Source organism: Paludibacter sp. 221, from assembly GCF_010501035.1.
Classification (GTDB): Bacteria; Bacteroidota; Bacteroidia; order Bacteroidales; family Paludibacteraceae; genus QVMH01.
In genome coordinates, this window is the sequence record NZ_QVMH01000004.1 from 1 (window position 1) to 57,671 (window position 57,671).

The following is a 57,671-nucleotide window of genomic DNA, read 5'->3' on the forward strand; positions in this document are numbered from 1 at the left end:
CACTACGCTACAGGCTTTGAAACTCCTCGCTTCGCTCGTCAAACAGCAAATCCTGTTTAACGCTTCGTTACGCTGAATTTCTTAACGCTTACCAGCTGAGGCGGAAAGATTAGTTTCGGCTACGAAGGAATAGAATAGCAATTCTATATATTTTGATGCGGTTGCTCTTGTGAATTGAGGGTTTTGTTGCTGGTATTCATATTTATGATTATATTTGTACTTAGACTAAATCAGAAAATATGCTTTCAAAAATCATAGCAGAAGACCTTGTAAGCCGGCTTCGTGAGGCAATTGATATTAAAGAAAAAATAGTTATTGTAAGCCATGTGGGGCCCGATGGCGACGCGGTAGGTTCTTCGTTGGCTTTGTGGCACTATCTGCACCAACTGGGCAAAACGGCGCAAGTAATCGTACCCAGTGCCTTTCCTTCATTCCTCGATTGGATGCCCGGAGCAAGCAATATCATTGTTTATGAGAAAGATAAAGAGAAAGCTGATGATGTTTTCCTCCTTGCCGATTTGATATTTGCCCTTGACTTTAATACGCCAAGCAGGGTAGACAAAATGCAGGATGCCTTGCTGAACTCTCCTGCTCCTAAAATACTTATCGACCATCACCTGCATCCGGATAGTTTTGCACAGATTGTGATTTCGTACCCTGAGATTTCTTCGACAAGCGAGCTTGTTTTTCGTGCTATCTGCCGTATGGGGCATTTTGATAAGATTACGCTGGAATGTGCTCAATGCATTATGACTGGTATGATGACCGATACGGGAGGGTTTACCTATAATTCGAATCAGCCTGAGATATACAATATAATATCGGAGTTGATAAAACTGGGAGTTGACAAGGATGATATTTACCGTAAAGTGTTCAATACTTTCTCGGTCGACAGGCTTAAGTTAAGCTCGTTTTGTGTGTACAAAAAAATGAAAGTATTCCCCAAATATAAGGCCGCTCTGATAGCATTGAGTATGGATGAATTGGAAAAATTCAATTACCGTCAGGGAGATACCGAAGGTATTGTAAACATGCCTTTGTCTATCGAGGGAGTTATATTTTCTGTTTTGATGCGTGAAGATTCGGATAAGATAAAAATATCTTTACGCTCACAAGGCGCTTTCCCTGCAAATAAGGTTGCGTCCGATTTATTCGGCGGCGGCGGACACCTGAATGCTGCCGGTGGCGAAAGCTATATGACACTGAAAGAAACTGTAGATAAATTTAAAAAGGCATTGCCCGATTACTTGGAATTTTTGGAAGAGCAGGAGTAAATAAATATGCCAATAAATTCAATTGGTTGTCTCGTATTCTGATTGATTTGGGTAGTACTGTTTTAAAATATCTACCCAATAAACTACCCTAATCGAAAATATTACTACCTTTGTTCAATGTTATATATACCTCCATACAAAATAACGCCTAAAATCATCGACCTTGTTTCTAAGATAAGCGAGGCGGTAGGTGTTCTTCTTTATGCTCAAGAGGAGTTAAGGCTGCATCGGATAAACCGCATTAAGACTATACAAGGCTCTCTGGCTATTGAGGGAAATACTCTGACTACAGACCAGATTACCGCCATCCTCGACAACAAACCCGTTATCGCGCCAATTAATGAGGTGCAGGAGATACGTAATGCGATAAAAGCGTATGAACTGCTCGACGAGTTAAATGCTAACAGTATGAATGACCTGCTGAAAGCACATCTAACAATGGAATTGGGGCTTATTGACGACGCCGGGCGGTTTCGTCGGCAGGGTGTTGGCGTGGCATCAGGCAAAGATATTATACATTATGCGCCGCCGGCAGAGCGTGTGCCATATTTAATGAGAGATTTATTTGATTGGCTGGATGAGACTGAAGAACATCCGCTGATAAAGAGCTGCGTATTTCATTACGAGTTTGAGTTTATACACCCGTTTTCTGATGGCAACGGGCGCATCGGACGGCTATGGCAAACGCTTATCCTTTCTGAATGGCGGTCTGTTTTCAAAAATCTTCCAATCGAAAATGTTGTTTATAAATATCGTAAAGAATACTATCATGCTATTGCAATTAGTGGTGGTGAGGATGGCTGCACGCCGTTTATAGAATTTATTTTGAGTGTGATTGATGAGACGCTGACGATGGAGAACAATGCTCCTCGTACAACACGCGATAAGATAATGGAACAGATGCGAGCCAATCCAAAAATCACGCGCAACGAGTTGGCTGCTATATTGAGATTGACCCCCGACGGTGTTAAGTACCACTTGCAAAAGATGAGTGCGGACGGCATAATTACTCATCATGGCTCATCGCGCAGTGGCTATTGGGAAGTGGTCGGCGGTTAACATTAAATTTTACCTGCCTTACGATTGTATCTTGAAGTGTTTTTGAAAGCTTTGCCATTTTACAGCGTGAAAAAATCGTGCAATAGCAAAGATTGCCCGATTATACTACTTTTCTTGAAGAATAAGAATGAGTCTGAAATTTTAAAGGTAGGAGATTTCTGATTTACAACTTAAAATAAATTGTCGTTAATATTAAATTTGTTTGCCGTATAGCAGATTCTAACTCAAAATAAAAAACCACTTGATATGTTATGCTATATATCAGCATCAAAATGGCTAAGGCTAATTGCAAGTTTAAAAGAAATGTTTTTGTTTTTTTATTGGGAAGTAAGGTTTTGTTGCAGATTTTACCTGCTATTGGGTAACTAATTAGAAATGAAATTGTTGATTTTGATAAATTGGTTATTACCCAAGAAAATACACTCCAAGAGAAGATATGTGCTTTAGAAAAAGCGATATGTAGGTTTTTTAAAAACAGATAACTAAACCAAAAGAATGTGACAATACCTATTATTTGAATACTTAATATTACTTTTTCTGAAATTATTTTTTCATTCCTTTTTATATAAAAGTCAATTATTGCAGTAATACATAATACTAATGACGGTAAAAATAATCGCAATATTGTTTTTAAATATATTTTTGTAAATAACGGATCTGAAATAAATTCCATACTGGAGAGTGGTTAGATAATTTTCTACAAAAATAGTAAACTTAAGAAATTCTCGGTTATAATTTCAAATAGAAATCTTTTGCTAATTGAGTAAATTCGGGAGTGTATTGATGACGGGTTTCGCTTTCGATGGTGATATGTGTGTTTTCTCTTTCCCGTTTTTCTAATGAGAACCCTAATAGTAGCCTTTTAGCAGGTGAGCCTGGTTTTGGAAAAACAGATACTTTTTTATTGCAAAATAATCCTGAATTTTCAGCAAAGTCGATACATTTTTCCCCTTCATTGATTGGCAAAATTATACATAGTTTGCCTTTCGGGGTAATCAGTGCTTTTGAGTACGTAATCAATTCTTCGTGTGTCAGTGTATCTGTGTGGCGTGCGGTAGTTCGTGTGTCTTCGGGGGCTTTCATCGAATTGATGAAGAAAGGTGGGTTGGATACGATGAGATCATATTTTTTCGTAGATGATAACATGAAATCCTGAAGTGAGTTTTTTCCGACTTCTATTCTGTTGCCCCAAGGAGAATTTTTTATGTTGATTTCGGATTGCAGAATAGCGTTTTCGTCTATATCTATCGCTGTAATTGTAGCATCGGGGTTGCGTTGTGCCAGCATTAAGGCTATTAGCCCGCTACCTGTTCCTATGTCCAGTATATTGTTTGCGTTTTTTACATCGGCCCATGCGCCGAGCAAAACCCCGTCGATACCTACCTTCATAGCACATAAATCGTGGTAAACGGTGAATTGTTTGAAACTGAAATACGGATTCCCCATTTTTTTATCTGCGGTTGCTGTTTGAGGTAGATTGTCTTGAACCGGTTCCGCCGGAACTTCTTGAAGCGGGACTGCTGCTGTTGCCTTGCAATGGTCTTTGCGATGGTGCAGGGCGGTTTATGTTCTGTTGGCGTGACGGTTGTTGTTGAGTTCTGGAATTATTATAATAACCGGAATTTCGGCTTTGAGGCATCATGGGCTGGTATGTTGGTTTGCGTGTTGAGGTTGAGGAGTTGGAGCGTGTCCCCTCAGGTTGCCGTGTCGGGCTTGTGTTGCTGTTTCTGCTCTTGTTTGCATCTGTAGGCGTGGTTTGGTTTGTCGATTCCCTGACCGGGCGGTTGCCTTCGCGGGTTGTCGATGCAGGATTATTTGTTCTTGTAGGTGTGCCCGATGGCTGAGTGGTTCTTTGGCTGTCTGTTTGTGTGCTGTTGCTTCTCGACGGCGAAGTGCTTCTGTTGTCTTGCGATGGAATGGTTTGCCGGCTGTTTTCTATCACCGGACGCTGATTGTCGGCAGGAATTTTGTAGGTGGAACGTTCGTAGTGTTTGTCCCGAAGTTGGTTGTATTGCTCGTTGTTTAATACGCGTTTAAGATCAGCATCTTTATTTTTTGTCCGTTCCATGGCTTCGCTGCGTGTGTTTGATTGTTGACGCTGCCGTGCATAACGCAGGTTTATTTCGTATACCTTTCTGGTTTGTTCGGGGGTGAGGTTTAGTTCTTGTTGCAGCCTTTCTGTCTGCCTTGTAGCTTCTTGTTCGGGTGTTCGTATTGGTAAATTCTTGTCCTGTGCTATTAGTGACAAAGTACAAGATAGAAACAGAAAAAAGGTAATTTTATAAATATTCATTTTGTAACCAGAAAAAGAAGTTTGAAGCAAATGAAAAAGCAACAATCTTCGTGCCAAAACAGATGATATTATTCTTTTCCTAAAAAACCCTTCAAAGATATAAATAATTTTATATTTGGATATTATTGCACATTTTATGTATCTTTGTGCCAAAATAATTAGTTTTTCGATTATGAGTAATAATTTATTAAAGGGTAAAAAAGGTATTATTTTCGGGGCATTGAATGATATGTCAATTGCTTGGAAGGTAGCAGAACGTGTTGTAGAAGAAGGTGCTACAATTACATTGTCGAATACTCCACTGGCTGTCCGTATGGGGACAACTGATGAACTTGCCAAGAAACTGAACGCGAAACTTATTCCTGCCGATGCTACAAATGTACAGGATTTGGAAGCTGTTTTTGCTCAATCGATGGAAGCTCTTGGAGGAAAAATAGATTTTGTTCTTCACTCTATTGGTATGTCGCCAAACGTTCGTAAAAAACGTACTTACGACGATTTGGACTATGATATGCTGGATACGACACTTGATGTTTCGGCAATTTCGTTTCATAAAATGCTGCAGGTTGCCAAAAAGATGGATGCCATAAACGAATGGGGCTCTGTAGTAGCACTTACATACATGGCTGCGCAGCGCACTATGTTTGGTTACAACGATATGGCCGATGCTAAAGCAATGCTTGAGTCTATTGCACGGAGTTTTGGTTACATATACGGGCGTGAGAAGAATGTACGTATTAATACTATATCGCAGTCGCCTACTATGACCACTGCCGGTAGCGGTGTAAAAGGAATTGATTCTTTGCTCGATTTTTCGGAACGTATGTCGCCGCTAGGTAATGCTTCGGCCGACGATTGTGCTAATTACTGTGTTGCTATGTTTAGCGATTTGACTAAAAAAGTAACTATGCAAAATCTTTTCCACGATGGAGGTTTTTCAAGTATGGGTATGAGCTACCGTGCTATGGAGCAGTATAATAAAAGTTTTGACGATTTTAAAGACGAAAACGGAAAAATTATTTACGGATAATTTCTTTTAAATACGAACATGTACAAAAGGGTTCGGATAAATTCGTGACAAATAAAAAAGAATTTATCCGCATCCTTTTCTTATTTAGCAGGAAATAGATTTTTTTCTTATTTTTGCAAAAATATTTGCAGTTTTGTATTGCTGCCAAAGGGAACGTTGAAAACCTGTTCGTGTGTTTTGTCAATCCCCATGATTTTTATACGGGCGTTCATAACTGAGTTAATATTATCTCATTTTGGGTTTTTTCAGATAGCATCAAGAATACTTCCTTTGGTAATGTTTCGTCTTGAGCTTTTGTAATGAGATAACCTTGTCTATCCATGATTTTTTAGCAGATAAAATTTGCTTGATGCTATTGCTCTGTTTACACACTTATAATTGTCTGTAATTTTCGGAATAAAAGGCTAACTGTTAAATATGAAGCGTATTTTAATAATCAATGGACCTAACTTGAATTTGTTGGGAAAGCGTGAACCTTCGGTTTATGGCAATCAGTCGTTCGACGATTTTTTTGATGAACTGCAAGAGCGTTTTCGGGAAACAGCAGAGCTGAGTTACTACCAGTCGAATATCGAAGGGGAAATAATTGATAAAATTCAGGAAGTTGGTTTCTCCATTGATGGAATAATTCTGAATGCAGGTGCCTACACTCATACTTCCATTGCTATAGCTGATGCTATTAAATCCGTTTCGGTTCAGGTTGTTGAAGTCCACATTTCAAACGTATTTACCCGCGAGCCATTCCGCCACCAATCATTTCTCTCGCCTGTAGTGAAAGGATGTATTGTGGGTTTCGGGCTCGATTCCTACCGTTTGGCCATAGAGGCATTCCTGTGATTTTTCTTATTTTAAATTCTTCAGTTCAAATAAAATTTTAAATATTATATGTCGAAGTTTACTAAGATTGTTGCAACCATCAGTGATAAGCGTTGCGATGTTGATTTCTTGCGTGAGTTGTATGAAGAAGGTATGAATGTAGTGCGGATGAATTCGGCTCACTTGCAGCGTGAGGGCTTTCTGAAAATTATAAATAACGTTCGCGAAGTTGGTAGCGATATCGCCTTGCTTATTGATACAAAAGGGCCTGAGGTGCGTACCACAGTTGCCGAAAATGATAGAATTGAGCTTTTTACCGGCGATTTGGTGTGTGTGACGGGTAATCCCGACCTTGTTTCTACCAAAAAATGTATTGCGGTGAACTATCCGTTTTTTGTACGCGATTTGCATATTGGCGACGATGTGTTAATCGACGATGGCGAGATTGACTTGAAGGTAGAATCTAAAACGGACGATTGTTTGTTTTGCCGTGCATTAAATGATGGCATACTGGGTTCGCGCAAGAGCGTAAATGTTCCGGGAGTACGTATTAATTTGCCGTCGCTTACAGAGCGTGACAAGCAGAATATCTTGTTTGCAATAGAGCAAAACCTCGATTTTATAGCACACTCGTTTGTACGTACCAAAGAAGACCTGATTGATATACAAAAGATTCTGGACGAGCATAATAGCCCTATCAAGATTATAGCCAAGATAGAAAATCAGGAAGGTGTTGATAATATTGATGAGATACTTGAATATTGTTATGGTGTGATGATAGCGCGTGGCGATTTGGGTATAGAGGTGGCTCAGGAAAAAATTCCGGGAATACAGCGCAGGCTGATACGCAAATGTGTTGCTGCCAAAAAACCTGTTATTGTAGCTACGCAAATGCTTCATTCGATGATAAACAACCCACGTCCTACGCGTGCCGAGGTAACAGATATTGCCAATGCTATTTATTACCGTACCGATGCGTTGATGCTTAGCGGTGAAACTGCCTATGGTAAATATCCGGTAGAAGCAGTACGTACGATGGCAAAAGTGGCAAAGGAAGCGGAAAAAACAAAGATGTCGGAAAACGATATTCCCGTGCCGCTGGCTACAAATGATATAACCTCTTTCTTGGCCAATGCTGCGGTACAAGCAGGCGGACAGGTATCTACAAAGGCTATAATTACAGATACGTATAGTGGTAAAACAGCCCGTTTCTTGGCTGCTTATCGTGGTGAGAATCCTATCTTGGCACTTTGTTACCACGAACGCCTGACACGCGAGCTAGCCTTGTCGTATGGTGTAATTCCCGTTTATCAGGTAGAGACGGGCAATACTCAACAGTATTTTCTGCTGGGCTTACAGGAGCTTCTGAAAAACGGTTTCCTCCAGAGCGAAGATTACGTATGTTATCTTAGCGGAAGTTTTGGGGATGGATTTGGCACTACCTTTTTGGAGGTAAACAGGGTAGACAAGATATTTGAAGCAAGGGATAAGTACTTGCTGCCTAATTTTTAAGATAATAATGATATAGGCTGCTCTTCACGGGCAGCCTTTATTTATTGTGTTCGTATCACCACGCATTATAGTGAATTTTCGATTCATCGTATTTGTCTTTAGGCTTGGTTTCGCCTTCGGGATAGCCAATCGGAATAACGTTCAGGGGTAGAACATTCTCCGGCAGTCCGATTGATTCTGTTACTGCATTCATGCGGTCGTCGTATGGATATGCCGCGGTCCACACCGCACCCAGCCCTAATGCTTCGGCAGCAAGCAGGATATTTTGTGTTACAGCCGAGCAGTCGAGATACCAGTAGGACGATTTTTCTTTGTTTCCACACACTACGATAGCCAATGGAGCATGTTTAAGCATTTTAGCATAAGGTAATTTTTCTGCTAAAGTGGCAAGTATTTCTTTGTTGTCAACTACAATAATTTCCCACGGACGTACATCTTTTCCCGATGGCGCTGCCATACCTGCTTTTATAAGTGTGGTGATATCTTCTTTGCTGATAGTCTTATCAGCTATGTAGTTTCGTACACTTTTTCGGCTTTGGATATTGGACAAAACAGCTTCCTGTTTTACTTTATCCGGTATTATGGTTTGTTCCTTTTCCATATTTTTTCTATTGATAAGCAATACGACGATAATAATCAATAAGCTAACGCAAAAAATCTGATAAGTAAGGGGCTTGAGTGTCATAGGTGTTAAAGTTTTATGTTTCAATCGTTTTTACTTCTTCTACTGTTACAATGCACCATGTGTCGTTTTCAGAAGCCAACTTAGCTGTTCACCAAGGTCTTTCATGTTTCTAAGTCCTTCGGCGTCGCCATAAACTTCGCCGGGCATTTCTCCTATGCCGAAATTCCAATATGTAGAGCCGGGAACAATCATACCGCTACCGAGCATGAAACGGTTCAATTCATCATACACGGTAACTGCGCCACCTCTGCGCACGCTGATAACGGCAGCACCTACTTTGCGGGTGAGTGTGCGTCCTTGCCCGATAGTAGTTAACCCCAACCTATCCATGAATGCTTTCATCTCTGCGCTTACGCTCCCGTAATAAGTGGGTGAGGCTAAGATGATGCCATCTGCCTGCTGTGCTTTTCTGATATATTCGTTCATTCCATCTGTTTTGATGCTACACTGACCGTCTTTTGTCCGGAAGCAGGTGTAGCAAGACGCACATCCCCTGAGCAATTTTCCTCCTATTTGCACTAATTCTGTTTCGATGCCCGCTTCGCGGATGGGTTTGAAAACTTCTTCGATTAATTGCTCCGTATTTCCCCCTTTGCGTGGGCTTCCGTTAAATGCTACGATTTTCATATAGTATATTGTTTCTTATGTGTGTATATTGAAGTTAACTACAAATGTAATGATTTTCGTCTGCTCCCGCACGAATCTTTCGCGTGGGGAGTTTGCTGCTATTTATCCTTTCTTCTTTTTTTCTTTCCTTTTGTTTGTGAGCGATTTTATAATTGAAGGTATTGAGAATAAAATGACTGAGAAGCCTATAAGCGAAATACCTATATTGACTTTTCCATCTTGTATGGCTAATGTGCCGGATAGCAAGATTGTAAGACCACCGCCATAGAAAAACAGGTAATAAATAAACTTTAGTGCGAGAAGAAAACAACCGCCTTTCTTGCTTTCTTTCCGATTTTGCTCTATCTCTCTTATTGTTTTTCGGGTTAGTAAAAACTTGCCTGTAATATCGTTCTGAATTTTGAATGTTACTGTAAGATTATTTCCCGTAACAATAATCCAGTCTTTTATTTTTTGCAGAACTTCGTTGTTTAAAATTTCGGCTGATAAAAATGCTTTTTCGGCATCGGGTATTCCCAGTGGCGATACGAGGTTTATTTCGATGAAGCCGTTGAAATCGCTGATTTCTTCGCTTTCGAATTTGCTGTTTAAATAGAAATTTATTGTATCTGTTAACTCCGCTATCCCTGAATAATTAGCGGAAACTTTATATGAAAAAAAATCGGTGCCGGATTTTACTTTTTCTTTATCAAAAAAGGCATTTCCTGCTTTCGATTCTTCTTTTTGCTGAATTTGTTCTTCCATGAGAGATAGATTTATTTTTTAGTGGCTACATTATGCATAATGGTTTGATTATGCAAATATATAATAAAACAAGCTACTCGAAAATTCGGGTAGCTTGTTTATGTAATTCATTTAAGAATAATTATTCTTAAAACTGCTGGTCGGCCATACGTTTGTAGCCTGCGTAACGCCATTTAGCATTTTCTTCGGCTGCTTTAAACAATTCTTCGGCTTGTGCAGGGAATTGTTTCATCAGCGATGTATAACGCACCTCACCTTTCAGGAAGTCTTGGAATTTGCTCCAATCCGGTTCTTTCGAATCCAGTTGCATTGGGTTTTGTCCTTGAGCTTCCAATTCAGGGTTGAAGCGGTACAAATGCCAGTAGCCACACTCAACAGCACGTTTTTGTTCAGCCTGAGCTTTGCCCATTCCGGCGCGCAAACCGTGGTTGATACATGGTGAGTAGGCAATAACGATTGATGGACCATCGTAAGCCTCAGCTTCGCGGATAGCTTTCAATGTTTGTGCTTGGTTAGCTCCCATTGCCACCTGAGCCACGTAAACATAACCATAAGTAGCGGCAATCATACCAAGGTCTTTTTTGCGGATGCGTTTTCCTGATGCCGCAAATTTAGCTACTGCACCTACTGGAGTAGATTTTGAAGCCTGACCTCCGGTGTTTGAGTAAACCTCGGTATCGACAACCAGAATGTTTACGTTTTTGCCCGAAGCGATAACGTGGTCTAATCCACCGAAACCGATGTCATAACCCCAACCGTCGCCACCGATAATCCATTGCGATTGTTTAATCAGGTATTGAGTCAATCCTGATATTTCTTTGCAGATTTCGCAGTCGCAAGCGTTTACAAGCGGAGTGATTTTAGCTTCCAGCTCAATGGTTTTGTCGGCATCGTTACGGTTCTCAATCCATTCTGTAAATAATGCTTTCATTTCGGCCGAACAGCAGTCGCATGATTGTGCTTCAGTCATCAAGCGTACCAAGCGGTCGCGCATTTGCTCTACTGCGAACACCATACCTAAACCAAACTCGGCGTTGTCCTCGAACAATGAGTTTGCCCAAGCCGGACCGCGTCCTTTTTCGTTGGTAGTATATGGAGTAGAAGGAGCCGAAGCTGAGTAGATTGAAGTACAACCGGTTGCGTTTGCTACCATTTGGCGGTCGCCAAACAGTTGCGAAATCAACTTAACGTATGGAGTTTCGCCACAACCCGAACAAGCTCCTGAGAACTCGAACAGCGGAGTTGCGAATTGAGAGTTCTTAACGTTCACTTTAGTGTCAACCAAGTGCTGTTTCGAAGTTACGTTGTTTACACAGTAATCCCAGTTCTTTTGTTCTTCGTATTGAGTTTCGATTGGAACCAGTTGCAGTGCTTTCCCGTTTTTATTGCCCGGACAAACATCAACACAGTTGTCGCAACCCATACAGTCTAATACGTCTACCTGCATGCGGTAGGTCATTCCTTCAAACTGTTTGCCTGTTGCTTTCAGTGTGTCGGTGAATGGTGCTTTCGCTTGTTCTGCTGCATCCAGCACAAAGGGACGGATAGAAGCGTGAGGACAAACATAAGCACATTGGTTACACTGTATACAGTTAGTCGAAGTCCATACGGGTACTAAAGCGGCTACACCACGTTTTTCGTATTTAGTAGTTCCTTGGTCCCAAGTACCGTCTTCGCGTCCTTTGAATGCTGAAACAGGAAGGTCGTCGCCGGCTTGCGCATTGATAGGGCGCACTACTTTCTTAACGAATTCGGGTGCATTATCGGTTCCAACTTCGTCAGCCAATTTAATATCAGCCCATTCTGCAGGAACGTCGATTTTTGTATATTCTCCGCCACGGTCTACTGCAGCGTAGTTTTTGTTTACGATGTCTTCGCCTTTCTTGCCATACGATTTGTTAATCATGTATTTCATTTGCGATACAGCCAAGTCGTAAGGAACTACGTTTGCAATTTTGAAGAACGCCGATTGAAGAATAGTGTTTGTACGGTTACCTAACCCGATTTCGCGAGCGATAGTTGTCGCGTCGATGGTATAAAGGGTAATATTGTTTTTTGCCAAATAACGTTTTACGTTATCAGGAAGATTTTTCAATACTTCTTCTTTGTTCCAAACAGTATTCAATAATAAAGTTCCGTTTTTCTTCAAACCTTTTGTTACATCATACAGGCGTAAGTATGCTTGTACGTGACATGCTACGAAGTCAGGTGTTGTAACCAAGTAAGTAGAACGGATAGGATTGTCGCCAAAACGTAAGTGCGAGCAAGTGAAACCTCCCGATTTTTTCGAATCGTAGAAGAAATATGCTTGACAGTATTTATCAGTATTGTCACCAATGATTTTGATTGAGTTTTTGTTGGCACCTACTGTACCGTCAGCACCAAGTCCGTAGAATTTAGCTTCGAATGTACCTGCCGCACCCATTGGTATTTCTTCTTTCAATGGAAGCGAAGTGAAAGTAACATCGTCAACAATACCTACTGTGAAGTGGTTTTTAGGCTCGTTCATGCCCAGATTTTCGTAAATAGCCAATACTTGAGCAGGAGTAAAGTCTTTCGACGATAATCCATAACGTCCGCCGATTACAAGAGGAGCGTCTGCTTTTCCGTAAAGAACGTCTTTTACATCTAAGTATAGAGGTTCGCCACCTGCTCCCGGCTCTTTTGTACGGTCGAGCACACAGATGCGTTTTGCAGTTTTAGGAAGAACAGCTAAGAAATGTTTAGCTGAGAAAGGACGATACAAGTGAACGGCAATCATACCTACTTTTTCGCCTTTCGCCATCAGGTAGTCGATACCTTCGCGGATAGCCTCGGTGCCCGAACCCATAGCCACTACTACACGGTCGGCATCAGGTGCGCCGTAGTAATCGAACAAGCCGTATTTGCGTCCTGTGATTTTGCTCAGTTCGTTCATATATTCTTCAACTACGGCAGGAACTGCATCGTAGAATGGGTTACATGCTTCGCGAGCTTGGAAGTATATATCTGGGTTTTGTGCAGTACCACGTACTACAGGAGCCTGAGGATTCAATGCACGTTGACGGAAAGCAGCCAATGCTTCTTTGTCGAGTAGCGGAGCCAAATCGTCGTTATCTAATTGTTCGATTTTTTGAATTTCGTGCGATGTACGGAATCCATCGAAAAAGTGTACAAAAGGCACGCGTGTTTTGATAGCAGTTAAGTGAGCAACTGCGGCTAAGTCCATAACTTCTTGTACCGAACCGGTAGCCAGCATGGCGCAACCTGTTTGGCGGGTTGCCATAACGTCCTGATGGTCGCCAAAAATAGAAAGTGCGTGAGAAGCCAATGCACGTGCTGAAACGTGATAAACACCCGGAAGTAATTCTCCGGCAACTTTGTACATGTTAGGAATCATCAACAGCAGACCTTGCGATGCTGTGAACGTGTTGGTCAGTGCGCCTGCTTGCAATGAGCCGTGCATAGCACCTGCAGCACCAGCTTCCGACTGCATTTCTTGTACTTGTACCGTTTCGCCGAAAATGTTTTTACGGCCGGTTGCAGCCCACTCATCAACGTATTCAGCCATAGTGGACGACGGAGTGATGGGGTAAATCGCAGCTACTTCGCTGAACATATACGCGATATGCGCAGCAGCCTGATTACCATCACAAGTCAAAAATTTTTTAGTTTTAGCCATTTTTGTTTGTAAAATTAAAAACACACTTCCTAAACCCCAATAAGGAACTTTTGAAATGTATCTTAGTTATATTAATTATTCATTCTTAATTTTATTCTTAAAATGGTTTGCAAAGCCCCGCAGGGGCGGGATTATGCATAACCGTATGTAAGCGAGAGAAACGAGCGCAACTTACGGCATTGACCGTAGATTCCGCTAAAACCCCGCAGGGGTGAGATTATCGTTCCCAATCCCTCTCGTCCAGTTTCAATTCCATCTCTTTGAGAAAAGCCTCATACTCATCTCTGAACGTAACGGTTTTGTGATGTTCCCGTTGGTTTTTGATATAATTTATTATCGTGTCTTTATCTCTTAAACTATATGTCAGTGTTGCGTATTTTTCTCCCCAGGCTGTAAAATGTTCAAAACCGACAGTTCGCTTTAGCATCTTGCTTGTTTCTACTTTCAAATCGCGCATGAAATCAGATAACGCAATAGTAGGATGAAGCGAAAACAGGATGTGAACATGGTCTTCCATGCCATTCACCCGGTATAAAACGCTGTTTTTGTTTTTAATAACGCCCCAAATATAACGATACAACTCATCCGAATGCTCAAGAGAAAGCGTTGGTTCGTTTGCCTTGGTACGGATAACTGCATGATATAACAATTGTACGTAACTCATCAATCAATAATAATCTCGCCTCTGCGAGGCTTTATTTTGTATTGTGTTGTTTGTCCGTAAGCTGCGCTCGTTCCTCGCTTGCATACGGTTATGCATAATCCCGCCCCTGCGGGGCTTTACAATTTTTTTTTTACCTCTTCCAGCGTTTCAATGTAGGGAAGTATTCTCTCATTTCCTTACGGGCTTCTTCTTTGCTGAATTTGGTATCCGAATTTTTGTTGAACTCGTCCAGATAATTCAGGTTGTGCTCTATCATTTCGTTCATTGTAATGTCCTGAGTGAAAGCTCCGTTTTTATAGCAGTAAACACAGTATTCCTGATTTAGAGTGCCAGCGGCATTGGTGCCGAAATCATCGGCAGTACGCATTGGCATTCCACAGCTTTGACAAATCTTTTCTTCCATAATATTATATTTTTCTCCACTTTAATTTCCTCTTTGTCGAAAAAAGAGGGCATTGATGATGACGATTAATACAAAAATCCCAACAACCACAGTGGTATCTCATTTTTTGTGCCTACTTCAATATCATCTACAGCATACAATACTTTCGGATTATATTTTGCATACTGTGGCTTTTGTTCGCATTTAAAATGATAGTACTGGTCGATGCAAAAATCGGTATGATGGCGGCACATATTCACTTTATGCTTGGCATGTAGCGCATTATATAAAAAAGTACGGTGTTCTGCGCCCTTATCCACTCCTCCCGGACTTACAGCGTACATCAGATTCGTGTTGTGAACGTAAATCCGGTTTGGTTTTTTAGGAAATACTTCCCCTTCGGTATAGAGCAGGTTTAGTAAGCGTGCATCCTGTAAGTACTTGATGTAGTTCATTATAGTGGCACGCGAAGTCTCGATGTCTTTACTTAACTGGCTTACATTTGGTGCTGCCGGGGCACTCGTCATCAGTAGGTAAAGTAGTTTCCGTATCTTGGATAAGTATTTCAGTTCAATTTGTTTTATGAGCAGGATGTCTACTTCCAGCATCATATTCATGGTTTTTACCAGATTTTCCGAAAAATTGCGTTGTTCCAGAAAAAAAGGATAATAGCCATGATGCAGATAGTCCTGAAAATAATCGAAGGGATGTACCTGCGAGCATATTTCCCGTGCTATTTTTTCGTGGTTGCTTATAATCTCTTCCAGCGTGTAGGCCGGAAAATTTTTACCGGTTTGCAGGTATATGAATTCACGAAATGAGAACCCACGTAGGTTGTAAGATGCAACCACGTCTTTTAAATCCTCGTTGTCTTCAATCAGACGCATGACCGTAGAGCCGGAAAAAACGATATGCAACTCAGGAAAACGGTCGTAGCACTCACGTAATTCTTTCGACCAATTTTCGTATTTGAAAGTTTGGTCTAAAAGCAATGTTCTCCCGCCTTGGCGGTAAAACTGCTCGGCAAATTCAACAAGCGTATGGGCAGTGAAATAAAAGTTATTGAAATTAATATACAGGCAGCTACGGTCGGTTGCGCCGAACCGTTCTTTTGCATATTGCAGCAAAAAAGTAGTCTTCCCTACGCCACGGCTCCCTTTGATACCAATCAAACGGTGCGACCAGTCGATTTCATTCATTAACAATCGCTTAACCGGCGACGAAACGTGTTCGACCAAATATTGATGTGTCCGGTAGAATGCCTCCATTGCTGTGTGTAAAATGAGATTGCAAAAGTAGCAAAAACTTTGCATTTTGCAAAGTGGAGATTGCAATTAGTATAAATAAATTTTATTAAGTTGATTATCAATGATAGAATTATTATTGTAATTTTGTGCTTCATCTGTAGTCTGACTACTAACTATTAGCTTCTAACTTCTTATTATGGATTGGAAAGATAAATTGAATGCATTGTATGATGCTGTGCCTAAATCGGAGGAGAACAACGCCTCTACAGAGGATGTGCAAAATAAGCCGGTGAGCAAAAAACAACAATTACGTGTAGAGCTGGATAAGCGCAATGGCAAACCGGCTACGCTTGTTACCGAGTTTCAGGGTACTGATGACGAGTTGAAAGAACTGGCTAAACTCCTGAAAGTAAAATGCGGTACAGGCGGCTCAGCGCGTGGTGGCGAAATTCTGATACAAGGGGATTTTCGGGCAAAAGTGGCTTCTATTTTAGAAGAAGAAGGTTATAAAGTGCGGCGGATAAATTTTAAGTAAATGAGAGTGTGGTGTCTGAACTATGGAACTTAGAGCTGTCTGAATTTTTCACAAAAAATCACCAAAATTTATTTTGCGAGTAAAATTTAGATAACCTCTCAGAATGTAAATCGGTATTGCTGGTCAATTAATAGAGTTTATGGAAAATAAAATACAATTATTCGAGAAGCAACAAGTGCGTACTGCTTGGGATGAAGATTCCGAAAAATGGTGGTTTTCTGTGTTGGATATTATTGCCATACTTACCGATCAGTCTGATTATAAGAAGGTTCGAAATTATTGGAAATGGCTGAAAAACAAGCTGAAAGCCGAGGGGAGTGAGTTGGTTAGTGACACTAACCAACTGAAATTGCTTGCTACTGATGGAAAGTATTATAAAACCGATGTTGTCGATACAGAACAAGTTTTTCGCCTAATTCAGTCTATACCTTCAAAAAAGGCAGAACCATTTAAAATGTGGTTGGCAGAAGTGGGTAGCCAGCGACTCGACCAACTACAAGACCCTGAGTTGTCTATAGAGCAGGCGATGACTGACTACAAGCGTCTGGGTTATTCTGATAATTGGATAAATCAACGCTTGAAAAGTATTGAGATACGCAAAGGTCTGACCGATGAATGGAAGCGGCTTGGTTTGCAAGAAGGTGTTGAATTTGCTGTTTTAACGGATGTTATTTATCAAAGCTGGGCAGATAAAACCGCTAAAGAGTATAAGCAATTCAAAGGGTTGAAAAAAGAAAACCTTCGCGACAATATGACTAATAAAGAATTGGTTTTAAATATGCTTGCTGAGTTATCGACTAAAGAAATATCAGAAACGGTTAATCCGGAATCATTTCCCGAACACGAAGATGTAGCACGTCGTGGAGGAAGTATTGCCAGAGATGCTCGCCTGAAACTTGAAGCCGAAACAGGAAAGGATGTTGTAAGTCCACTCAATGCAAAAAGCATTCATGCTGTCGAAGGTGAAGCGAATACTAAACAAATCAAGGATAAATCACTGGAATAGGAATGGATTGCGAGATAATAAAATCAATCAACTCGTATTTTTGATTTTGTTTCTATTTTTATCGGAGAAGAATTAAATCTGGATTTCTCACTTCCCTTTCTGACAAAAGTGGCTGCTTATTAATAAAAAATATGTACTTTTGTCAGTAAAAGAAATATTACATGATATTTGTTAATGCCTTTGAATAAAGGCATTTTATATACAAATAATTTTTATTTCATGAAGAAATTTGCAAAATGGATTGGTGGAGGACTTGGCTGGGCGTTAGGAGGCCCAATCGGGGGGCTTATAGGGTTTGCGATAGGTTCTATTTTTGACAGTGGTGTAGATAGTAGTAGTACTCAATCTCCTTTTTCGCGTCAGAATACGGCTGAGGGCGACTTTAAAATGAGTTTGCTCGTTCTCATTGCCTGTGTGATGAAAGCTGACGGTAGCCCAAAAAAAGCGGAACTGGATGTAGTTAAACGGTTTTTGGTGGCAAATTTTGGAGAGCAGGGTGCGCTTGAGGCTCTGTCTATTCTGAAAGAACTACTAAAGAAAAATATAAATGAAGTGGAAGTGGCAATGCAGATAAATAGTTTTATGAACTATTCGTCGAAACTTGAATTGCTCCACTTGCTTTTTCAGATAGCTTATGCCGATGGTGAAATAACTCCGGCTGAGTTTAATCTTTTGCAACGGATTTCCGGTTTGTTCAGAATCAGTACACTCGATTTTGATTCGATACGTGCGCCATATACAAAAAAGCAAGATGCCGGTTGGGCATATAAAGTGCTGGAGATAGAACAATCTGCAAGCGACGATGATATAAAGAAAGCATACCGCAAAATGGCGATGAAATACCATCCTGATAAACTGAATGGTTTAGGCGATGATGTAAAGAAGGCAGGAGAAGAGAAATTCCGTTCGGTAAAAGATGCATACGACCATTTAAAAAAACAAAGAGGATTTTCTTAAATATACCAGAGTGCGATGAAAAGGCTTTTCATTTATTTGTTTTTCTTTTCTTTGTCTATTGGAGGACTATTTGCAACTACGCAGTCTTGTGACTTACTCATTGTAGAGAAAGATACTTTTTGTTTGAAAAGTTTTCCTTTGGAGTCGGTTGAATTTAAAACAAAACCATTTAAACCGGCAGGTACATTTTGCTGGCGTGGTTATCGTGCTTATTGGCGTATTTTGGATAATGAATTGTATCTGGAAAAAATACTCTATCCTTATCCTTGGGAATCAAGTGTAGATATAAAAGTCCTTTTTACTAAAAATGATATTCCTTTCAAAGAGAAAGACGGGATGATTTTAGCAAGTTGGTGTACGATGAAATTCTGTCGTAAAACATATTATGAGGGTAAGGTGGAGGAAATTCGGGAACCACTGGTAAAAAGTGATAAGAAAAAAAAGAATATTCTTTTGCAAATAAAACGAGGGAAAGTGGTGAAAAATAAATTAATAGGAAGAAAGTAGAAGAAACGTTTAAGTAAAGTATATAAAATCCGATTTGAAAAAATGGAACATAAACTTCATATATATAATACGCTTCATCGTAAAAAGGAACAATTCGTGCCATTACATTCGCCTAATGTGGGCATGTATGTGTGCGGCCCTACGGTTTACGGTGATGCGCATTTAGGACATGCCCGTCCGGCTATTACGTTCGACATCCTTTTCCGCTATCTTATGCATTTGGGTTATAAGGTGCGTTATGTGCGCAATATAACTGATGTAGGGCACTTGGAGAATGATGCGGATGAAGGTGAAGATAAGGTTGCGAAAAAAGCCCGTTTGGAACAACTTGAACCGATGGAGGTAGTACAATATTATCTGAATCGCTACCATAGGGCAATGGATGAACTGAACGTTCTCTCGCCAAGTATAGAGCCTCACGCGTCGGGTCATATTATTGAGCAAATAGAATTTGTACAAAAGATATTGGATTCGGGCTATGCTTACGAGAGTGAAGGCTCGGTTTATTTTGATGTAGAAAAATACAACAAAGACCACCGCTATGGAATACTTTCGGGGCGTAATATCGACGATATGCTCGAAACAACACGTGAGCTTGACGGGCAATCGGAAAAACGCCGTAGTGTGGACTTTGCCCTTTGGAAAAAGGCTTCGCCCGAACATATTATGCGTTGGAACTCACCTTGGAGCGTGGGCTTCCCCGGATGGCACTTGGAATGCTCGGCTATGGGTACTAAGTATCTGGGCGAGGAGTTTGATATTCACGGCGGAGGTATGGACTTGATTTTTCCACACCATGAGTGTGAAATAGCGCAATCGTGCGCTGCTCTGAAAAAAGATACAGTGAAGTATTGGATGCATAATAATATGATTACTGTAAACGGCCAGAAAATGGGCAAATCGTTGGGTAATTTTATTACGCTGGACGAGTTTTTCACGGGTAGCCATCCTATGCTGGCTCAGGCATATAGCCCGATGACTATTCGTTTCTTTATTTTGCAAGCTCACTACCGTAGTACTGTCGATTTTAGCAACGAGGCTTTGCAGGCTTCGCAAAAAGGATTGGAGCGTATGCTCGAAGGGTATGCCCGTTTGCAAAAACTAACTCCGTCGGATAAATCTACTGTTGATGTGTCCGGTTTACGAGCAAAGTGTGAGGAGGCAATGTGCGATGATTTGAATACGCCAATCGTAATTTCACACCTTTTTGAGGCATTGAAGGCTATAAATCTTGTTCACGACGGAAAAGAGACAATATCGGCAGAAGATTTGAATGAGTTGAAATCTGTTTTCGATTTATTTATAAAAGATATATTAGGTTTAAAAACTGTAAATGATAATTCGGCAGGTGCCGATGCTTATAAAAAAGCAATAGATTTGCTGTTGGACATCAGGCTCGAGGCTAAAAAAAATAAAGATTGGGCTACAAGTGATAAAATACGTAACGAACTTACTGCGCTTGGTTTCGAGATAAAAGATACGAAAGACGGATTTGAGTGGAAATTGTGATAAAATTACGGGTTACAAGTGAATTAGCCGCATTGGTATATTAATCATATTGGTACATTATTAAATATTTATGGAAGAAAGAATTGTTATTGGTATAACACACGGAGATATAAACGGCATAGGCTATGAGGTAATCCTGAAGGCTTTGTCCGACAATCATGTATATGAGTATTTCATTCCGGTGATTTATGGTTCTTCAAAAATTGCGGCTTACTATAGGAAGCATCTGGATTTGGTGAATTTAAACCTGAATATGATAAACTCGGTAAGCGAGGCTGCTCCTAAGCGGATAAATATAGTTAACTGTGTGGATGAGGATATTAAAGTGGAGTTTGGGCGCTCAACTAAGGAAGCGGGCAAGGCTGCTTTTGTGGCATTGGAGCGTGCAAGCGAAGATTTGAAAAATGGCGATTTACAGGCGCTCGTTACAGCGCCGATTAACAAAGAGAATATCCAGTCGGACGATTTTTCGTTTCCGGGACATACGGAGTATCTGCAAGAAAAATTTGCGGACGGAAACTCTGCTGTTATGCTACTGGCAAGCGATATTACGCGTGTAGCGGTAGCTACAGGTCATATTCCGGTGAAGAGTGTGGCAAAAACGTTAAGCGAGGAACTTATCGTTGGTAAACTACGCGTGCTGAATAATGCTCTGAAACAAGATTTTGGTATTATCAGGCCACGTATAGCTGTGCTGGGGCTGAACCCTCATGCAGGTGATAATGGTGTGATTGGCGATGAGGAAGAAAAAATTATTGTTCCGGCAATGAAAAAGGCGGAAGAAGAAGGAATTGTTTGTGTAGGTCCTTACGCTGCCGATGGTTTCTTTGGCTCGGATAAATTCGGAATGTTTGATGCTATTTTGGCAATGTATCACGATCAGGGATTGATTCCTTTCAAAGCCCTCTCGATGGACGAAGGGGTGAATGTAACTTTGGGCTTGTCAGTGGTGCGTACATCTCCGGCTCATGGTACTGCCTACGATTTGGCGGGGAAAAACGAGGCTTCGGAAAACTCGTTCCGTCAGGCGCTTTATATGGCTTATGATATTTACCGGAAACGTACGTGGGAAAAAGAGATAAGTGCTAATCCTTTAAAGCCTACAGGTTTGGCTGGCAATGGGCCGGATGAGTAAGCCGGAGTGTTTAATTGCTAAGCTGTTCAATTGTAAAATCGAAATTTATTCAGGCTACTGAATGTGAAATAAAACAGGGCAAAGATTGTGAATGCTGAAAAAAACACGTATCTTTGCCACGCTTTTTTGAAAAAAGAAAGTGTGATGGGAAATTAAGCGGCTAATCACTTAAAATAACAAACGCTTAAATTTTGAGTAACACAAAAAAATGAAAAAATGAAAACATTTGAATTAAACGGAAAAGTTAGAGAAGACTTAGGTAAAAAAGCAACTAAAGCAGTAAGAAGCGAAGAAGCTGTTCCATGCGTATTGTATGGAGGCGAAAAAAACACTCACTTTACTGCAACTAATTCTGATTTACGTAAATTGGTTTATTCACCAGAAGTATATTTGGTAGAGCTTAATATTGATGGAAAAAAATCAGAAGCTATCATGAAAGATTTGCAATTCCATCCGGTAACAGATAAAATTTTGCATATCGACTTTTTACAGGTTAATGATAAAAAGCCTGTAGTGGTTGAAATCCCTGTTAAGCTGTCAGGTTTGGCCGAAGGTGTGAAAGCAGGGGGTAAAATGAGTCTTGAAATGCGTAAACTTAAAGTGAGAGGTATTTATACCCAAATTCCTGAAAGCATTACATTAGACGTTACTTCTTTAGGATTAGGAAAATCAATTCAGGTTGGAAGCGTTTCAGTAGATAAATTAGAAATATTGAATGCTAAAAATGCGGTTGTTGCACAAGTTAAGCTTACAAGAGCTGCCCGTGGTGCCGCTGCTGCCGCTGCTGCTGCGAAAAAATAATATTCTTTATGAAATATTTGATTGTAGGTTTGGGGAATATTGGTCCTGCGTATCATAATACCCGCCACAATATAGGATTTACAATATTGGACGCTTTTGCAGAGGCGTCCAATGTTTTTTTTGAGGATGGCCGGTACGGTACCACGTGTACCGTGAAGCTGAAAGGGCGTACGCTTATCCTGCTGAAACCTTCTACTTTTATGAATCTGAGTGGGATGGCTGTGCGTTATTGGATGAATAAGGAGAAAATAGAATTGGAGAATCTCCTTATCCTTGTAGATGATATAGCATTGCCGTTCGGTACACTGCGCCTCAAGCCCAGAGGGTCTGATGCAGGGCATAATGGCTTGCGCAATATTCAAGACGTATTAGGGCACAATAACTACAACCGTTTGCGGTTTGGTGTAGGCGATAACTTTTCCAGAGGCGGACAGGTAGATTATGTTTTAGGACGTTGGACGGATGAAGAATCACTATCTTTGCCTGCCAGAGTGGATAAAGCGGTGGAGATTGTTAAGAGTTTTTGTTTGGCAGGGCTTCAAACAACAATGAATCAGTATAATAATAAATAAGCTCCGGTGATGAAAACAGAGGTGCGGATTGATAAGTGGCTGTGGGCTGTCAGGTTGTTTAAGACACGCTCATTGGCTGCCGAAGCCTGTAAAAAGGGAAAAGTGTTTATTGCAGGAGTGGCGGTAAAGCCTTCGCGAAATGTGAAGGTGGGCGATGTTATTCAGATCAGAAAAAATCCGGTAATGTATTCGTTTGAAGTATTAGCCTTATCCGAAAACAGGATGAATGCTAAACTTGTACCGGGATTTATGCGGGATGTGACTACTCCCGACCAGCTTGAACTGATAGAGCTTGGCAAACTGGCCGGCAATGTAAGTCGTGCCAGAGGTACGGGTCGACCTACGAAAAAGGAACGCCGCGATCTTGACGATTTTGTGGCTCCGCATTACATTGATGAGGACTTTGATTGGGATTTTGACGATGAATAAACAAAACTGAATGTGCCAATATGCCAATGAGACTAATGTGCTAATGTGATTAATGTGGATTTTTACTTTTGCCTTTTACCTTTCAACTGCTTGTAACTTAAAATAACAAAATGTTTATTGCTCAGAAATTAAGAAAAGAAAATATTGTGGAATACTTGCTCTATATGTGGCAGGTAGAGGATATTATTCGTGCGTGTGGGCTAAGTATTGAGGTAGTAAACGAGAAGGTGATATCACCTCAGCAGCTTGAAAAAGAAGATAAAGCATTGTTATACAACTGGTATCAGGATTTGATAGAAATGATGAAACTCGAAGGAGTCGAAAAATCAGGTCATATCCAGATAAATAAAAATATTATAATAGAACTGGGTGATTTGCATCAGAGTATCCTTGCTTCGGGTAAGGATGTGGCTTATACTGCTAAATTCTATCACATTCTTCCCTTTATCACCCAACTGAGAAAACAGCAGATACAAACTGATATAAGTGATATTGAGATTTGTTTTAATTTTTTGTACGGTATATTAATGCTTCGGATGAAAAAAGCAGAAATATCGCCGGAGACCCGTCAGGCTCAGGATGAAATTACCAAGTTTATGGTGTTGCTTTCGAAAGATTATAATTTGTATAAATCAGGAGAATTGGAGATAGATTGAAATAAAGACGCGAAATTATTGTTGCCCCAAGTAAATTTTTATACATTTGAACTGTAAAACAATAAAAATATGAAAGGTATTGTATTAGCCGGAGGTTCGGGAACCCGTTTATATCCGATTACTAAAAGTATTTCGAAACAGATAATTCCGGTTTATGATAAGCCGATGGTTTATTACCCCTTGTCGGTTCTTATGTTAGCCGGAATACGTGAGGTGTTGATTATCTCTACTCCTCAGGATATTCATTTGTATCAGAATTTGTTAGGCGACGGAAGCGATTTGGGTATTGAGATACAATACGCAATTCAGCCTTCGCCCGATGGATTGGCACAGGCTTTTATCATTGGCGAGGAATTTATCGGGGATGACAGCGTTTGTATGATATTGGGCGATAATATATTCTATGGCTTTGATTTTTCACGGGGTTTGCGCGAAGCAGCCACTTTGAAAGACGGAGCTATTGTTTTTGGCTATTATGTGAACGACCCTGAGCGCTATGGTGTGGCGGAGTTTGATAAAACGGGTAAGGTGGTTAGCTTGGAAGAAAAACCGGAAAATCCGAAGTCGAATTATGCTGTAACGGGCCTGTATTTTTATGGTAACGATGTCGTGAAAAAGGCTAAAGGGCTGAAACCATCAAAGCGGGGCGAACTTGAAATTACGGATTTGAACAAATTGTATCTTGAGGAAGAGCGTTTGAACCTTAAAATAATGGGGCGTGGTATGGCATGGCTTGATACAGGAACGCATGACAGCTTGCTCGAAGCATCCAATTTTATTTCGACTATCGAAAACCGTCAGGGTCTGAAAGTTGCTTGCCTCGAAGAAATAGCATACCGCAATGGTTACATCTCTCGCGAGCAGTTGCTTGTACTGGCTGAACCGTTGAAAAAGAATCATTACGGACAGTATTTGATAAAGATAGCTAATGAACGGTAGTAAAATATTTATCATTTAGATTAGAAGTTTTAAAGAATGGAAATTATAGAGACTCCTATTAAGGATTTATTGATATTAAAGCCTCGTGTATTTGAAGATGAAAGAGGTTTTTTTTGTGAAACATATAATAAAATTAAATTTCACGACGCGGGAATAGATATTGGTTTTTGCCAAGACAATCAGTCTCAATCATCATATGGTGTTATTCGTGGATTGCACTATCAATTAGCTCCATATAGTCAGACTAAATTAGTATCGGTAGTTCAGGGTAAGGTGTGGGACGTAGCAGTTGATTTACGGAAAAGCTCGCCTACTTTCGGACAATGGTATGGTGTGGAGCTGTCGCTCGAAAATCATTTGCAACTTTTGATACCCAGAGGATTTGCTCATGGTTTTTCAGTGTTGAGTGAGACAGCTATCTTTTCGTACAAATGTGATGATTATTACAATCCGTCATCGGAGCGAGGAGTGTTATACAACGACCCGAAACTGAATATCGATTGGAAAATTCCTTTTGAAAAAGCTATCGTTTCTGACAAAGATAAAAAGAATCCTGTTTTCGATTTAGCGGAGATGAATTTTCAATAAACTTTTGGATGTATGCGGAATATTTTGATTACAGGTAGCAAGGGGCAGCTTGGTAGCGAATTGCAGGTGATTGCGGGTGAATATCCGCAATTTCAGTATTTTTTTACTGATGTTGATGAACTGGATATTTCGGACAAAGATGATTTAGAAAAGTATATTGCTAACAATGATATAGACGCTGTTGTGAATTGTGCGGCTTATACTGCGGTAGACGCTGCGGAAAAAGATGTAGAAACTTGCTATAAAGTAAATCGTGACGCTGTTCGGAATATTGGTGAAACAGCAGCTAAATATAAAATTAAAGTTATTCACGTATCGACTGACTATGTTTTCGACGGTACTAACCATATTCCTTATACCGAAGATATGCCCGTGTCGCCAACAAGTGTTTACGGAAAGTCGAAGTTAGCGGGCGAAGAGGCTTTGATGAGCGCTTGTCCCGATTCGGTTATTATACGTACTTCGTGGCTTTATTCGTCGTATGGGAATAATTTTGTAAAAACAATGATGCGGTTGGGTCGGGAACGTGATTCTCTGAACGTGATTTTCGACCAGATAGGAACGCCAACATATGCTGCCGATTTAGCTCAGGCAATAATGACGGTATTGACTTTTAAAGATTGGAATCCGGGTATCTTTCATTTTTCTGACGAAGGTGTTTGCAGTTGGTACGATTTTGCAAAATCAATTCACCGTTTAGCGAAAATAGAATGTAATGTAAATCCGATAGAGACAAAAGATTACCCTGTTGCTACTCCGCGCCCGTTTTATAGTGTGCTGAATAAAGCGAAAATAAAATCCATTTATCAAATAGAAATCCCTCATTGGGAAGAGAGCTTGCAGCGATGTATTAAGTTATTAGCTAATAGCTAATAGTTAGTAGTGCCTTATAATTCGTCTTCGGGGGGGTGAACAATTAATCTTTTTCGATTGTTTCTTATATTTAAGCTAAACTGGTTTGCGAAAGTAAGTTGAACAAAATTGATAAAGATGGAGTAAGATTGAGCAAAAAACGTAAAGAAGTGGTTATCCGTCTTTATTATTACTTTTATTCTATTTTGTTCTTTTATTCCTGAATATCGCAACTCAATTCTGGTTGAGCATAACCCAATAACATCTGAGCTATATTATGAAACGAATTATTTCCTCTCTTGCTTTATTCTTGTTCTTTTTTATAAATGTTGCTTTTGGTCAATGGCAGCCCGATGTGTTAGGAGATGGTTTTGAGTATCGCATTATCGAAATGCCCGATGACTATGAAGGTGCTGTTAGTTGTGCATTGGTAAGAAGTTTACCCGAAAACCCTACAGGCAAGGCTGTTTTATACGTTCATGGTTTTAACGATTACTTCTTTCAGAAAGAACAGGCGCAAGAATATAATAAGCATGGTTATGCTTTTTTTGCTGTTGATTTGCGAAAATACGGACGTGCGTACATGGAACACCAACGGCGTGGAAATGTCCGCAATCTGAAAGAGTATTATCCCGATATTGATTCGTGCCTGAGCATTATTCGCCGAGATTATCCGGAGGTTGTATTAGCTGCTCACTCTACAGGTGGGCTCATTGCAAGTGTATATGCTCACGATTACCGCGAGAATCTGCCTGTACAAGGTATTGTTCTTAATAGTCCTTTTCTTGATATGAATTTTCCTAAGTTCAAAGAGGGTGTCGGAGTGCCTTTGGTTTCATTCTTAGGAGGTGTTTTTCCTAAGGCTAAAATAAGTTCGGGAGAAGATACGTTTTATGCACAAAGTATTCATCAGTATTACGGAGGCGAATGGGAATACGATTTGGAGTGGAAGCCTGCCGTTTCTATTCCGGTAAGTTTTGGCTGGACGCGTGCCATCTATAAAGGGCATAAAAAAGTACAGAAAGGATTGGATATTCCTTGCCCTATTTTAGTAATGCACTCGGATAAGTCGGTATATGGCAATGAGTTTTCTGACGATTTTAAGGTAGGTGATGCTGTGCTTGATGTAGAAGATATTCATAAATATGCGGCTTATCTTGGTAATGATGTTACTATTGTTACTATTGATGACGGGGTTCATGACTTGGTTCTGTCTCGAAAAGATGTGAGAGAAACTGTTTATAATGTGATTTTCTCTTGGCTGAGTGAACAAAACTTATAAAAAGAAAACAGAAAAACTATTTCTCCAACAAATTATACTTCTATAGCACATTCTAACTTCTTTCTTCTCCTTAATCTTACGTAATATGCTTTTTGATATAGCTTTCAATATTTTACAAATTTTATAGATAAAGCTTGTAATAAATTAGTAATTTTGTCAGATAAATAATGACATTATTGCAGAACTTGTTTTGCGTTTAAGGGTAATAAAGAAACAAAAAGATATATGCAACCTGCAGAAATTCAAGCAGTAAAACAGCGTTTCGGGATTATTGGAAATTCGGAAGCGTTAAACAGGGCTATTGATATAGCCGTACAGGTAGCCCCCACCGATTTGTCAGTGCTTATTACGGGCGAAAGCGGGGTAGGTAAAGAGAGTTTTCCACAAATCATTCATTATTATAGCCACAGGAAGCATGGGCCTTACATTGCGGTAAACTGTGGTGCAATTCCCGAAGGCACTATTGATTCGGAGCTTTTCGGGCACGAAAAAGGCTCGTTTACGGGAGCTACAGCCGACCGTAAAGGGTATTTTGAAGTAGCTGATGGTGGAACTATTTTTTTGGATGAAGTGGGAGAGCTTCCCCTCTCAACTCAAGTACGTTTATTGCGTGTTTTGGAAACGGGGGAATTTATCAAGGTAGGTTCTTCTAAAACGCTGAAAACGAATGTGCGTGTAGTGGCTGCAACTAACCTGAATATGTCGCAGGCTATTCGCGATGGACGTTTCCGCGAGGATTTATATTACCGTTTGAATACTGTTCCTATAAATATACCACCGCTAAGAGAAAGGAAAGAGGATATTGTACTGCTTTTCCGTAAGTTTGCAGCCGACTTTGCCGAAAAATATAATATGCCTGCTGTACGCCTTACCGAAGGAGCTAAGGCTTTGCTCTCCAATTATTATTGGAATGGCAACGTGCGCCAACTGAAAAATATCACAGAACAAATCTCGGTTATTGAGCAAAAAAGGGAAATTGACGAACAAACCTTGCGTGTATATCTGCCTAAAGATGATGTAGAGCGTTTACCTGCATTACTTTCGTCACAGCATGATGAAAAAACGTTTAACAACGAACGTGAGATATTATATCAGGTTCTATTCGATATGAAAAAGGATATGAACGACCTGAAAGCCCTTGTACACGATATTATGGGCGGGCAGCATGTGGAAGTTAAGCACGACGAAATTCACTACCCCTCTGCTATATTGAACAGGGATGATAATGCTATAATCACCCCCCGCAAAACCGTGGAATTTGTGACAGAGAAACAACCTGTTGTGGATGTAAATACGTATGCAAATGATGTGGAAACGTATCACGATGACGTAGAGTATCAGGAGGTGGAAGAACAGCAGAAACCTATGTCGCTACAGGATATGGAACGGCAAATGATAATCAAAACTTTAGAAAAATATAAGGGAAGGCGTAAGGCCGCCGCCGAGGAACTGCAAATATCGGAAAGGACACTTTACCGCAAAATTAAAGAGTATGGCATTGAATAAAAAAGGGATTCTTAAGGCGTCGTTTGTTTTTTTATTGTTGTTTTCGTCCTGTACGATTTCGTATAAATTTACGGGAGGAAATATTGATTATAGCAAGATTAAGTCTATATCCATAACTGATTTTCCTAATATGGCGGAGTCGGTTTATCCTCCGTTGTCGAATATGTTTTCCGAGTCGTTGCGCGATAAATATACGCGTCAAACTAAACTTCAACTGCTACGCAATGGCGGTGACCTTAACCTCGAAGGAGAGATTGTAGGGTATGATTACGTGCCTTTGTCTATCGGTACGGATGCTTTGGCTGCCGAGACACGTTTAACACTGACGGTAAACGTCCGCTTTACAAACAAGGTAACTCCTGAGGATGATTATGAAAAACGGTACTCGGCATCGCAAACCTTCGACAGTAACAAGATGCTGGCCGATGTTCAGGACGAATTACTCACTATAATGATAGAAGAAATAGCCGACCAGATATATAACGATACGGTGGCTAAGTGGTAGCTTTTTAGTTACGAGTTACGAGTTACAAGTAATACAAATAGGCTATATACAAATAAGACTTTTTGAATGACTCATTTGGAATTTGTTGCGTTGCTGAGGAATCCCCAAGCCGTAAAGCCGGATTTGATTCCGGTTTTAAAAGATATGGTGGAGCGGTATCCCTATTTTACTCAGGCAAGGATGTTGTACACAAAGGCATTGCAACAAGCAGGCAGTATCTACTTTGAGGATGAATTGAATAAATCGGCCATTTATGTTCAAGACCGGAAATGGCTCTATTATTTTATTTATCCCGAACAAAATGCAGAACCAAAAAGAAAGCATGTACGTGCCGAGAAAAAATCCGGAACTTATTTCGATATGATTGATGCTTTTGAAAAGGAAGGCAAAGATGTAAATCAGTCGTTAAAACAGTTGGCTCAACGCCTGAAAGAGGCGAGGATGGACATTGTATCGGAGCATGGAAAGGTGGAGAAAACGGTAAATCCGGCACAAAAATCACCTGTGGAAAAGTCGCTGGATAAGCGTAAAACAGAAACGGATAGCGCCACTAAGCCGGACGAGAGCTATGCGGATAAAGTAAAAACTTTAATACAGGAAAAAAAATACGTTGAGGCATTGGAAATATTGAAGGAATTAAATTTGAATAATCCGAAAAAAAGTATTTACTTTGCAGACCAAATTCGGTTTTTGGAGAAAATTATAGCAAATTCAAAAAAATAAAATATCATGTATATTCTTCTTACTATCTTAATCGTAATTGCAGCAGTGTTGCTTACTTTGTTGGTTTTAGTTCAAAACTCAAAAGGAGGAGGTTTGGCTGCAGGTTTTTCTTCGTCTAACCAGGTATTAGGAGTACGTAAAACAACCGACTTCCTCGAAAAAGCTACATGGGGCTTGACTGCTTTTATTATAGTTCTTTCTATTTTTGCTGCAAGTACACACCCATATTCAACTTCGGCAAACGGAGCACAATCGGAAATTCAAGAGCAATATCAAAATGCGCTTCAACAAGAGCCGGGTGCTGCTCTTCCCGGTTTCGGCGAGTATATGGAAGAAGAAGCTGGTGCAAATCAAGAATAAATAAAACAAAATAAAAATCAGGAGCGTATCAACTTCATAGTTTTGATACGCTTTTTTTGTACAAGTATATGCATTTTATTGACATTATTGATTACATCGGTACATTTGCTTTTGCTATAAGCGGTATCCGCCTTGCTTCTGCAAAAAAATTCGACTGGTTTGGTGCTTATGTTATTGGCTTGGTAACTGCTATAGGCGGCGGAACACTTCGCGATGTATTGCTGGATATCACTCCCTTCTGGATGATGCAGCCCTCGTACTTGATAGTGACGGGTATAGCATTGCTTTTTGTTATTTTGTTCAGAAAATACATTGTCCACCTCAATAATACCATTTTTATTTTCGATGCTATCGGGCTCGGTTTGTTTGTTGTAGTAGGTATCGAGCGGAGTTTAGAGGCGGGTTTCCCGTTTTGGGTTGCCATTGTAATGGGTATGATAACAGGCTCGGTAGGTGGTGTTATCCGCGATATTCTGATAAATGAAGTCCCATTGATTTTCCGGAAAGATATATATGCTTTGGCTTGTGTATTTGGTGGGATTGCTTTTTTTATCTGTTATAAGTTTAATTTATCATCTGTACTGACTGAAATTATAGCAGCATCTACAGTAATTATAGTTCGTATTATAGCGGTAAGGTTTCATATTAGTGTACCTGTGCTTAAAGGGAGCGATGAAGATTTGGCTTGAATTTTGTATGCAGTAAAAATGTAAAATATAAGAAAGCGTGTTACAGATTGATGATACTATAATAAGTTTGGACCTTTTTGATAAGTGCTTTGTGTGTGACTTGAATGCATGCAAGGGCATTTGTTGCATTGAGGGTGACGCGGGTGCGCCGTTGGAAGAAGAGGAAATCGGAATTATAGAGGAACTTCTTCCTGTTATATGGGACGATTTATCCGAAGTGTCGAAGGAGGTTATAAATAGGCAGGGTGTTTCTTATATCGACGAGGAGGGCGAACCTGTTACTTCCATAGTTGGCGGTAAAGAGTGCGTGTTTACTTATACCGATAGCGATGGGATATGTAAATGTGCTATAGAAAAGGCTTACCGCGAAGGAAAAACCGATTTTTATAAACCTATCTCCTGTCATTTATACCCTGTTCGTATTCAAAAGTATTATGATTTTGAAGCTGTAAATTACCACCGATGGAAAGTGTGCGACTGCGCTTTTAAATTAGGAAGTAAGTTGCAGGTGCCTGTATATAAATTTCTTAAAGAACCTCTGATTCGTAAGTTTGGAGAAGAATGGTATGAGCAGATGGAAATTGCGGAAAAAGAACTGAAAGAAATTTAAATATTTGTGAATAAGACAAATAAATTGTTTTAATTCTTGTTTCATCCGGTAATATCTGTTCGTTGGAAGACAGAAAACCTTTATATTTGTAAGATAGAGGATATGCCTTAAGATAGCTCGAACAGAATTGGCTCTGCTTTAGGCTTTCACTCTCTATATAGAGCTATAAAATAAACCTGAATGAGGCTAACCAAATCTCTGCGTATATCGGTAATTATACTTTTCCTCTTCATCGTATTAGGATTTGTTTTCAGTATTCTGTATAATACTTCTCCGGGGCGTGCGGTTAATATTCATCATTTCCAATCACAATTAAATAAAAAAGAAGCTCTTGCGTTTAACACTTTAAACAAATTGTATGCAGGTTATATGGCTTCGGGGACGGATTCGTTGACCAATTATACTTTTCCTGATGAAGATATATCTTACTACATTCTGGAAAATGACGAACTTGTGTTCTGGTCGGACAACCAGTTGGATATAAGTAATATAACTCCTCATGAGTTTACCGACTGGCATTATATCCAGCTTCCCAACGCATATTGCGTTATACTTTCCCGTTCGTTCGATGAGCTTGACTTTGTTGCCCTGATAACGATAAAATACAATTATCCTTACGAGAATGAAAGCCTCCAAAATAAATTTGCGAGAGGATTTGAAATTGACAAACATGTCGAAATTCAGTTGGGCGATGAGTCGGACGAATATGCTGTTTTCTGCGGCAAAGGACATTACCTGTTTTCTTTGTCGAATCCGGAAATACCTGTTTTTAATCATTTTTGGGCATTGTTGAGTGCTATTGCTTTTGCTATAGCTTTCATTTTCTTTTTTGTTTTATATGCCCGTTTCCCTCTTTTGGTAGGCAAACGCTCCATTGGGGTAAAGACCTTTGCGCTTTTGTTTTTGTCTGTTGGTGGATTTATCTCTCTTCTTTTGTTTTTCGATATTCCTGAGATATTTTTCCGGAACATCATTTTTTCTCCTTTTCATTACGCGGCACATCCTATGCTGTCGTCTATATGCCATTTGTCTGTTTTTACGGCTTTTGTTTTTTCCTCGGTTTGTCTGTTTTTCTTTTATGTAAAGACAGGGAGCCGTTCTTTTTATAAAAATATTTTCTTACTGCTTTTATATCCATTCTATTTTATTTGCCTGTATGCCATTGTGAATAGTATGGTGTTTCATTCGTGTATCCAACTTAATATATTGCATATAACTGATTTCTCCCTTGCAGGTGTTTGGGCTCATCTCTTGTTTTTTGTGTGGGGTATTGGGCTTGGGCTGCTGTTTTTTAAGACACACAACTATTTTGCTATACATAAAAAACTAAAGTGGGCCATTGCGGCAGATGTGGTGGCGATTATCTTATTTGTAATTGCAAGTTTGTTTATACCAAGGCTTAAAATTACTCTTTTTGTAGTTCCTTATACGCTTATAATCAGTAGTTTTTATATTGCATACTTTATCAAAAGGATAAAGTACAACTACGTTTATTTGCTCCTGTGGGGATTGTTTTATGCGGGTTTTATCGGTTTAAACCTGCTTGAACTTAATATCCAGAAAAACAGGGGAAAATATCGTGTGTTGGCTCAAAATGTATATGAAAACGGAAATGTAGAGAACGACCGTATTGCCGATATTTTATTGGAGGAGCTTGACAGCCGTTTAGTGAATGATGCAAAAATAGGCGAAATGATGATGTATCCTGATTCTACCGATGTACTTAAGGATTATTTGGATAAAACTTATTTTCGTGGTTTCTGGAACAAGTATGATATTCAGGTGAACTATGCTTCTTACTATTCCGAGTTGTATAGCGAGTATTTAAGTTATATAGTTCAGGTAGAAGGTAAGATAGGGAACACACATTTTTATAGTGTGCCTACTACACAAAATGCAATGACCTATATTGGGATATTTCCTGTACAAGAGGGGGAAGAAGAAGTGGTCTATTACTTTTTGGAATTTTATCCCCGCAGACAATACAAGAGTTATAGTTTTCCCGATTTGCTTATACCTGCCTCTGCCGATATTCATAAGCAGTTGAACGTTTCAGTTGCAAAGTATGATAACCGACTTCTTACTTATTCGTCCGGCATTGTTGAGTATCCGTCGGATGCAAGTTGGATTCCTGCTTTTGAGTCGGATTATAAAACTTTGTTGTACAAAGACCGCTGGCATTATATTTATAAACCTAATACAGATACTTACATTGTGGTGTCGAAACAAAACAGGAATGAGTTTTCGGCTTATTTACAGTTTTTTATTTACCTCACACTGATTTATTTTACTCTTATATGGTTTATTATCCGTTTGTATCAGTTTCTTTATAAAAAAGAAGATTTTCATCTGGGCTTGGCATCGCGCTTTCAATATACATTCATTACGCTTCTTATTATAAGTTTTGCCGGAATATTTTATGTTTCGATCGACTTTATAAGAAAACGATACGAACATCAGCAGGTAGAGATACTTGAAAGTAAAAGGCAATATATTCAGAACACGTTACAAGATATGTATTACTGGAATCAAGGCTTGAACGTTCATAATACATCATCTCTTAATTTTGATTTGCAGGACTTGTCGTATATATATCAGACCGATATTCATGTTTTTGATAATGACGGGGTTTTGGTAGGTAGTTCACAGCCATTGATTTTTTACCGCCATCTGATAAGCAACCGTATGTCGCCGAAGCCGTTTTTCTCGTCCAACTCAAGCATCGAACAGTACGAACATATCGGGGAGTCGAATTATCTGGCAGCATATACTGATTTTTACAATGGCGATTATCTGCAAATAGGTTATATTGCTATACCCCAGTTTTTTAGCGAAAAGGATTTGCGCACCGAGATAGAAAATTTCTCGTCGGTTATAATTCATATTTACTTTTTTATCATACTGGTGGCTATATTCTTAACTATAGTAGTAGGTAAGAGGCTGTCTGCTCCGCTTAATATGTTAGAGAAAAAGCTGAAGGAAATGCGTATCGGACAGCGTAACGAGAAAATAGATTACAAGCAAAATGATGAAATAGGGCAGTTGGTAGCCCAGTATAACCGTACGGTAGACGAGCTTGAGCAGAGTGCCAAGCTACTGGCTAAGTCGGAACGTGAATCGGCATGGAAACTGATGGCGCGGCAGGTGGCACACGAGATTAATAATCCGCTTACCCCGATGAAACTATCTATACAGCAACTCCGCCGACGGAAAAACATGGATGACGACGGTTTTGACGAATATTTTGAAAATTCGACTTCGATGCTGATAGAGCAGATTGATAACTTATCGCGTATTGCCGGCACGTTTTCCGATTTTGCGCGGATGCCCGAAGCGCAGTTGTCCCGTGTAGATGTTAGCCTGACGTTGCAATCGGTTGTAAGGCTTTTTGCTGATAATAATGAAAAAATTGATATACAGTATTCGGGGGCGGAAAGAGATGTATTTGTTTATGCCGATCAGGAACAACTGATTCAGGTATTTAACAACCTTATGAAAAATGCTATACAATCCATACCCAAAGGGCGTAAAGGGCTTATAAAAGTGAATTTAAACCAATCGGAGGGAAATGTCGTTATCCGAATATCGGACAACGGAAGTGGGATTCCGAAGGATGTTTGCGATAAAATGTTTACTCCTAATTTTACCACCAAGGCGCAGGGCATGGGATTGGGGCTTGCTATCAGTAAGAACATTGTGGAGCAGGTAGGGGGCACTATAACTTTTGAGACAGAAGAAAATAAGGGGAGCATTTTTGTAGTAATACTTCCATCGCAAATCTGATTTTTTGTAAATATTTTATTTTGCGCTCATCCTTTTTCTGTTTATATGTGTCTATATAATAAAGGCAGGAATTTATTGTAGTAAAAAGACAAAAACGAAATAAATACCTGACTTTTAAAAAAACATAGAATTATCAGATTTACTTCAACCTAAACCTTTTTCTATGAAAAAAATATAACCTATTATGAAAAATTTGAAAGCACTGTTTCCTCTTTTTTTTAACCTATAATTTACAGTGATTTTATTCTTCTCTCTTATACGATACATTTTTTTAATGTATCGTATTTGTTTTATACAGTTTTGTATTGTTGTGGAATAAGTGATATTTTTGCTCTGTATAAATATTATTAATCCGGTATGAACGATTTTCCTCCCATCCGCCGGCAAGACCGCTTGCTGAACACTGATAGAATAAACGAATTGCTTGAAACAGGAGAGTATGGTTTCTTCAGTTTAGGTGCCAATGCTAATGGTTACGCTTATGGCATACCTGTAAACTATGTTTACGACCGTATAAGCGAATCGCTATATGTGCATTGTGCGCCTGAGGGAGAAAAAATGAATATATTGCAGAAAAGTAACAGGTTGGTTTCTTTTTGTATTGTGGGTAAAACCTGCCCTGTTCCTCAAAAATTTACTACCCTATACGAAAGTGTTATTGTGTTTGGCGAGGCAGAGATAGTTTTGGCAGATGATGAAAAAAGGAAAGGAATACGCAAGTTGGTAGAAAAATACTGCCCCGGCTATATTGAGGTAGGTGAAAAATATATGGAGAGTTCATTTGCGCGAACAAGCGTGATTAAGATAAAAATTCAGCACATGACAGGCAAAAGTAAAGCATAAACTCAATAATGTTTTTTCTGAGTTTGCTTTTTACCTCAGGATTTACTAATAATTATAACAATCCGGATTGTATCGCAGTCCGGATTGTTTGTGTAATAAACTTTATGAATGATGTTGGGAACAATCAGTCATTGAATGTGTTATATTGTTGTGTATAACCTAAAGGGAAATGATATGGAAAAAACAATAAAATCGGGAATTGAAGTTCAAAAACGTAGTGAGGAGGGTAATATGCCTATACAGAGTGAATTGTTGGAAGAACATAAAACTGGTGCAAAAGAAATCCGCTATGTTGACGAGTCGTACAGGATGGACGATAATACCAATTTTAGCCCAACGGCGATGGAAGAAGATGTCTTGTTGGACGAGCCACTGGTGCCGGGTATCGGTATCGACGAAAGTGATATAAAATAACAGATTAAAAATTTATTATAAAAAACTTAGTTATGGAAAATGCATTAATATCTAAAGCTACTGAGAATAAGATAATCAGTGATTTACAAAAAATAATTGAAAGTGGGAAAAAGGGCAAAGTGATGCTTGCAGATTACGTAGGTGCAAATCAGGGTGCATGTATGGACTTTGCTGTGCTGTATGAGGCTTCGGACGATCTCCGGTATTTCATTAAAGAACAACAGGTAAAAGGAGCTAAAATTGATATTCAGGAAGATAGTATTTTAGTGGAATAGGTGATTTGCCATAAGTCTTTTTGTCTTTTATCTTTTATCTTGGTTCTTGATTCTTGGCTCTTGCTTCTCATATCAAGACTGAATGACAAAGTTTGGCATAAGATTTGATTTTATTCTGACGACAATTAAACATAGTATATAATTAGATTGGCGTTGGTTAATGAAAATCCCCTCTCAAAATTTTGAGCAGGGGATTTTTTATTGCTCTGCTTTATATAACTTTGTACCCGTATTTTTTATTTTAGAATATGGGTAATTTTATAGAGCGCATAAAGAGCAATATTTATGCTATGTTGATATATCGGCTGATTATTATCTGGCTGTTATATGGTGTTTTACGTCTTTTGTTTTATGTTGTCAATTCCTCTCTTTATCCTGATATAGGTTTTTCGCATTTAATGACCTTATTTGCCGAAGGAATCCGTTTTGATATGTCGGCTATACTTTTCAGCAACAGTATCTACATTCTCCTTCAAGTTTTGCCTTTCCACTTCCGGTATAGCGAGACGTATCAAAAGTTGCTAAAGTTCCTGTTTGTTTTTACCAATGCTTTCTTCTTTTTATTTGCTTGTGCCGATTTGGTTTATTTCCCTTTTACTTTCCGGCGTACGGTTTTAGGCGATTTGATGGAGTTCTCCAATGATGCTTCCAACGTGGGGCTTATTGGTAGCTTTATTGCCGACTATTGGTGGCTTTTGTTACTGTTTGTTGCACTTGTGTTTGTTTTGATATATACGTATGGCTCTATAAACCAGAAAGATTGGAAACCTGAAAAACCATTAATCTATTATCTGACAAGTTCATTAATATTTCTGCTGATAGGTGGATTGACTTTTCTTGGGATACGTGGCGGTAGCCTTACGGGTATTCCGCTTGCCATGAATCATGCTACCGCAAAGATAAAAAAGCCGCTTGAAACAGGTATTGTGCTAAATACGCCGTTCTGTTTGTTCAGTGCTGCCGGACAATCATCGCTTAAGACTTATAATTATTTTCCGGAGGAAGAACTTGTTAAAATAGTAAATCCTGTAAAAACGGCGTCGGACAAAGGTTTCACCCCGAAAAATGTTGTTATTATTATGCTCGAAGGATTCAGTAAGGCGCATAGCGAGTATATGCCGTTTGTAAACTCTCTGGCCGAAGATGGGTTGAGCTTTAAGTATTCATTTGCCAACGGCTTGACGTCGAGCGACGCATTGCCTTCGATATTGGCAAACATTCCTGCGTTAATGCCCGTGAAGTACGTTTCCGGTATATATTCCGGTAACCGGCTGGATGGCATTGCACGGCAGTTGTCGCAGAAAGGGTATGACTGTTCGTTTTTTCATGGTGCGCCACGAGGCTCTATGCGTTTTCTGGAGTTTACACGTATGCTCGATTTTCCCAATTATTACGGACAGGAGGATTATGGAAATGATTCGGATTACGACGGACACTGGGGTATTTGGGATGAGTCTTTTCTGCAATACACAGCCAATATGATGAACGAAAAACAGCAACCGTTTCTTTCGGTTGTATTTACGCTTACCTCGCACCATCCGTTCCGGATACCGGAAGAGTATAAAGATACATTTCCCGAAGGCGAACTGCCTATTCATAAAACCATTGCTTACACCGATTATTCTTTACGCCGCTTTTTTGAAACAGCTCGACAAATGCCTTGGTTTGAGAATACATTGTTTGTACTTTCGGCCGACCATACCAACGGCGCTGTACAGGAGGAGTATAAAACAAGCGTGGGATTGTTTGCCGTTCCCATTATCTTTTATGAGCCGTCGGGGAGGTTGAAACATCACGAAGAAAAGATAATGGTGCAGCAGATAGACATTATCCCCAGTATTCTGGATTATCTGAATTATGATTTGGAACATTTTTCGTTTGGTAGCTCTGTTTTTTCGGCCGACAGCACACATTTTCTTATCAACTACATCAATAATACCTATCAGGTTTATCAAAACAATTATGTGCTCAGAACAAACGATGATGGAGCTAAAGGGTTGTATCTGTTGGATACTGACCCATTGCTCAAGCACGATTTGCGGGAAGAGCAACCGGAAAGGACTGAAAATATGCACAATCTGTATAAAGCATTTGTTCAGCAGTATAATAACCGTATTGTAAGTAATAAGACAAATATATTGTTTGAATAAACATTAAATAAAGAGTGGCTTTTGCGGAGTTTTCTTAACTTTGTGTGAGTATCAGAGACAAAATAATTGTGAATGGAAGAAGAACGTTTTGATATACGAAATAATCAATCAGGAGAAAAGGAATTTGAAAATGCTTTGCGTCCTCTTGCTTTTTCCGATTTCAGCGGGCAGGATAAAATCGTTGAGAACCTGAGGATATTTGTAAAAGCAGCACGCATGCGTAGCGAGTCGCTCGACCATGTGTTGCTTCATGGCCCTCCGGGTTTGGGTAAGACTACTTTATCCAACATCATTGCGAATGAATTGAATGTAGGATTTAAAATTACGTCGGGTCCTGTACTCGATAAGCCGGGTGATTTGGCGGGTTTATTAACCAGCCTCGAACCGAATGACGTACTTTTTATTGATGAGATACACCGCTTGAGTCCTATTGTTGAGGAATACCTTTATTCAGCAATGGAAGACTATCGTATTGATATTATGATAGACAAAGGGCCAAGTGCACGCTCCATACAGTTGGATTTGAATCCTTTTACGCTGATTGGAGCCACTACCCGTAGTGGGTTGCTTACCAGTCCTTTACGTGCCCGTTTTGGGATAAATTGCCACTTTGAGTATTATGACGCCAAGGTTATCATGCGAATCATTAAGCGTTCGGCACGCTTGCTCAATGTGGCGTGCGATGATAAAGCTGCAACAGAAATAGCCGGGCGTAGCCGGGGCACTCCCCGTATTGCCAATGCGTTGCTGCGGCGTGTACGCGATTTTGCACAAGTAAAGGGCAATGGCAGTATCGACCACGAGATTGCCTGTTATGCGTTGGAAGCCCTTAATATTGATAAGTACGGTCTGGACGAAATTGATAATAAGATACTTACTACAATTATAGACAAATTTCAGGGAGGCCCTGTAGGGCTTACCACTATTGCTACAGCGTTGGGCGAAGATGCCGGAACGCTGGAAGAAGTCTATGAGCCATTCCTTATTAAAGAAGGATTTATGAAGCGTACCCCGCGTGGGCGCGAGGTTACAGAACTGGCCTATAAACACTTGGGGAAAATTAAGTATGGGGATATGGGAACTTTGTTTTAATTATTAATTTTTAATGATTAATTATTACAGACGAAGATTGTTTTATTGATTATCAATAGACTACCGACTATAGACCATAGACTGAAATATGACTATCAGGGAAAAAATAATTCGGACATTGCACCAAGCTGCTTCAGAGCTTGAACAACTGCACGACGACTGGTATGTTTTTGGCTCGGCTGCATCCATCCTGTTGGAAGTGGAATTGGAGAATACAACTGATATTGATATAGTGACCTCAGGCCGCGATGCAGAATTGCTGAAAACGCTATGGCATACTAAAAATTTGCATGTAGATTCAAAGCCTTCTGAATTGTTCTGTTCTGATTTATCCCGTTATCACTTCGAGTTATTAGATATAGAAATATCCGGAAATTTGGAGGTGTATAGAAACAATAAATGGCAAAAATTTACGATATATGATTATGAAGTAATTCCCGTAGGTAAATTATTGGTGAAAATTCCAACTTTGCAGGAGCAAAAAAATATATTGCATTTTTTCGGAAGGGAAAAAGATTTGCAAAAAATAAAGTTGATAGATAAACGAATTGCTGAAACAGAACTATGAGTGATATCACATTAAATAATAGTGAATTATTACAATCAATCATAAATTTGATTGATACTTCTCGCCGAAAAGTTGCTTTAAATATCAATAGCGAACTTACTCTTCTTTATTGGCATATTGGTAAAGAAATAAATAATAATATATTAAAAAACGAAAGAGCTGACTATGGTAAAACTATTGTGAAAGAGTTAAGTAAAAATTTAACTAAGTTATATGGAAATGGTTTTACAAAACAGAATGTTTATAATTTCGTAAAACTCAACGAAACATTTTCAGATTATGAAATAGTCCACTCGGTGAGTAGACAATTAACTTGGACTCATCTACGAAGTCTTATTTATATAGAAGATGATTTGAAGCGTGAGTTTTATATACGGATGGCAATTCATGAACGTTGGAGTGTACGTATTATGCAAGAGCGTATAAATAATATGTTGTACGAGCGTACTGCAATCAGTAAGAAACCGGAAGAAACTATAAACCGTGACTTGCAGTTATTGAAGGCAGAAAATAAGCTTACTCCCGATCTTGTATTCAGAGATCCTTATTTTCTTGATTTTCTTGGATTATATAATAGTTTTAGTGAAAAAGACCTTGAGAGTACAATCTTGAACAATTTACAACAATTCCTTATAGAACTCGGAAGTGACTTTGCTTTTATTGCACGTCAAAAAAGGATTGTTATTGATAATGAAGATTTTCGGATTGACTTGTTGTTTTATCATAGGAGCTTATGTTGCTTAATTGCCATTGAATTAAAATTAGGCAAGTTCAAAGCATCTTATAAAGGGCAGATGGAATTGTACTTACGTTGGCTTGAGCGCAACGAACAACGTGCGGGTGAAAATAAACCAATAGGTTTGATTTTATGTAGTGAGAAATCGCCGGAACAAATAAATTACTTGATGTTAGATAATGATGAACATATTAAAGTGGCTGAATACATAACTTTATTACCAACAAAGGATGTTTTGGAGGAAAAGCTGCGGAAGGCTATATATTTGGCACAAAATTCATCAGACAGTAAATAATAATCATTATGCAAGAACTTGTAACAATAAAAGTATTCAATTTTCAGAACGATTTACATTTGGTTAAATCCTATTTAGAATCGGAAGGAATCAAGTGTTTTGCAAAAGATGAGTTGGTTAATCAGGTTTACCCAATGGCAACAAATGCGATGGGAGGTATAAAATTACAGGTTCCTGCCGATCAGGCAGAAGAAGCTGTTCGCTTGCTTATCGAAGGAGGTTTTGCAAAGGAAGAAGACTATGATGTCCCGAACAGCATTAAGCAAGCGGGTAAGTTTATCGATTGGTTGAAAAACTTATTCAAATAAAATCTCCCGCACAGCGGCACAAAGCTGCTTGTCGGATAATAATAACCGATAATTAGATTTAATTTAATCAGTTTCTTAAATCTTAAATCTTGACTCTTGGCTCTTGATTCTTTATAAAAAATGGCAAAGCAAGAAATGCAAAAACTGGCGAAGGATACCGCCATTTATGGAGTAAGCAGTATTTTAGGGAAGTTCCTTAACTTTCTGCTTGTGCCCATATATACCCGTGTGCTAAAGGAAACGGGCGATTACGGAATTGTTACCAACCTGTATGCATATACCGCATTGCTGTTGGTAATTCTTACTTATGGGATGGAAACGGGATTTTTCCGTTTTGCCAATAAGAATAGGGATGAGGCCGACAAGGTTTTTAGCACTATCTTAACTTGCGTTACTTTCACTTCGCTCATTTTTATATTTGTGTGCGTTGTGTTCGGGCAGCCTATTGCCAATGCTTTAAGCTATGGCAGCAATCCCGAATATATTCGGATGCTGGCTATTGTGGTGGCTATGGATGCCATAGGGTCTATCCCTTTTGCTTACTTGCGTTATAAAAACCGTCCTGTTAAGTTTGCTGCGCTGAAAATGGTAATGATTTCTACGAATATCATTTTCAATCTGTTCTTCTTGATTGCCTGCCCTTGGTTGATGAAAACGGCTCCCGCACTGATTGACTGGTTTTATAAGCCCGACTATGGTGTAGGATATGTGTTTGTTGCTAACCTTATTTCTACGTCTATCGTTACTATTGCGCTGCTGCCCGATATTTTGAGAGTGAAATTTGAGTTTGACGGGGCTTTGTTGAAAAAAATACTACGTTATTCCTTGCCCTTGCTTGCATTAGGTATTGCGGGGATAATGAACCAGACCTTGGATAAAATTATTTTTCCCGCATTTTTCGACGATAAGGATTTTGCCCAGTCCGAATTAGGCATTTATGGGGCTTGTTTCAAGCTGTCGATGATTATGATGATGTTCACACAGGCATTCCGTTACGCTTATGAGCCGTTTGTTTTTGCACAGCATAAGGATAAAAACAGTAAAGAAGCCTATGCTGATGCTACCAAGTATTACATGATATTCTCTCTTTTGATATTTTTGGGCATGGTGTTTTATATGGATATACTGAAATACCTGATTAAAGATACTTACTGGAGCGGGCTGCGAGTTGTGCCTGTTGTGCTATGGGCATATATATTTCAGGGCTTGTTTTTTAACCTGTCGCTTTGGTACAAGCTGCTTGATAAAACAATTTACGGAACATGGTTTACTATTGTGGGATTGTCTGTTACGTTGATTTTTAATATAGTGCTTGTGCCTAAAATCAGCTATATGGGTTCGGCATGGGCATCGTTTGCATGTTATTTTGTGATGATGCTGTTGTCCTATTTTATAGGTCAGAAGCATATGCCGATTAATTATGACTTAAAAACAATGGGGCTTTATACAGTTGTGACTTTGGCTCTTTACGGATTGAGCTTTTTGGTGCAAAGCCGGTATTTGGTTGTCAACCTTGCTTATCGTACTGTATTACTTATATTATTTATCATTTTAATGGTGAAGCGTGACTTCCCTCTCAGTGAAATACCCATTGTGAAGAAGTTTGTAAAGCCAAGAAACCAAGATTTAGAAAAGAAAGATTAACGTGTGTTTTTGAGAATATGATAAGTACGATTACCAGCCCGAAAAATCCGCTGATAAAAGAAATACTCGTTTTGCAGAGTAAATCAAAAGAGCGCAAGCAAAGTAATACAATCGTTATCGAAGGCAGGAAAGAAATCAGCCTTGCTGTAGCGGCAGGCGTACAATTTAAGAAAGTTTTGTTCTGTCCTGATATTATTTCGGCAGGCGAAGTTGAGGAGATTATAGGCGTGCAATTTCCCAGTTTGTCAGTTTACGAAGTTTCAGAAAGTGTGTTTTCCAAAATATCGTACCGCGAAACTACCGGAGGGATGGTGGTATTGGCTCAGACACCCGAAAAATCATTAAGCGACCTTAAAGTAGGAGAGGAGTCGGTATATATTGTGCTTGAGGCCGTGGAGAAACCCGGAAACCTTGGAGCTATATGCCGTGTAGCCGATGCCGCTAAGGTAGACGGGCTTATCATATGCGACCCGCACACCGATATTTTTAACCCCAATGCTATCCGCTCCAGTCTGGGCTGCGTATTTACTGTAAATGTGGTAAATTCTACTTTTGAAGAAACTATCGGTTGGCTAAAACAGAACGGAATCACCAGTTATGCGGCAGAGCTTACAGCCTCCGAATTTTATCATAAACTTGACTTGACAGGAAAAACGGCATTGGTTTTTGGGACGGAAGCCACAGGATTAACTCCTAAGTGGATAGAAAATGCAGATAAGCGAATAAAAATACCAATGGGCGGGGTGATTGATTCGCTCAACGTAACCACCTCAGTCGCTATACTTGTGTTTGAAGCCATGCGCCAACGTGGGTTCAAGTAGCGAAAAGCCTTTATCCTTTCAGGCTTTCTTTTATAAAGCTCAGGGGAAGAAGTTCTTTTACGTTTTCAATCATATACACGTGCTTTGTTCCATATAGTAGTATTGTAATGTCGTGCTCAAATCGGATTTCTGTTTCGAGCAATGCCTGCCGGCAAGCACCACACGGGCTGATAGGCTCTTCTAAAAACTCTCCTTTTGTATAAGCAGCTACCGCCATTGTTTTCACAGGCACATCGGGGTATTGGGAGTTTGCATAAAACATGGCTACACGTTCGGCACACAGCCCCGAAGGATATGCGGCGTTTTCCTGATTATTGCCTGTTACTATTTCCCCATTTCCCAATTGCAGGGCAGCCCCCACATGAAAATTGGAGTAGGGGGCGTATGATTTTTCTACCTGTTCTTTAGCCTTATTAATTATTAGTTGGTATTCACTGCTCAATTCCTCGAAACGGCAAACGGTAATTTTTGTCTCTATCGTTTTATTTTCCATTTAGTAAAAATTAGTAATAGCTGCTCTGAATACAAATGTATAAAAATCTGAAATCAAATTGTTGTTTTTGGGTAATATGTTTTAAATTTGTAGCAAATAAATACTATTAAGTACCGGACAGAAATCAGCTTAAATTATTTTGGCTGCTATTTTGGCCATATAGAACACATACAAATACACATAGAAACACAGTAGAATTTACATATAAACTATGTGTACCTATGTGTGAACTAACTGAGCCTATGTGTCGAATAATTTGAGGAGATTTTTGACCAATACTTATTAAAAACAGAGAGAATAATAATGACAAGAGTTTTTTGGCTTCTCATGTTACTGATGTTTCCGTTTCTCGCATTTTCGCAACACGGAAACAATGCCTATTTTGCATATATCGAAAATTATAATAAGATGGCAGTACAGCAGCAAAACGAACATGGAATACCTGCCAGTATTACACTGGCACAGGGGTTGTTGGAGTCGGGAGCCGGAAAAAGCCCCTTGGCAGTGAAAGCCAATAACCATTTCGGGATAAAGTGCCACGACTGGACAGGGGCTAAAATGTATTACGATGATGATAAAAAGAATGAGTGTTTCCGTAAATATCGCCGGGTGCTCGATTCTTACGAAGACCATTCGGCTTTCCTTAAAAACAGGAGCCGTTATGCCTCTTTGTTCGAGCTTGAACCTACCGACTATAAAGGATGGGCGCACGGGCTAAAGAAAGCAGGTTATGCTACTGACCCTACTTATGCCTATAAGCTCATTTCTATCATAGAGGAGTACGAATTGCACCGTTTCGACTTGCAATCGACAAAGGATAAAACGAAAAGACGGTTGTTTGCCCGAAAGACAAAAGAAAAGCCTCAACCATCTACTATTGAAGAAAAGGTTGAGGATGCACTGCCTTCAAATGGGTCGGTGTATGCCGTGGTTATCCACCAGCTAATGCGGGTGAATGGCTTGAAATACGTTGTTGCGGTAGAGGGTGATACCTATGGGAGCATTGCCGACGAGTTTAATCTGAAAGCGGATGATGTAGCTTCGTATAACGAAATGGCGGTAGATGCTAAACTAAAACAAGGCGAACGCGTTTACTTGCAAAAGAAGAAAAAACAAGCTCCGAAAGGTTTTGAAAAACATGTGATTCAGCCCGGAGAGTCGTTATATGGCATTGCACAGTATTACGGCATACGCTTAATTGACCTTTTTGATATGAATAATATCCCGTACGACGGACAAGCTGCGGTAGGGCAGGTTGTGAAATTGAGACCATAATTGAATACTTGTAACTCGTAGCTATTCACTAATATGCGTAAGAAGAATACAGAATCGTTGAAAGATGTTATTTCCCAATTCCTGAAAGAGCAAAATCTGGATGGGAAATTGGGAGAGAAGCATATTATTGATGCGTGGCCTGTAGTTTTGGGTAAAAATATATCTAATTATACTACAGCGTTGAGTGTAAAGAACCGCGTGTTGTATGTGAGCCTTTCGTCAGCAGTGCTTCGGCACGACCTGTTCCTGTCGCGTCAGGAGATAAAAGCGGCATTAAACAAGCAGGTAGGTACGGAGGTTATAACCGATATAATTTTCAGGTAATCATTTGTTTAGATGCAAAAATAGCTGAACAAAACCATGTTCAGCTATTTTTGTATAGTTTTATCTTTGGGGAGTTTATTTGTAATCTTCCCAATTAATGCCTTCCATGCTACCTGTGTTCTTAAACTGGTTGTGCATTGCGAAAGCGGCCGACAGATTTTGATTTGTATGACACTTTCCTGACGTTTTCAGATAATCGCGCAATACTTCCTGATATTCAGGTGCTACGCAATTCTCTATAATTTCGTTGGCACGTTGTATTGGCGATTTTCCACGAAGGTCGGCGATGCCATGCTCTGTGATAATCACTTTTACAGAATGCTCCGAATGGTCTAAGTGAGACACCATTGGCACTATCGAGCTTATTTTACCTCCTTTGGCAGTAGATGGAGTAGTGAAAATAGAAATATAAGCATTCCGGGTAAAGTCGCCCGAACCGCCAATTCCGTTCATCATCTTTTGTCCGAGTACGTGTGTGCTGTTTACATTGCCGAAAATATCGGCCTCCAAAGCAGTATTGATAGTAATAAGCCCCATCCGGCGAACCAATTCGGGGTTGTTCGATATTTCTTGCGGACGAAGTACTAACTTATCGCGGAAGAAATCCAGATTGGAATACATTTTTTCCAGCACAGCGTTGGAAACAGTAAGCGAACATCCGCTTGCGAACTTCACATTGCCGTCGTACATCAGGTCGATAACAGCATCCTGAATAACTTCGGTGTACATCTCGAAAGGAGGAATGTCAGGGTTTGCGCCTAATGAGCCCAATACCGCATTTGCTATGTTTCCTACACCCGATTGGATAGGTAAAAATTCTTTCGGGATACGTCCGGCTTTCAACTCGTTTGCCAGGAACAAAGCTACGTTTGCTCCGATTTTAGCAGTAACTTCGTCAACCGGTGTGAATCCTCCTACTTCGTCAGGAAGTTCTGTTTCTACCACACAAAGTATCTTTTTAGGGTCAACTTTAATCACCGGCGAGCCGATGCGGTCAGACGGTTTGTAAAGTGGAATTTCTTTGCGGTAAGGAGGGTCTTGCGGCTCGTAAATATCATGAAAACCACGAAGCTCTTTCGGGTGTTTGTGGTTCCATTCCAGAATAATATAATCAGCCAAGTTTGCTACAGTCGGAGAAATTCCAACTGCTGTAGTGAGAACTAACTCACCATCTGCATTAAAATCGCATACTTCCAACACTGCAAATTTTGGTTTTGGCATGAAACCATAACGAAGCTCTTGCGGCAATGTAGAGAGGTGCATGTCGAAATAATGTGCGTCGTTGCAATTCAGAGCAGAGCGTAAATCCTTGTTCGACTGGTAAGGTGTGCGGAATAAAATAGCGTTTGCACGTGCCAAGGCTCCGTCTAGCGAGTCACCGGTCGAGGCTCCGGTATACATCCCGATTTTAAACTCTTTTCCTTCAGCATGCAAGGCTTCTGCCCGTTTAGCAAGTGCTGTAGGAACAGCTTTTGGTGACCCTGCAGGGGTAAATCCGCTGAAGCCTACCATGTCACCATTATTGATGTACGCTGCTGCTTCATCAGCAGTTACAAATTTATATGTCTGACGCATAACAGTTGATTTTTTTTAAATTGAGCACAAAATTAGTAAAATAATTCTGTATTGGCAATGCACCTAAAATAGTTACAAGTTACGAGTTGCGAGTTACAAGTCTTATTGTCTGAAAATTAGGTGTAAAAGCCTGCCGATTATTTTATCCAATGCTTATAGCTTATCTAAAATTAATACCGATATAATGGTAGCAAATGGGCACATATTTGGCGCAATTCTGTGACTTGTGCCTGTATTTATTAACAGTTTAAAGTAACTTATTTGGGACACAAGTTACGCTCCGCTAAACTTGCGCCAATGGAGGTTGATTTAGTAAATGCAGATATCAGGACTTTTGCTTTTTTAGAGTGAGAGTCCTTTCTTGCAGCAGGATGTCAGGATAATACGATTCCTTTGCCTTGCGCAGATACTCTAAGCCCATATCTTCCTCACGGTTTATATAGGTGTATTCGGCAGCCTCGTGCTCGGCAAATTGCTGGTTTATGATGGTATAAGCTCCGTTCATTTCACCGTATGCTTTTTCTACGTGAATAACAAAGGTGTCGTTTGTCAGTTTTTCGCCAACGGTAAAAGCTACGATTTTTCCATTTACTTTTACGGCTCCCCCGCATAGTTGCAAGGTATGGACGTTTTCAAGCATTATTTTGGTAGCAATATAATCGTAGCGCAATGATTTTTCAGCTTTGGTTAAATTCAGGTTTTCCCACTCATCCAGCATTTTACTGCACTCCATCAATTCTTCGTTTGTACTTAGCGTAAAATAATTCCAGTCGGGGTTATCCTTTTTAAACCTGTTGATATGATTGCGTTTGCTTTGCAGTTTTTTCCCTTTTAGCGTAACAAGCCTGTCCGAAAGATAAATGTATTCGTCGTTGTTACGGTCGTGGGTATAGTCAAAAGCATCCGGCATTACCTTCTGTATATCATCCCACATACGTACGGTTATCCCTTTCATAATAAAAGGGGTATTGTTGTTGCGGGCATCCTCAATGATTAATTGTATAGCTTTTTTCAAAGGCATTTTCCCGATAGGGAGCATATAGCATAGTTCGCCTCCAATGTCCCTGTACCGGATAAAAAGCGTATCGTGGTCAACTGCAAATGTAGTTTTGAATTTTGCCTGCCATGAGTATAAATTGGCGAAACAAAAGTCGCAGGCGCGGTATGTGTTGCCCGATAAGCATGAATCAATTGCCTTTTTATCAGCAAGATCTATTGCTTTAAAATTCATCATATTATAAGGATGCTAATAACTAATGTATTGAAAACATGAAAAGAATAACATCCGAAGACATATTCAATCCCTATAACAACGGTTGAAAGGTTATAGTTCGATAATCAGAAGTAAGATTTTTTTATGAATTACAGCGCATCGTTAATCGTATCCCATGTTCGTTGCATCAATTCGGAGAGATTTTCCCCCGAATAAGCAGAAACATCAATTGGTTCGTGAATGTGCATTTCGATAGAGCCGGGGCTTATTAATAACGTATTGCGGGGCATCCGTTCGAAGCATCCACGTAGCGTAACGGGCACGATAGGAAGCCCAATATCGGTGGCTATCTTGAACCCGCCTTTTTTGAATTTACCTAATGCGCCATTTTTCGTACGTGTTCCTTCGGGAAAAATAACAACGGATATACCGTGCTGCAACTCCTGTTTGGCTTTTTCAAGGCTTTTTTTCGCTTCTTGGGGGCTTTCCCGGTTTATGAAAATATGCCCCGCTGCTTGGCAGGCTGCGCCTACAAATGGGATTTTTCGCAAATCGGTTTTCATTATCCATTTGAAAAAGAATGGAAGCCAGCCATACACGGTAAAGATATCGAACCAGCTTTGATGGTTGATTGCAAATATATACGACTGGTTACGGTCTAATTTTTCCATCCCGTAAACTTTCACAGGAATAAAGCACAAGGCGCAGATAGAACGAGCCCAAAACCGCCCGGGAAAATAGGAAATTTTACTGTTGGGAAATATAGGCGAAAGTATAATAGTTGTAAGTGCAGCGAGGATGGTAATGACTGCCCATATAGGGAGAACAATCAAAAACTCGTAAACAAGAAAAAAAGGATTTATTTTACGTTTCATAATTTAAAAACAGCTTGCTATGGGCTAAATGAAATAAACCGAAAATTACAAAAGAATATGGTATTATTTAAATATCCGGTTTTAGTTTTTCATTTTTTAACTGAGTTGTCTTTTATTATCTCTTCTACCTGCTCCAAAATCAGTCTCCATGTTTCATCCGACATTTTTGGGCCTATTACTTCTACTGCATTACCTGCAACTAAAGAGGCTATCTTGCCGCAAACTTCTAAAGGATATCCGCAGGCTTGGCCATATAAAAAGCCGGCAGCGTACAAATCGCCGGCACCTGTTGTATCTATGCACTCGGATGGTCGTCCGGCAACATGGATCGTTTCATCTCCCGACTTGATGTGTGAGCCGTCTTTTCCTACCTTTACTATGGCTATCGGAACGTGTGCAGCCAGTTCGGCGAGTGCTTCTTTAGGCTCTTTTCCGGTAAAAGCGCGTGCTTCTTCCTCGTTGGCAAAAACAATATCTACATAATTATGTATGATGTCTTTCAGAAAATCAAGGTTTTCTTCAACCACATTGTAGCTTGCGAGGTCGATGGAAACCGTCAGCCCTTTTTCTTTAGCCAAGTGCACCGACTTTCGCACCAAATCGTGATTTTGAACCAGATAACCCTCGATATGAAAAATATCATAATCTTGAAATAACTCTTCGCTTAGGTTTTTGGGCTCAAGCTCGGACGAAGCACCTAAAAAGGTACACATTGTTCTTTCTCCATTTGGCGATATCAGTACAAGGCATCGCCCCGATGGTGTGTCAGATTGGATAATATGAGTTTGCACTCCGTTTTTCAGGCAGTCGGCGGTGTAGAATTCTCCAACCTCATCTCTCCCTACTTTACCGATAAATCCGGCTTTTCCTCCCAGCCGGGTTATTCCATTTACAGTATTGGATGCCGAGCCTCCTGCTACCATTGTATGGTTTATATGTTGTAACAAAGAGGAAATTTCAGATTGTTTCTTTTCGTCTACCAGTTGCATAGAACCCTTAGGCAAATTCATTTGTGCGAGAATAGAATCATCTTTGGTTTGTAATAGTATGTCAGTCAGCGAATTGCCAATCCCAAGAATTTTTTTCATAAAATATTTGCATTTTTTTTCACAAAGATATTGTATAATTCAATAAATCCTATTAATTTTGCAACGCATTTGAAAAAATAATGCACTCAAGATTCTTCCTTAGCTCAGTTGGTTAGAGCATCTGACTGTTAATCAGAGGGTCCTTGGTTCAAGTCCAAGAGGAAGAGCAAGAAGACCATCGTAAAAGTTGCGATGGTCTTTTTTTAGATGAAAAATGCGTGAATATATGTGTTTATTGAAAAATATTTCGTATATTTGCGCGCTCGAAAAAAGCAGATAATCGAATACTTTGTATAACTTTAATTTAGGAGGATCTAACAATAGCTAAACAATTGACGGTAAAACGTCCTCAGAGAGGAGGTAAGCCACAAGCTCAACATCGAATTAATGAATTTATTCGCGGAGTAAAAGAAGTCCGTTTAGTGGGCGATAATGTTGAACAAGGTGTATATCCAATAGAAGAGGCAATAAAAATTGCTGATGGACTTGAATTGGATTTGGTCGAAATTTCGCCAAATGCAGTTCCTCCTGTGTGTAAAGTTGTAGATTACCAGAAGTTCTTATATCAACAGAAGAAACGCGAGAAAGAACAAAAAGCAAAAACAGCTAAGGTTGTGTTAAAAGAAATCCGTTTCGGACCGCAAACCGATGAGCACGATTACAACTTTAAACTGAAACATGCTATAAGTTTCCTGAAAGAAGGATGTAAAGTAAAAGCCTATGTATTCTTCAAAGGACGTTCGATTCTGTTTAAAGAACAGGGAGAGGTGCTTCTCCTCCGTTTTGCAAACGATTTAGAAGATTATGCAAAAGTAGATAGCCTGCCGGTATTGGAAGGAAAACGTATGATACTGATGCTTTCTCCTAAAAAAGCGGCTCCTGCTTCTAAATGATGATTTCTTGAAGGAGAACTTTATTCAGACTATTTTTTAATTTAATATATATAACAAAATGCCAAAAATGAAAACTAATTCCGGTGCCAAAAAAAGATTCGCTCTTACCGGAACAGGAAAGATTAAAAGGAAACATGCTTTTAAACGTCACATTTTGACTAAAAAAACAACAAAGCAAAAACGTAATTTGACTCACGATGGCCTTATTGCCAAAGTAGATGAAAACAACGTAAAAAAATTACTTTGTTTAAAATAATTGTCAATCTGTAATTTTAAAATCAGTTTCAAAAAAAAGTCAAAACCGAATACTTAGCTCAAAAGTTCGTTGAAAAAACGGCGCTAATGTTCATAAATCATTTTTAATTATGCCAAGATCAGTAAACCACGTTGCCTCACGCAACAGAAGAAAAAGAATTTTAAGCCGTACAAGAGGGTACATCGGTGCTCGCAAAAATGTTTGGACGGTTGCAAAAAATACATGGGAAAAAGGTTTGCAATATGCATACCGCGATCGTAAAGTTAAAAAACGCAATTTCCGTGCATTATGGATTCAGCGTATCAATGCAGCTGCACGTCAGGAAGGAATGTCATATTCAAGACTGATGGGTGCTTTACACAAATCAGGTATCGAGATGAACCGCAAGGTATTAGCCGATTTGGCAATGAACCATCCGGAAGCATTCAGCGCTATTGTTCAAAAAGCGAAAAACGCATAAGGGATAAAAACCTTATCAAAAAAAGATAAAAGCCATATTCATCAGTTGAGTATGGCTTTCTTTGTTTATAGTTTTTTTGTATTCTTCTCGGCTCATCGTAAAAACTTCTCTTGGTGTGAAGTTCCTGTCCTGAATCAAAAAAACACCTCTGTAAATCAAAATCGATTACAGAAGTGTTCTTTTTGTGTGTTTTCAGTGGAGCTGGAGGGAGTCGAACCCTCGTCCAAACAAGGAAAAAATAAGCTTTCTACATGTTTATCTCCGCCTAAGTTTTCGTGTGTGAGCAAGACCGGAGCCACCAACTCACACCTTATCCTCTAAATTTTCATTCCACATACGAGGCTATGCAGAACTATCCCCGATTTAGCTGCACTTCCGGTTCAAATTGCCTCGAGGCGATGGCATTTGGGAAATGTCCTGTTCCAGCACCTAGTGCCGGAATTAAGCTATAATCTACTATGATTCGATTAAGCAGCAAGAGCGTAATTATTTTCGCCAGTTAAAATTGTTGAGATCTGAGATTTACGAGCCAGCATCACAATGCTCGACATGCTTACATATTCCTTCTACCTGCTGTCGAAACCAAACAGCCCCTTTTTCGGTTTAGAGTGTGAGGGAAGGAAAAAGAGTCTTCACGCTTTTTCCTCCATACACCTCGTAACTGTTATTTCGCGTAACTTACCGCGCGGGTTTCACGTATTACTGTGATTTTTACCTGCCCCGGATAAGTCATTTCATCTTGTATCTTCTTAGCTATATCAAACGATAGTAACTCAGTATCCTTATCGTCAATTTTGTCAGCTCCTACAATTACACGCAATTCGCGTCCGGCTTGTATAGCATAAGTTTTCAGTACTCCCGGATAAGAAAGCGCAAGGTTCTCAAGGTCGTTCAATCGTTTGATATACGCTTCAACTATTTCGCGGCGTGCTCCCGGGCGTGCTCCGGAGATAGCGTCACAAACCTGTACTATAGGCGCAATCATGCTTTCCATCTCTACTTCGTCGTGGTGAGCCCCGATTGCGTTGCAAATATCCGGTTTCTCTTTATATTTCTCTGCAAGACGCATGCCAAGTATTGCGTGTGGCAATTCCGGCTCATCATCAGGCACTTTACCAATATCGTGCAACAGTCCTGCTCGTTTTGCTTTTTTGGCGTTCAGCCCAAGTTCCGATGCCATTGTGGCGCAGAGGTTAGCAGTTTCACGGGCATGTTGTAACAGGTTTTGTCCGTATGAAGAGCGATATTTCATTTTACCGATTAAGCGGATTAGCTCAGGATGCAATCCATGAACACCTAAATCTATTGCTGTACGTTTTCCTACTTCAACTATTTCTTCTTCTACTTGCTTGCGCACCTTGTTTACAACCTCTTCGATGCGTGCAGGGTGAATACGTCCGTCGGTTACAAGCTGGTGAAGCGATAGGCGTGCTATCTCGCGGCGAACAGGGTCGAATGCCGAAAGAACGATAGCTTCCGGTGTGTCGTCTACAATGATTTCGACCCCTGTAGCTGCTTCCAGTGCACGGATATTACGTCCTTCGCGACCGATGATGCGGCCTTTTATTTCGTCCGAATCAATGTGGAATACGGTTACTGAGTTTTCGATAGCTGTTTCGGTTGCAACGCGTTGTATGCTTTGAACTACAATCTTCTTGGCTTCTTTATTAGCCGTCATTTTAGCTTCTTCCATAATGTCGTTTATATACGACATTGCGTTGGTTTTGGCTTCGTCTTTAAGGCTCTCGATAAGTTGTTCTTTGGCTTGCTCTGCCGACAGTCCCGATACTGCTTCCAATTGCTCTTTGGCTAAACGCTGGCTGTGTTCCAGTTCGCGCTCTTTGTTTTCAAGTACTATTAACTGTTTTTCCAGATTTTCACGTATTGCATCGTTTTCGTTTATTTTGCGTTGCAGGTCGCTCTGACGCTGATTCATCTGCATTTCGCGTTGTTGAAGTTTGCCTTCGAGTGCCTGAATTTTTGAGTTTCTTTGCTGAACTTGTTGTTCGTGCTCCGATTTCAGGGCAATGAATTTTTCTTTTGCTTCAATCATCCTTTTTTGTTTCAGAAGCTCGACTTCTGCCTTGGCTTCTTTCTTCCATTTTTTCTGATTGAGCTTGAATATGATAAAACACCCTCCGGCACCAACCAGAAAGGCTATTATCCCTACAATGATACTTATGCTCATATTTTCTGTTTTTGTTTAGTGAATTATTAATTTGTACTCTTTGTCAGAGTTTCTTTTTGTTATAAAAGGTATACATATAAAAAACGCATTTACACTGACTTTTAGATGCCTAGCCACCTGGTAATCAATGAAATGCGGGAATAAAAGTGATGTTTATTAATTTTAATCGGACAGAGCTTTTAACACTTCTTCGTCCAATTCGTTCAGTTTTTCAATTACCGGTGCCAAATCCTTTGCAATTTCGGCTTTGCTTAAAGCTACTGCTATCTGGAAGGCTGTAATAGATAAAATTTCTTCTGCCGAGCGTTGGTGGTATTTCTTCTGATTGTCAGTTAGTACCTTGTTTGCTTTTTTTTCAGCGTTTCTATATATCTCTTCGTCTTTTCGAGCTATATTGAGCGGAAACCTGAAGCCACCAATATTGACATTTATAATAAAATTATCATCTTTCATAAGCAAGCTCTATTCATTTAAAAGAGCTAAACATTTATCAATTTCCCGCACCAGTTTGTCGATGTGCTGTTTCGATATTTTTCGTTCTTTCGACGATACGTTCAAATACCTTGCCACACGCAAATGGTTGTAGTTGTTCTGCAATTCTTCAAAATCCCCGTTGATACGACTTAATTTTTTTTCCGTAAATTCAAGGTCTTTTTTCAAAGAAGCATTTTCTTCTTTTAATGACTCGCACTTTGAAATAAGGTCTTTCAAATTTTTTTCGAACCTTTGAATTATTTCGTCGTAGTTATTTGTCATTATTTGCAGAAAAACTATACAAAAATACATTATTGTATTTAAAGTATAAAATTTATTGTGTTTTTTTACGGAATAAAGATGGCGTACTGTAAGTTTAAACCGGAAATTTATTGAATTGTTACTCCTTTTGGATTTGTAATCTGCTATTTGTTACTGACATCCCCCTGCTGCAAACGGGGGAGAGGGAAGTATGGGCAGGATTTGAATTAAGTTTTATAGGTTTACTTATCCTTACAGCAGCTTTATGCCGCTGTAAGGATAATTGTATATAAGAGGTTGTTTAAATTTTCCACAAAGAAACTATTATAGTTTTACATATGTCTTTTTCGCAATAAATTATGTCCTTTTTTGTGACACGAAGTTGAGCGTAGCTAAATTTCACCTCTCATTTTACTCATTTAGCCCGCTAAAATCGTAAAATGAAGTCAAAAATTCCCTAAAAAATTCTCAAAATTTATCTTGCGAGTAAAATTTAAACAAGCTCTAAGGTGTTTTAGGTGTGGCGTTTAGCAGCTATAGGTAGCTTTGTGCCTGATTTTTTTTCAACTTTGAAAGTAATGACCTTAGTTGTTCAGTTGCACAGCCCTTGCAACAGCCTCGTTGATATTGGAACATACGTTTTCGCTGCCTACAAGTGCCTCAATTCCTGTTTTCTTTAGCATTTGATGTACCTGAGGGTTTACCCCCGAAAGCAAGATTGTGATGTTTTCTTTTTGAGACGATTTTATCAGGCTTTCCAAGTTATGTACTCCGGTGGAATCGATAAAAGGTACTTTTCTCATTCGTATGATACGGATATTGGGTTTATCACCAACCTGTTTCATCACTTCTTCAAACTTGTTGGCTATGCCAAAGAAGAAAGGCCCTTCTATTTCGTACACTTCTATTCCGTTGGGGATGGTTAGCTTTTCGGTATCAACATTGCCTTCTACATATTCGGCACAACTCACTTCGTTCTTAAACAATGATACGGTGGCTGTTTCCGATGTGCGTTTAATAAATAATACTACCGCCAACAGCAATCCGATTTCGATTGCAATTGTTAGGTCGAAAGCAACAGTGAGGATAAAAGTAGTGAGCAAGACAGCGATGTCGGCTCTTGAGTTTTTGAATAACGCTTTGAAGCTGCGCCAGTCGCTCATGTTGTAAGATACTACTACCAATACACCTGCCAAACAAGCTACGGGAATA

Annotated in this window: 60 protein-coding genes, 1 tRNA gene and 1 other RNA gene (1 of these 62 running past the window's edge); 42 read left to right on the forward strand and 20 right to left on the reverse strand. The window is 39.7% G+C overall.

Features of this window, described 5'->3' with window-relative positions:
• Nucleotides 1–239: 239 nt before the first annotated feature.
• Together D0T49_RS01565 and D0T49_RS01570 are read left to right on the forward strand one after the other, a co-directional pair.
• A complete protein-coding gene (locus D0T49_RS01565) occupies nt 240–1,274 on the forward strand; it encodes a bifunctional oligoribonuclease/PAP phosphatase NrnA (RefSeq protein WP_163628836.1) in 1,035 nt (344 codons plus the stop codon).
• Between the two features lie 117 nt (nt 1,275–1,391).
• Nucleotides 1,392–2,333: a Fic family protein gene (locus tag D0T49_RS01570; protein ID WP_163628837.1), complete on the forward strand. Its 942-nt coding sequence runs from the start codon at nt 1,392–1,394 to the stop codon at nt 2,331–2,333.
• Between the two features lie 163 nt (nt 2,334–2,496).
• Here the strand turns inward: D0T49_RS01570 and D0T49_RS01575 are convergent, their stop codons facing one another.
• From D0T49_RS01575 to D0T49_RS01585, 3 genes are read right to left on the reverse strand one after another with little or no spacing between them, the layout of a single operon-like run.
• The gene (locus D0T49_RS01575; RefSeq protein ID WP_163628838.1) at nt 2,497–3,006 is read right to left on the reverse strand and encodes a hypothetical protein; all 510 of its coding nucleotides are present in this window, start codon (nt 3,004–3,006) and stop codon (nt 2,497–2,499) included.
• A gap of 56 nt (nt 3,007–3,062) precedes the next feature.
• Nucleotides 3,063–3,779, reverse strand: coding sequence for a tRNA1(Val) (adenine(37)-N6)-methyltransferase (locus D0T49_RS01580; RefSeq protein WP_163628839.1), 717 nt, complete (start codon nt 3,777–3,779; stop codon nt 3,063–3,065).
• A gap of 4 nt (nt 3,780–3,783) precedes the next feature.
• Nucleotides 3,784–4,626, reverse strand: a complete 843-nt coding sequence (locus D0T49_RS01585; RefSeq protein WP_163628840.1) for a hypothetical protein — start codon at nt 4,624–4,626, stop codon at nt 3,784–3,786.
• A 172-nt stretch (nt 4,627–4,798) separates the two neighbouring features.
• Between D0T49_RS01585 and D0T49_RS01590 the strand changes: the two genes are divergently transcribed.
• The 3 genes from D0T49_RS01590 to pyk all read left to right on the forward strand — a co-directional run bounded on the left by D0T49_RS01590 (nt 4,799) and on the right by pyk (nt 7,984).
• Nucleotides 4,799–5,656 (forward strand): enoyl-ACP reductase, encoded by an 858-nt coding sequence (locus D0T49_RS01590; RefSeq protein WP_163628841.1) that lies wholly within the window; start codon nt 4,799–4,801, stop codon nt 5,654–5,656.
• Between the two features lie 417 nt (nt 5,657–6,073).
• Nucleotides 6,074–6,493 carry a type II 3-dehydroquinate dehydratase gene (gene aroQ, locus D0T49_RS01595; protein WP_163628842.1) on the forward strand — a complete coding sequence of 140 codons (420 nt, stop codon included), beginning with the start codon at nt 6,074–6,076 and terminating at the stop codon, nt 6,491–6,493.
• Nucleotides 6,494–6,541: 48 nt separating this feature from the next.
• Nucleotides 6,542–7,984, forward strand: coding sequence for a pyruvate kinase (gene pyk / locus D0T49_RS01600; protein WP_163628843.1), 1,443 nt, complete (start codon nt 6,542–6,544; stop codon nt 7,982–7,984).
• Nucleotides 7,985–8,039: 55 nt separating this feature from the next.
• Here the strand turns inward: pyk and D0T49_RS01605 are convergent, their stop codons facing one another.
• The 7 genes from D0T49_RS01605 to D0T49_RS01635 all read right to left on the reverse strand — a co-directional run bounded on the left by D0T49_RS01605 (nt 8,040) and on the right by D0T49_RS01635 (nt 16,015).
• The gene (locus D0T49_RS01605) at nt 8,040–8,585 is read right to left on the reverse strand and encodes a nitroreductase family protein (RefSeq protein WP_163628844.1); all 546 of its coding nucleotides are present in this window, start codon (nt 8,583–8,585) and stop codon (nt 8,040–8,042) included.
• 129 nt (nt 8,586–8,714) lie between these two features.
• Entirely contained in the window at nt 8,715–9,296 is a 582-nt protein-coding gene (locus tag D0T49_RS01610) for a flavodoxin family protein (RefSeq protein WP_163628845.1), read from the reverse strand.
• Between the two features lie 102 nt (nt 9,297–9,398).
• A complete protein-coding gene (locus D0T49_RS01615) occupies nt 9,399–10,040 on the reverse strand; it encodes a hypothetical protein (protein ID WP_163628846.1) in 642 nt (213 codons plus the stop codon).
• A 127-nt stretch (nt 10,041–10,167) separates the two neighbouring features.
• On the reverse strand, nt 10,168–13,701 hold the full coding sequence (gene nifJ / locus D0T49_RS01620; RefSeq protein WP_163628847.1) for a pyruvate:ferredoxin (flavodoxin) oxidoreductase: 3,534 nt from the start codon (nt 13,699–13,701) through the stop codon (nt 10,168–10,170).
• Nucleotides 13,702–13,918: 217 nt separating this feature from the next.
• Nucleotides 13,919–14,365 carry an IS200/IS605 family transposase gene (gene tnpA / locus D0T49_RS01625; RefSeq protein ID WP_163628848.1) on the reverse strand — a complete coding sequence of 149 codons (447 nt, stop codon included), beginning with the start codon at nt 14,363–14,365 and terminating at the stop codon, nt 13,919–13,921.
• A 130-nt stretch (nt 14,366–14,495) separates the two neighbouring features.
• Nucleotides 14,496–14,768, reverse strand: coding sequence for a zinc ribbon domain-containing protein (locus D0T49_RS01630; protein ID WP_163628849.1), 273 nt, complete (start codon nt 14,766–14,768; stop codon nt 14,496–14,498).
• 65 nt (nt 14,769–14,833) lie between these two features.
• Nucleotides 14,834–16,015, reverse strand: a complete 1,182-nt coding sequence (locus tag D0T49_RS01635; protein ID WP_163628850.1) for an AAA family ATPase — start codon at nt 16,013–16,015, stop codon at nt 14,834–14,836.
• 175 nt (nt 16,016–16,190) lie between these two features.
• Between D0T49_RS01635 and D0T49_RS01640 the strand changes: the two genes are divergently transcribed.
• The 31 genes from D0T49_RS01640 (at nt 16,191) to D0T49_RS01790 (ending at nt 45,084) form a co-directional block, all read left to right on the forward strand.
• A complete protein-coding gene (locus D0T49_RS01640) occupies nt 16,191–16,529 on the forward strand; it encodes a translation initiation factor (RefSeq protein WP_163628851.1) in 339 nt (112 codons plus the stop codon).
• 139 nt (nt 16,530–16,668) lie between these two features.
• Nucleotides 16,669–17,535: a Bro-N domain-containing protein gene (locus D0T49_RS01645; protein ID WP_163628852.1), complete on the forward strand. Its 867-nt coding sequence runs from the start codon at nt 16,669–16,671 to the stop codon at nt 17,533–17,535.
• Nucleotides 17,536–17,754: 219 nt separating this feature from the next.
• Entirely contained in the window at nt 17,755–18,492 is a 738-nt protein-coding gene (locus D0T49_RS01650; protein WP_163628853.1) for a TerB family tellurite resistance protein, read from the forward strand.
• 15 nt (nt 18,493–18,507) lie between these two features.
• Entirely contained in the window at nt 18,508–18,999 is a 492-nt protein-coding gene (locus tag D0T49_RS01655) for a hypothetical protein (RefSeq protein WP_163628854.1), read from the forward strand.
• 42 nt (nt 19,000–19,041) lie between these two features.
• Nucleotides 19,042–20,508 (forward strand): cysteine--tRNA ligase, encoded by a 1,467-nt coding sequence (gene cysS / locus D0T49_RS01660; RefSeq protein ID WP_163628855.1) that lies wholly within the window; start codon nt 19,042–19,044, stop codon nt 20,506–20,508.
• 70 nt (nt 20,509–20,578) lie between these two features.
• Entirely contained in the window at nt 20,579–21,643 is a 1,065-nt protein-coding gene (gene pdxA / locus D0T49_RS01665) for a 4-hydroxythreonine-4-phosphate dehydrogenase PdxA (RefSeq protein ID WP_163628856.1), read from the forward strand.
• 216 nt (nt 21,644–21,859) lie between these two features.
• Nucleotides 21,860–22,444, forward strand: a complete 585-nt coding sequence (locus tag D0T49_RS01670) for a 50S ribosomal protein L25/general stress protein Ctc (protein ID WP_163628857.1) — start codon at nt 21,860–21,862, stop codon at nt 22,442–22,444.
• Between the two features lie 8 nt (nt 22,445–22,452).
• On the forward strand, nt 22,453–23,016 hold the full coding sequence (pth, locus tag D0T49_RS01675) for an aminoacyl-tRNA hydrolase (protein ID WP_163628858.1): 564 nt from the start codon (nt 22,453–22,455) through the stop codon (nt 23,014–23,016).
• A 9-nt stretch (nt 23,017–23,025) separates the two neighbouring features.
• A complete protein-coding gene (locus D0T49_RS01680) occupies nt 23,026–23,445 on the forward strand; it encodes an RNA-binding S4 domain-containing protein (protein WP_163628859.1) in 420 nt (139 codons plus the stop codon).
• 110 nt (nt 23,446–23,555) lie between these two features.
• Nucleotides 23,556–24,101 (forward strand): DUF4924 family protein, encoded by a 546-nt coding sequence (locus tag D0T49_RS01685; protein ID WP_163628860.1) that lies wholly within the window; start codon nt 23,556–23,558, stop codon nt 24,099–24,101.
• 69 nt (nt 24,102–24,170) lie between these two features.
• Nucleotides 24,171–25,040, forward strand: coding sequence for a glucose-1-phosphate thymidylyltransferase RfbA (gene rfbA, locus D0T49_RS01690; RefSeq protein ID WP_163628861.1), 870 nt, complete (start codon nt 24,171–24,173; stop codon nt 25,038–25,040).
• Nucleotides 25,041–25,076: 36 nt separating this feature from the next.
• Nucleotides 25,077–25,628 carry a dTDP-4-dehydrorhamnose 3,5-epimerase gene (gene rfbC / locus D0T49_RS01695; protein WP_163628862.1) on the forward strand — a complete coding sequence of 184 codons (552 nt, stop codon included), beginning with the start codon at nt 25,077–25,079 and terminating at the stop codon, nt 25,626–25,628.
• Between the two features lie 12 nt (nt 25,629–25,640).
• Nucleotides 25,641–26,501, forward strand: a complete 861-nt coding sequence (gene rfbD, locus D0T49_RS01700) for a dTDP-4-dehydrorhamnose reductase (RefSeq protein WP_163628863.1) — start codon at nt 25,641–25,643, stop codon at nt 26,499–26,501.
• Nucleotides 26,502–26,757: 256 nt separating this feature from the next.
• Nucleotides 26,758–27,762 carry an alpha/beta hydrolase gene (locus D0T49_RS01705; RefSeq protein WP_163628864.1) on the forward strand — a complete coding sequence of 335 codons (1,005 nt, stop codon included), beginning with the start codon at nt 26,758–26,760 and terminating at the stop codon, nt 27,760–27,762.
• Between the two features lie 225 nt (nt 27,763–27,987).
• A complete protein-coding gene (locus D0T49_RS01710) occupies nt 27,988–29,268 on the forward strand; it encodes a sigma-54-dependent Fis family transcriptional regulator (protein ID WP_163628865.1) in 1,281 nt (426 codons plus the stop codon).
• Nucleotides 29,255–29,773: an LptE family protein gene (locus D0T49_RS01715; RefSeq protein ID WP_163628866.1), complete on the forward strand. Its 519-nt coding sequence runs from the start codon at nt 29,255–29,257 to the stop codon at nt 29,771–29,773. The genes D0T49_RS01710 and D0T49_RS01715 overlap by 14 nt, the downstream gene beginning before the upstream one ends.
• A gap of 66 nt (nt 29,774–29,839) precedes the next feature.
• Entirely contained in the window at nt 29,840–30,496 is a 657-nt protein-coding gene (locus D0T49_RS01720; RefSeq protein WP_163628867.1) for a hypothetical protein, read from the forward strand.
• Between the two features lie 6 nt (nt 30,497–30,502).
• Nucleotides 30,503–30,856: a preprotein translocase subunit SecG gene (secG, locus tag D0T49_RS01725; protein WP_163628868.1), complete on the forward strand. Its 354-nt coding sequence runs from the start codon at nt 30,503–30,505 to the stop codon at nt 30,854–30,856.
• A 68-nt stretch (nt 30,857–30,924) separates the two neighbouring features.
• A complete protein-coding gene (locus D0T49_RS01730; protein WP_163628869.1) occupies nt 30,925–31,545 on the forward strand; it encodes a trimeric intracellular cation channel family protein in 621 nt (206 codons plus the stop codon).
• A gap of 37 nt (nt 31,546–31,582) precedes the next feature.
• On the forward strand, nt 31,583–32,155 hold the full coding sequence (locus D0T49_RS01735; RefSeq protein WP_163628870.1) for a DUF3109 family protein: 573 nt from the start codon (nt 31,583–31,585) through the stop codon (nt 32,153–32,155).
• Nucleotides 32,156–32,335: 180 nt separating this feature from the next.
• Complete coding sequence (locus D0T49_RS01740; protein ID WP_163628871.1) at nt 32,336–35,938, forward strand: PAS domain-containing sensor histidine kinase; 3,603 nt, start codon at nt 32,336–32,338, stop codon at nt 35,936–35,938.
• A gap of 357 nt (nt 35,939–36,295) precedes the next feature.
• Nucleotides 36,296–36,781 carry a pyridoxamine 5'-phosphate oxidase family protein gene (locus D0T49_RS01745; protein ID WP_163628872.1) on the forward strand — a complete coding sequence of 162 codons (486 nt, stop codon included), beginning with the start codon at nt 36,296–36,298 and terminating at the stop codon, nt 36,779–36,781.
• Between the two features lie 174 nt (nt 36,782–36,955).
• The gene (locus D0T49_RS01750; protein ID WP_163628873.1) at nt 36,956–37,195 is read left to right on the forward strand and encodes a hypothetical protein; all 240 of its coding nucleotides are present in this window, start codon (nt 36,956–36,958) and stop codon (nt 37,193–37,195) included.
• A 32-nt stretch (nt 37,196–37,227) separates the two neighbouring features.
• Nucleotides 37,228–37,470, forward strand: a complete 243-nt coding sequence (locus tag D0T49_RS01755; protein WP_163628874.1) for a hypothetical protein — start codon at nt 37,228–37,230, stop codon at nt 37,468–37,470.
• Nucleotides 37,471–37,718: 248 nt separating this feature from the next.
• A complete protein-coding gene (locus D0T49_RS01760) occupies nt 37,719–39,620 on the forward strand; it encodes an LTA synthase family protein (RefSeq protein ID WP_163628875.1) in 1,902 nt (633 codons plus the stop codon).
• Nucleotides 39,621–39,692: 72 nt separating this feature from the next.
• A complete protein-coding gene (gene ruvB / locus D0T49_RS01765; protein WP_163628876.1) occupies nt 39,693–40,712 on the forward strand; it encodes a Holliday junction branch migration DNA helicase RuvB in 1,020 nt (339 codons plus the stop codon).
• Nucleotides 40,713–40,800: 88 nt separating this feature from the next.
• The gene (locus D0T49_RS01770; RefSeq protein WP_163628877.1) at nt 40,801–41,280 is read left to right on the forward strand and encodes a hypothetical protein; all 480 of its coding nucleotides are present in this window, start codon (nt 40,801–40,803) and stop codon (nt 41,278–41,280) included.
• The gene (locus D0T49_RS01775) at nt 41,277–42,311 is read left to right on the forward strand and encodes a YhcG family protein (protein WP_163628878.1); all 1,035 of its coding nucleotides are present in this window, start codon (nt 41,277–41,279) and stop codon (nt 42,309–42,311) included. The genes D0T49_RS01770 and D0T49_RS01775 overlap by 4 nt, the downstream gene beginning before the upstream one ends.
• 8 nt (nt 42,312–42,319) lie before the next feature.
• On the forward strand, nt 42,320–42,619 hold the full coding sequence (locus D0T49_RS01780; protein ID WP_163628879.1) for a putative signal transducing protein: 300 nt from the start codon (nt 42,320–42,322) through the stop codon (nt 42,617–42,619).
• 120 nt (nt 42,620–42,739) lie between these two features.
• Nucleotides 42,740–44,263 (forward strand): lipopolysaccharide biosynthesis protein, encoded by a 1,524-nt coding sequence (locus tag D0T49_RS01785; RefSeq protein WP_163628880.1) that lies wholly within the window; start codon nt 42,740–42,742, stop codon nt 44,261–44,263.
• 17 nt (nt 44,264–44,280) lie between these two features.
• Entirely contained in the window at nt 44,281–45,084 is an 804-nt protein-coding gene (locus D0T49_RS01790) for an RNA methyltransferase (RefSeq protein WP_203583404.1), read from the forward strand.
• A gap of 10 nt (nt 45,085–45,094) precedes the next feature.
• Here D0T49_RS01790 and cdd read toward each other — a convergent pair whose 3' ends face one another.
• Nucleotides 45,095–45,577 (reverse strand): cytidine deaminase, encoded by a 483-nt coding sequence (cdd, locus tag D0T49_RS01795; RefSeq protein WP_163628881.1) that lies wholly within the window; start codon nt 45,575–45,577, stop codon nt 45,095–45,097.
• A gap of 303 nt (nt 45,578–45,880) precedes the next feature.
• Here cdd and D0T49_RS01800 point away from each other — a divergent pair, with 303 nt between their 5' ends.
• Nucleotides 45,881–46,852 carry a glucosaminidase domain-containing protein gene (locus D0T49_RS01800; RefSeq protein WP_163628882.1) on the forward strand — a complete coding sequence of 324 codons (972 nt, stop codon included), beginning with the start codon at nt 45,881–45,883 and terminating at the stop codon, nt 46,850–46,852.
• A 33-nt stretch (nt 46,853–46,885) separates the two neighbouring features.
• Nucleotides 46,886–47,176 carry a DUF721 domain-containing protein gene (locus tag D0T49_RS01805; RefSeq protein ID WP_163628883.1) on the forward strand — a complete coding sequence of 97 codons (291 nt, stop codon included), beginning with the start codon at nt 46,886–46,888 and terminating at the stop codon, nt 47,174–47,176.
• Nucleotides 47,177–47,251: 75 nt separating this feature from the next.
• Here the strand turns inward: D0T49_RS01805 and D0T49_RS01810 are convergent, their stop codons facing one another.
• From D0T49_RS01810 to D0T49_RS01825, 4 genes are all read right to left on the reverse strand, one after another.
• Entirely contained in the window at nt 47,252–48,751 is a 1,500-nt protein-coding gene (locus D0T49_RS01810; protein WP_163628884.1) for an acetyl-CoA hydrolase/transferase family protein, read from the reverse strand.
• 325 nt (nt 48,752–49,076) lie between these two features.
• Nucleotides 49,077–49,985 carry a DUF2156 domain-containing protein gene (locus D0T49_RS01815; protein ID WP_163628885.1) on the reverse strand — a complete coding sequence of 303 codons (909 nt, stop codon included), beginning with the start codon at nt 49,983–49,985 and terminating at the stop codon, nt 49,077–49,079.
• Nucleotides 49,986–50,113: 128 nt separating this feature from the next.
• Nucleotides 50,114–50,839: a 1-acyl-sn-glycerol-3-phosphate acyltransferase gene (locus D0T49_RS01820; protein ID WP_163628886.1), complete on the reverse strand. Its 726-nt coding sequence runs from the start codon at nt 50,837–50,839 to the stop codon at nt 50,114–50,116.
• Nucleotides 50,840–50,928: 89 nt separating this feature from the next.
• Nucleotides 50,929–51,927, reverse strand: coding sequence for an adenosine kinase (locus D0T49_RS01825; RefSeq protein ID WP_163628887.1), 999 nt, complete (start codon nt 51,925–51,927; stop codon nt 50,929–50,931).
• A 93-nt stretch (nt 51,928–52,020) separates the two neighbouring features.
• On the opposite strand from D0T49_RS01825, the gene D0T49_RS01830 reads away from it, so the two are divergent.
• From D0T49_RS01830 to rplT, 4 genes are all read left to right on the forward strand, one after another.
• Nucleotides 52,021–52,094: transfer RNA gene (locus tag D0T49_RS01830), tRNA-Asn, on the forward strand.
• A gap of 165 nt (nt 52,095–52,259) precedes the next feature.
• The gene (gene infC / locus D0T49_RS01835) at nt 52,260–52,820 is read left to right on the forward strand and encodes a translation initiation factor IF-3 (protein WP_163628888.1); all 561 of its coding nucleotides are present in this window, start codon (nt 52,260–52,262) and stop codon (nt 52,818–52,820) included.
• 58 nt (nt 52,821–52,878) lie between these two features.
• Nucleotides 52,879–53,076, forward strand: coding sequence for a 50S ribosomal protein L35 (gene rpmI / locus D0T49_RS01840; protein ID WP_163628889.1), 198 nt, complete (start codon nt 52,879–52,881; stop codon nt 53,074–53,076).
• 109 nt (nt 53,077–53,185) lie between these two features.
• The gene (gene rplT / locus D0T49_RS01845; protein WP_163628890.1) at nt 53,186–53,536 is read left to right on the forward strand and encodes a 50S ribosomal protein L20; all 351 of its coding nucleotides are present in this window, start codon (nt 53,186–53,188) and stop codon (nt 53,534–53,536) included.
• Between the two features lie 193 nt (nt 53,537–53,729).
• Here rplT and ssrA read toward each other — a convergent pair.
• From ssrA to D0T49_RS01870, 5 genes are all read right to left on the reverse strand, one after another.
• Nucleotides 53,730–54,130, reverse strand: a transfer-messenger RNA (tmRNA) gene (ssrA, locus tag D0T49_RS01850).
• Nucleotides 54,131–54,200: 70 nt separating this feature from the next.
• Nucleotides 54,201–55,724: a ribonuclease Y gene (gene rny, locus D0T49_RS01855; protein WP_163628891.1), complete on the reverse strand. Its 1,524-nt coding sequence runs from the start codon at nt 55,722–55,724 to the stop codon at nt 54,201–54,203.
• Between the two features lie 162 nt (nt 55,725–55,886).
• A complete protein-coding gene (locus D0T49_RS01860) occupies nt 55,887–56,177 on the reverse strand; it encodes a cell division protein ZapA (protein ID WP_163628892.1) in 291 nt (96 codons plus the stop codon).
• A gap of 9 nt (nt 56,178–56,186) precedes the next feature.
• Nucleotides 56,187–56,480 (reverse strand): hypothetical protein, encoded by a 294-nt coding sequence (locus D0T49_RS01865; protein WP_163628893.1) that lies wholly within the window; start codon nt 56,478–56,480, stop codon nt 56,187–56,189.
• Between the two features lie 563 nt (nt 56,481–57,043).
• Nucleotides 57,044–57,671 carry the final stretch of a SulP family inorganic anion transporter gene (locus tag D0T49_RS01870; protein ID WP_163628894.1) on the reverse strand. Its footprint extends 1,037 nt past the window's final position, so 628 of the gene's 1,665 nt are visible here — the last part of the coding sequence; the start codon falls outside the window, past its right edge — the gene reads right to left on this strand; its stop codon occupies nt 57,044–57,046.

Coding starts and splice junctions, on each gene's coding strand:
- D0T49_RS01565 (WP_163628836.1), top strand. CDS start 240: ATGCTTTCAAAAATCATAGCAGAAGACCTTGTAAGCCGGCTTCGTGAG.
- D0T49_RS01570 (WP_163628837.1), top strand. CDS start 1,392: ATGTTATATATACCTCCATACAAAATAACGCCTAAAATCATCGACCTT.
- D0T49_RS01575 (WP_163628838.1), bottom strand. CDS start 3,006: ATGGAATTTATTTCAGATCCGTTATTTACAAAAATATATTTAAAAACA.
- D0T49_RS01580 (WP_163628839.1), bottom strand. CDS start 3,779: ATGGGGAATCCGTATTTCAGTTTCAAACAATTCACCGTTTACCACGAT.
- D0T49_RS01585 (WP_163628840.1), bottom strand. CDS start 4,626: ATGAATATTTATAAAATTACCTTTTTTCTGTTTCTATCTTGTACTTTG.
- D0T49_RS01590 (WP_163628841.1), top strand. CDS start 4,799: ATGAGTAATAATTTATTAAAGGGTAAAAAAGGTATTATTTTCGGGGCA.
- aroQ (WP_163628842.1), top strand. CDS start 6,074: ATGAAGCGTATTTTAATAATCAATGGACCTAACTTGAATTTGTTGGGA.
- pyk (WP_163628843.1), top strand. CDS start 6,542: ATGTCGAAGTTTACTAAGATTGTTGCAACCATCAGTGATAAGCGTTGC.
- D0T49_RS01605 (WP_163628844.1), bottom strand. CDS start 8,585: ATGGAAAAGGAACAAACCATAATACCGGATAAAGTAAAACAGGAAGCT.
- D0T49_RS01610 (WP_163628845.1), bottom strand. CDS start 9,296: ATGAAAATCGTAGCATTTAACGGAAGCCCACGCAAAGGGGGAAATACG.
- D0T49_RS01615 (WP_163628846.1), bottom strand. CDS start 10,040: ATGGAAGAACAAATTCAGCAAAAAGAAGAATCGAAAGCAGGAAATGCC.
- nifJ (WP_163628847.1), bottom strand. CDS start 13,701: ATGGCTAAAACTAAAAAATTTTTGACTTGTGATGGTAATCAGGCTGCT.
- tnpA (WP_163628848.1), bottom strand. CDS start 14,365: ATGAGTTACGTACAATTGTTATATCATGCAGTTATCCGTACCAAGGCA.
- D0T49_RS01630 (WP_163628849.1), bottom strand. CDS start 14,768: ATGGAAGAAAAGATTTGTCAAAGCTGTGGAATGCCAATGCGTACTGCC.
- D0T49_RS01635 (WP_163628850.1), bottom strand. CDS start 16,015: ATGGAGGCATTCTACCGGACACATCAATATTTGGTCGAACACGTTTCG.
- D0T49_RS01640 (WP_163628851.1), top strand. CDS start 16,191: ATGGATTGGAAAGATAAATTGAATGCATTGTATGATGCTGTGCCTAAA.
- D0T49_RS01645 (WP_163628852.1), top strand. CDS start 16,669: ATGGAAAATAAAATACAATTATTCGAGAAGCAACAAGTGCGTACTGCT.
- D0T49_RS01650 (WP_163628853.1), top strand. CDS start 17,755: ATGAAGAAATTTGCAAAATGGATTGGTGGAGGACTTGGCTGGGCGTTA.
- D0T49_RS01655 (WP_163628854.1), top strand. CDS start 18,508: ATGAAAAGGCTTTTCATTTATTTGTTTTTCTTTTCTTTGTCTATTGGA.
- cysS (WP_163628855.1), top strand. CDS start 19,042: ATGGAACATAAACTTCATATATATAATACGCTTCATCGTAAAAAGGAA.
- pdxA (WP_163628856.1), top strand. CDS start 20,579: ATGGAAGAAAGAATTGTTATTGGTATAACACACGGAGATATAAACGGC.
- D0T49_RS01670 (WP_163628857.1), top strand. CDS start 21,860: ATGAAAACATTTGAATTAAACGGAAAAGTTAGAGAAGACTTAGGTAAA.
- pth (WP_163628858.1), top strand. CDS start 22,453: ATGAAATATTTGATTGTAGGTTTGGGGAATATTGGTCCTGCGTATCAT.
- D0T49_RS01680 (WP_163628859.1), top strand. CDS start 23,026: ATGAAAACAGAGGTGCGGATTGATAAGTGGCTGTGGGCTGTCAGGTTG.
- D0T49_RS01685 (WP_163628860.1), top strand. CDS start 23,556: ATGTTTATTGCTCAGAAATTAAGAAAAGAAAATATTGTGGAATACTTG.
- rfbA (WP_163628861.1), top strand. CDS start 24,171: ATGAAAGGTATTGTATTAGCCGGAGGTTCGGGAACCCGTTTATATCCG.
- rfbC (WP_163628862.1), top strand. CDS start 25,077: ATGGAAATTATAGAGACTCCTATTAAGGATTTATTGATATTAAAGCCT.
- rfbD (WP_163628863.1), top strand. CDS start 25,641: ATGCGGAATATTTTGATTACAGGTAGCAAGGGGCAGCTTGGTAGCGAA.
- D0T49_RS01705 (WP_163628864.1), top strand. CDS start 26,758: ATGAAACGAATTATTTCCTCTCTTGCTTTATTCTTGTTCTTTTTTATA.
- D0T49_RS01710 (WP_163628865.1), top strand. CDS start 27,988: ATGCAACCTGCAGAAATTCAAGCAGTAAAACAGCGTTTCGGGATTATT.
- D0T49_RS01715 (WP_163628866.1), top strand. CDS start 29,255: ATGGCATTGAATAAAAAAGGGATTCTTAAGGCGTCGTTTGTTTTTTTA.
- D0T49_RS01720 (WP_163628867.1), top strand. CDS start 29,840: ATGACTCATTTGGAATTTGTTGCGTTGCTGAGGAATCCCCAAGCCGTA.
- secG (WP_163628868.1), top strand. CDS start 30,503: ATGTATATTCTTCTTACTATCTTAATCGTAATTGCAGCAGTGTTGCTT.
- D0T49_RS01730 (WP_163628869.1), top strand. CDS start 30,925: ATGCATTTTATTGACATTATTGATTACATCGGTACATTTGCTTTTGCT.
- D0T49_RS01740 (WP_163628871.1), top strand. CDS start 32,336: ATGAGGCTAACCAAATCTCTGCGTATATCGGTAATTATACTTTTCCTC.
- D0T49_RS01745 (WP_163628872.1), top strand. CDS start 36,296: ATGAACGATTTTCCTCCCATCCGCCGGCAAGACCGCTTGCTGAACACT.
- D0T49_RS01750 (WP_163628873.1), top strand. CDS start 36,956: ATGGAAAAAACAATAAAATCGGGAATTGAAGTTCAAAAACGTAGTGAG.
- D0T49_RS01755 (WP_163628874.1), top strand. CDS start 37,228: ATGGAAAATGCATTAATATCTAAAGCTACTGAGAATAAGATAATCAGT.
- D0T49_RS01760 (WP_163628875.1), top strand. CDS start 37,719: ATGGGTAATTTTATAGAGCGCATAAAGAGCAATATTTATGCTATGTTG.
- ruvB (WP_163628876.1), top strand. CDS start 39,693: ATGGAAGAAGAACGTTTTGATATACGAAATAATCAATCAGGAGAAAAG.
- D0T49_RS01770 (WP_163628877.1), top strand. CDS start 40,801: ATGACTATCAGGGAAAAAATAATTCGGACATTGCACCAAGCTGCTTCA.
- D0T49_RS01775 (WP_163628878.1), top strand. CDS start 41,277: ATGAGTGATATCACATTAAATAATAGTGAATTATTACAATCAATCATA.
- D0T49_RS01780 (WP_163628879.1), top strand. CDS start 42,320: ATGCAAGAACTTGTAACAATAAAAGTATTCAATTTTCAGAACGATTTA.
- D0T49_RS01785 (WP_163628880.1), top strand. CDS start 42,740: ATGGCAAAGCAAGAAATGCAAAAACTGGCGAAGGATACCGCCATTTAT.
- D0T49_RS01790 (WP_203583404.1), top strand. CDS start 44,281: ATGATAAGTACGATTACCAGCCCGAAAAATCCGCTGATAAAAGAAATA.
- cdd (WP_163628881.1), bottom strand. CDS start 45,577: ATGGAAAATAAAACGATAGAGACAAAAATTACCGTTTGCCGTTTCGAG.
- D0T49_RS01800 (WP_163628882.1), top strand. CDS start 45,881: ATGACAAGAGTTTTTTGGCTTCTCATGTTACTGATGTTTCCGTTTCTC.
- D0T49_RS01805 (WP_163628883.1), top strand. CDS start 46,886: ATGCGTAAGAAGAATACAGAATCGTTGAAAGATGTTATTTCCCAATTC.
- D0T49_RS01810 (WP_163628884.1), bottom strand. CDS start 48,751: ATGCGTCAGACATATAAATTTGTAACTGCTGATGAAGCAGCAGCGTAC.
- D0T49_RS01815 (WP_163628885.1), bottom strand. CDS start 49,985: ATGATGAATTTTAAAGCAATAGATCTTGCTGATAAAAAGGCAATTGAT.
- D0T49_RS01820 (WP_163628886.1), bottom strand. CDS start 50,839: ATGAAACGTAAAATAAATCCTTTTTTTCTTGTTTACGAGTTTTTGATT.
- D0T49_RS01825 (WP_163628887.1), bottom strand. CDS start 51,927: ATGAAAAAAATTCTTGGGATTGGCAATTCGCTGACTGACATACTATTA.
- rpmI (WP_163628889.1), top strand. CDS start 52,879: ATGCCAAAAATGAAAACTAATTCCGGTGCCAAAAAAAGATTCGCTCTT.
- rplT (WP_163628890.1), top strand. CDS start 53,186: ATGCCAAGATCAGTAAACCACGTTGCCTCACGCAACAGAAGAAAAAGA.
- rny (WP_163628891.1), bottom strand. CDS start 55,724: ATGAGCATAAGTATCATTGTAGGGATAATAGCCTTTCTGGTTGGTGCC.
- D0T49_RS01860 (WP_163628892.1), bottom strand. CDS start 56,177: ATGAAAGATGATAATTTTATTATAAATGTCAATATTGGTGGCTTCAGG.
- D0T49_RS01865 (WP_163628893.1), bottom strand. CDS start 56,480: ATGACAAATAACTACGACGAAATAATTCAAAGGTTCGAAAAAAATTTG.